Genomic DNA, 56428 nt, shown 5'->3' on the forward strand with positions numbered 1-56428 from the left:
GAAAGCAGGAAAGCAGGAAAGCAGGAAAGCAGGAAAGCAGGAAAGCAGGAAAGCAGGAAAGCAGGAAAGCAGGAAAGCAGGAAAGCAGGAAAGCAGGAAAGCAGGAAAGCAGGAAAGCATGGCATACCATCGTACGACTGCCAGCGCTGGAGCCAGCCTCTGTTGAGGCGAAAGCCAAATGCGAAAAGGCCGCTCTATTGAGCGGCCTTTTCTAAGGTGGTCGGTGTGAGAGGATTCGAACCTCCGACCCCTTCGTCCCGAACGAAGTGCGCTACCAAGCTGCGCTACACACCGATGTCTGCGGGACGGGAATTTACCGAAAGCCCCGACCCGACACAAGCCTTTTTTGCATTAAAAAGGAAAAAAAGTGCTGTTCGCTCAACTATTCAGCACTCTCCCCGCCGTTTTACCGAAATGCAGCCGGACGGTGACATTTCGCTAACCCAGCCTCAGGGCAGGCGAAGCGACTCAGGCCCCAGCAACCGGCGTTGCCAATCCGCAATCGTGCCGTGCTCCAGCCAGTCCGCCGCATGCTTGCGCCAGTTGGGCGAGAGGGCCGGATTTTCCAGCAGCAACAGCAGGTCCGCCTCGTTGCGTAGCTGATTGAACAGGATATCGGCAGTACGCTTTACCGTGAGCTCAGGGTAGGGTCTGTCCACCAGCTCCAGCCTCTCCTGTGGCATCACCATCCCCTCCTCCAGCACCCGCAGCAACCAGCCGCAGCGGCCGTTGAGCTGCATCACCTGCGACATCTGGCCATAGCCGAAACGCTGGTTGAGCTTGAAACAGGGTGATCTGGGCTGGCTTATCTGGATCAGCGCCTCGCCGAGTCGATAGACATCGCCGATGCAGGCCTGCGCCTCGGTCAACCCGACCCCGGAGAGGTTCTCGCCGAAGGCGGCGGGCTGCCAGGGGGTACGCGGGGCCGCCAAACCCAGCGCCATCTGCCAGTTATGCCACCAGGGGTAGTGATCGGCGGGATAGTAGTGCAGCGCCCGATCCGGGCCGCCATGGTGGCGCTGGTCGCACTGTTCGTCGCCCGCGAGACCGCTGACGCCACACCAGAGCGGTATGGGGGTGGCTTGTTTGTGGATGGCACTGACAAGGCCGGGAACCAGTTCGGCACCCTGGCCGCTAAAGATGGAGATCCGCATTCTCATCCTCCGGATTGACGAGAGAATGCGGATCTTATCATGTGAGGGGTCAGGCGACTGCCTGCATCTGGGTGGTCATGGCGATCTCGGCACGGCGGCGTTTCTCCGCCTTGGCCATTAGATACCAGCTGCCGAAGGTGAACAGCGACACCGACAACAGGATCAGGCTGGCCACCGCGTTGATCTCGGGTTTCACCCCGAGCCGCACCGCCGAGAAGACCTCCATCGGCAGGGTCGTGGAGCCCGGGCCGGAGACGAAGCTCGCCAGCACCAGGTCATCCAGCGACAGGGCAAACGACATCATGCCGCCCGCCGCCAGCGAAGGGGCGATCATCGGGATGGTGATCAGGAAGAACACCTTCCAGGGTTTGGCCCCCAGATCCATGGCCGCCTCCTCGATGGAGAGATCCAGCTCCCGCAGCCGCGCCGACACCACGATCGCCACATAGGCGGTACAGAAGGTGGTGTGGGCTATCCAGATGGTCACCATGCCCCGCTCGGCAGGCCAGCCCACCAGCTGGGCCATGGCCACGAACAGCAGCAGCAGCGACAGACCGGTGATCACCTCGGGCATCACCAGCGGCGCCGTCACCATGCCGCCGAACAGGGTCCGACCGCGGAAGTGCGGGATCCGGGTCAGCACGAAGGCCGCCACCGTCCCCAGCGCCACCGCCGAGACGGCGGTGTAGAAGGCGATCTCCAGCGAGCGCAGCACGGAGCTGATCAACTGTTTGTTGTCGAGTAGGCCGAAGTACCACTTGAGCGACCAGCCCCCCCATACCGTCACCAGCTTGGAGGCGTTGAAGGAGTAGATCACCATGATGATCATGGGCAGGTAGATGAACAGCAGCCCCAGCCACAGCATCAGCTTGGCAAAACCGAAACGTCTCATCATGCCTTGCCCTCCAGCTCTTTGGCCTGGTTACGGTTGAACAGGATGATGGGGATGATCAGCACCGCCAGCATCACCACCGCCAGCGCGGAGGCCACTGGCCAGTCGCGGTTGTTGAAGAACTCCTGCCACAGCACCTTACCTATCATCAGGGTCTCGGGGCCGCCCAGCAGCTCCGGAATCACGAACTCACCCACCACCGGAATGAACACCAGCATGCAGCCGGCGATGATGCCGTTCTTGGAGAGCGGTACCGTGATCCGCCAGAACCGGGTCAGGTTGCGGGCCCCCAGATCGGAGGCCGCCTCCAGCAGGCTCTGGTCATGCTTGACCAGGTTGGCGTAAAGCGGCAGCACCATGAACGGCAGGTAGGAGTAAACGATGCCGATGTAGACCGCCAGGTTGGTGTTGAGGATCTGCAGCGGCTCGTCGATGAGGCCGATGCCCATCAACAGGCTGTTGAGCAGGCCGTTGTTGCTGAGAATGCCCATCCAGGCGTAGACCCGGATCAGGATCGCGGTCCAGGTCGGCATCATGATGAGCAGCAGCAGTACGGTCTGGGTCTCCTTGTTGGCCCGCGCGATGGAGTAGGCCATGGGATAGCCGATCAGCAGGCAGAGAATGGTGCTGACCAGGGCCATCTTGAGGGAGCCGAGATAGGCCGCGATGTAGAGCTCATCCTCCCGCAGCAGCAGGTAGTTGCCCATGTTGAGCAGTATGGTGAGCTGATTGTCCGCCCAGCTCACCACGTCGGTGTAGGGCGGGATCGCCACGTCCGCTTCGGCGAAGCTGATCTTCACGACGATGATGAAGGGCAGCAGGAAGAACAGGAACAGCCAGAAGAACGGGATGCCGATCACCAGCTGCCGCCCCCCCAACGACTTCAGTCGTTTCAATGCCATCATGATTGCAGCACCACGCCGCTGTCATCTTCCCAGTAGAGGAACACCTGGTCATCCCAGGTCGGCCGCTTGCCGTGGCGTTCGGCGTTGGCGATGAAAGCCTGAACGATTTTGCCCGAGGGCAACTGGATGTAGTAAACCGAGTGACCGCCCAGATAGGCGATGTCGTAGACCTCGCCCTTGGTCCAGTTGAAGTCCGGGTGCTCGATCTCCACCGGCTTTTGCAGGCTCATCAGCAGCTTTTCCGGCCGCAGGGCATAGGTCACCTTCTTGTTCTCGGCGCGGGAGCTGATGCCGTGACCCACGTAGATGGGCTGCTCCAGATCGGCGCAGGCGATGGTGGCGTGGTCCTGCTCATCCTCCACCAGCAGGCCGTCAAACAGGTTGACGTTGCCGATGAACTCGCACACCAGCCGGCTGGCCGGGGTTTCGTAGATGTCCATCGGGCTGCCGATCTGCTCGATGCAGCCCAGGTGCATGATGGCGATCCGCTCGGCCATGGTCATGGCCTCTTCCTGGTCGTGGGTTACCATGACGCAGGTAACCCCGACCCGTTCGATGATCTCGACCAGCTCCAGCTGCATCTGGGAACGCAGCTTCTTGTCGAGCGCCCCCATGGGCTCATCCAGCAGCAGCAGCTTGGGCCGCTTGGCCAGCGAGCGCGCCAGCGCCACCCGCTGACGCTGGCCACCGGAGAGCTGATGCGGCTTGCGGCGGGCATACTGGGTCATCTGCACCAGCTTGAGCATCTCCTCCACCCTGGCGTCGATCTCCGCCTTGGGCAGGTTGTCCTGCTTGAGACCGAACGCGATGTTCTGGGCCACCGTCATATGGGGGAACAGGGCGTAGGACTGAAACATCATGTTGATGGGACGCTCATAGGGCGGCATGTCGGTGATGTCGACGCCGTCGAGGAACAGCCGCCCCTCGGTGGGGCGCTCGAACCCCGCCAGCATCCGCAGCAGGGTCGACTTGCCGGAGCCGGACCCGCCCAGCAGAGCGAAAATCTCGCCCTTGTGGATGTTGAGGGACACGTTGTCGACCGCCAGCGTTTCATCGAACTGCTTGCTTACCCTGTCTATCTTGACCAGCACTTCTTTGCGTTGCTGGCTGCCCTCGAGGGCTTTCTTGTAGGCACTGGAGGCTATCGCCATTACCAAACTCCCAAAGGTAATACCGGCCGGGGCCGATCCATAAAACAGTCTGGCGCCCCGGGACGGGCGCCAAGGTTAGGTTCCGGACTTGATCCTGGTCCAACTCCGGGTGATCAGACGCTGCACCGCACGGGGATGTGCCTGCTGCACATAGAGCCGTTCCAGCACCGCCTGGGGTGGATAGACGGATTCGTCTTCGCGCACGCGTTTCTCCATGAACTCTCCCGCTCTGCTGTTGGGGTTGGCATACCCCACGTAGTCGCTCACCTTGGCGATGACGTCAGGCTCGAGAATGTAGTTGATGAGGGCGTGCGCCTCTTTCACGTTGGTGGCATCGGCCGGGATCGCCATCATGTCGAACCAGAGGTTGCCCCCCTCCTTCGGAATGCTGTAGGCGATCTTGATCCCCTTGCCCGCCTCCTCGGCCCTCGCCGCCGCCTGCAGGATGTCGCCGGAGAAGCCGGCCGCCACGCAGATGTTGCCATTGGCGAGATCGCCGATGTACTTGGAGGAGTGGAAGTAAGCCACGTAGGGGCGCACCTTGAGCAGCTGCTCTTCGGCACGCTTGAGGTCTGCCGGCTCATGGCTGTTGGGGTCGAGCCCCAGATAGTTGAGCGCCGCCGGGATCATCTCGTCCGCCGAATCGAGGAAGGCCACCCCGCAGTGGGAGAGCTTCTTCATGTTTTCCGGCTCGAAGATGGTCGCCCAGGAGTCGATCTTGTCGACCCCCAGTACCGCCTTGACCTTCTCGACGTTGTAACCGATGCCGTTGGTGCCCCACAGATAGGGCACGGCGTATTGATGGCCTGGATCCACCTTGTCGAGCTGCTTGAGCAGCACGGGATCCAGGTTGGCCAGATTGGGCAGCAGGGTGGGATCCAGCTTCTGGAAGGCCCCCGCCTTGATCTGCTTGGCCAGGAAATTGTTGGAGGGCACGACCAGATCGTAACCGGTACGGCCGGTCAGCAGCTTGCCTTCCAGCGTCTCGTTGGAGTCAAACACGTCATAGACGGTCTTGATCCCGGTCTTCTGCTGGAAGTCACTGAGGGTGGTCTCGCCGATATAGTCGGACCAGTTGTAAAAATGAACCACAGGGGCTGCCTGGGTCAGATTTGCAAACCCCAGGGTCAGGGCCAGCGTAGCTATCTTGGTCATGTGCACTTACTCAGTCCTCTTTATGTGTGATTTGCCAGTGCGCATCCATACGCGCCGTCCAACCTGTCGGGTGGGTCACCACCCTCCCGGCCGAACTGCGGACCGGGAGGGGCACTCTTCACTTACTTGCCTGACTTGATCTTGGTCCAGCTACGAGTCATCAGACGCTGCACCTTGGCCGGCAGATCCGGGAAGGTGTAGATCTTCTTGAGGGTCTCGTCGCTCGGGTAGATGCCCGGATCGTTGCGGATCTTCTCGGACACCAGCGGCACGGAGGCCTTGTTCCCGCTCGGGTAGCTGACGGCGTCGGAGATCTGGGCGATCACCTCGGGCTTCATCAGATAGTTCAGGAATACATGGGCCGCTTCCACGTTCTTGGCATCGGCCGGAATGGCCAGCATGTCGAAGAAGCTGCCTGCCCCCTCTTTCGGGATCACGTAGGTCAGATTGATGCCGTTCTTGGCCTCGATCGCCCGCGACTTGGACTGCTGCAAGTCACCGGAATAGCCGACCGCCACGCACAGGTTGCCGTTGGCCAGATCCGAAATGTACTTGGAGGAGTGGAAGTAGGCGGTGTAGGGACGGATGGAGAGGAACAGCTCCTCCGCCTTCTTCAGCTCGTCTGGCTTCTGGCTGTCCGGCTTGAAGCCCAGGTATTGCAGGGCGGCCGGCAGCATTTCAGTCGGCGAGTCGAGGAAGGAGACACCGCACTCCTTCAACTTGGCCATGTTTTCCGGTTTGAACACCAGATCCCAGGAGTCCACCGGCGCCTTGTCACCCAGCACGGCTTTCACCTTCTCCGGGTTGTAGGCATAACCGATGGTGCCCCACAGGTAAGGAATGGAGTACTGGTTACCCGGGTCGCTCGGTTCGAGCGCCTTGAGCAACGAGGTATCCAGGTTTTGCCAGTTGGAGAGCTTGGACTTGTCCAGTTTCTGGAACACGCCCGCCTTGATCTGCTTGGCCAGGAAGGGGTTGGACGGCACCACGATGTCATAGCCCGAGCTGCCTGCCAGCAACTTGGCTTCCAGCACCTCGTTGCTGTCGAACACGTCGTAGACCACCTTGATGCCCGTCTCTTTCTGGAAGTCTTCCAGGGTGTTCGGCGCGATATAGTCGCTCCAGTTGTAGACGTGCAACACCTTGTCTTCGGCCATCGCCGCGCCGCTCATCATGACCAGCGCCACCGAGGCTGCAATCATTCCCGTTTTGAAAGACATCGTCCTTGTCTCCTAAGCAAATTGTATGCGCAAGCCAACCTGCCCGGCGCCCGCCTATCCCCGCAGCTTTGCCGCCGTCAGATCCAGACTGAGCCTGGCCAGATTGACCAATTCATCCACCTGTTCCTCGGTGATCACCAAGGGGGGCGATATGATCATGGTATCGCCGACAGCCCTCATCACCAAGCCATTGTTAAAGCAGAACTCCCGACAGGTCATACCGGCCTGCAGCTCAGCCGGGAAGCGGCTGTTGGTCTGCTTGTCCTGCACTATTTCCAGCGCGGCCACCAGGCCTTTGCCACGGGTTTCGCCCACCAGCGGGTGGTCCGCCAGCTCCGCCCAGCGACGCTGCAAATAGGGGCCGATACTATCATGAACTCGCTTAACTATGCTTTCATTTTGCATAAGCGTAATGTTGGCAATGGCCACGGCGCAGGCCACCGGATGACCGGAGTAGGTGAAGCCGTGGTTGAATTCGCCCCCCTCTTCCACCAGCACCTTGGCGACCCTGTCCCCCACCATCACAGCCCCCATCGGCAGGTAGCCGGAGGTGATCCCCTTGGCCAGGCACATGAGGTCCGGCTTGATGCCAAAACCCTCGCTGGCGAACCAGTGGCCGGTGCGGCCAAAGCCGCAGATCACCTCGTCGGCGATGAGCAGGATGCCGTACTTGTCGCAGATGCGCTGGATCTCGGGCCAGTAGCTGTCGGGCGGGATGATGACGCCGCCGGCGCCCTGGATCGGCTCGCCGATGAAGGCGGCCACCTTGTCCACCCCCAGCTCCAGAATCTTCTCCTCCAGCTGACGGGCACGGGCCAGCCCGAATTCGTGGGCGCTCATCCCCTGCCCCTCGCCGAAGTGATAGGGCTGATCGATGTGCACTATGCCGGGGATCGGCAACCCGCCCTGGGCGTGCATCCCCTTCATGCCGCCCAGGCTGGCCCCGGCCACGGTGGAGCCGTGGTAGGCATTGTGGCGGCTGATGATCACCTGCTTCTCCGGCTGCCCCTTGCTGGCCCAGTAGTGGCGCACCATGCGCAGCACGGTATCGTTGCACTCGGAACCCGAGCCGGTGAAGAAGACGTGGTTGAGGTGGGAGGGCGTCACTTCGGCCAGCAGGGTTGCCAGCTCGGCGGCAGGCGGGTGGCTGGTCTGGAAGAAGAGGTTGTAGTAGGGCAGTTGCTGCATCTGGCGGGTGGCGGCGTCCACCAGCTCCTGGCGACCGTAACCCAGGTTGACGCACCACAGACCCGCCATGCCGTCCAGAATGCGCTTACCTTCAGAGTCTTCCAGATAGACCCCCTCGGCACGGGTGATGATGCGGCTGCCTTTCTTGTTCAGCGCCTGAAAATCGGTAAACGGATGCAGATGATGGCTGGCTTCCAGTTGCTGCCACTCACGGGTGGTGTGCTGCATTGCTTGCTCCTCGGTTCCTTCGATGTAAGCGATGTTTGTTCGTCAACGGATGAGGGAGGGTGCTCCCCCACTCACGGCGTGGGAGAGCCTGACCTTGGCCCCGTCATTGTCGATATGAGCGGGAACGCCCTCGGGCGCTCCCGGCAGGCCGATGCGCGTCAGGCGCGCACCCGGGTCACACGTTCAGCAGCAGGAACTCCCGTTCCCAGCGGCTGATCACCCCGAAGTAGGTTTCATACTCCTTGCGCTTCACCGCCACGAAGGCGCGGGTAAAGCGCTCGCCCAGCATCTCCTTGATAGGATCGCACTGCTCCAGGTGGCTCAGTGCCTCCTCCAGCGAGCGGGGCAAGCTGTAGGGCAGCTCATAGGCGCTCGACTTCATCTCCGGCAGCGGCTCCAGCTTCTCCATCATGCCGAGGTAGCCGCAGGCCAGGGTGGCGGCCAGCGCCAGATAGGGGTTGGCATCGGCGCCGGCGAAGCGGTTCTCCACCCGGCGGGCGCTGGCCTCGGAGAAGGGCACCCGCAGCCCGCAGGTGCGGTTCTCCACCCCCCACTGGACGTTGCGCGGCGCGCTCTCGCCGAAGGTGAGGCGGCGGTAGGAGTTGACGTTGGGGGCCAGCAGCGCGGTCACCGCCGGGGTGTATTTCTGCAGGCCGGCGATGAAGTGCATGAACAGCTCGGAGTTGCCACCGTTCTCGGCTCCGAACAGGTTGCGACCGTTCTCATCTTCCAGGCTCTGGTGAATGTGCATGGCGGAACCGGGCTCGTCGCTCATCGGCTTGGCCATGAAGGTGGCGTAAATCCCGTGACGGTGGGCCGCCTCGCGCATGGTGCGCTTGAACAGGAACACCTGATCGGCCAGATCGATGGCATCCCCGTGCAGGAAGTTGATCTCCATCTGGGCGGCGCCGGACTCGTGGATCAGGGTATCCACCTCCAGCTCCTGCGCCTCGCAGTAGTCGTACATGTCCTCGAAGATGGGGTCGAATTCGTTCACCGCATCGATGCTGAACGACTGGCGGGCCGTCTCGGGGCGACCGTTGCGGCCGGTGGGCGGCACCAGCGGATAGTCGGGATCTTCGTTGCGCTTGACCAGGTAGAATTCCAGCTCGGGGGCCACCACCGGCTTCCAGCCCTGCTTCTCGTAAAATGACAGGACCCGACGCAGCACGGAGCGCGGCGCTATGTCGATCAGCTTGCCATTGATGTCGAAACAGTCGTGGATCACCTGGGCGGTGGGCTCCAGTGCCCAGGGTACGAAACGAATGGTGTTGGGATCGGGATAGAGCTGCATGTCCCGCTCCAGCGGGTCGATCATGCTGTCGTCATCCGGATACTCGCCGGTCACCGTCTGGGTGAAGATGACCTCGGGCAGGCGCATGCCCCCTTCGCGCAGAAACTTGTTGGCTGGAATGATCTTGCCTCGGGCATTGCCGGTGAAATCCGGAAACAGGCACTCCACTTCCGTGATGCGATTGCTCTCCATCCAGCCCTTGATACTGTCCATGTTAAACCCCGACTCTACGGTTGCCATTGGCAAGGGTGTCTAATATATGGAACACCCTTGTTATCAAATTGTAATCAACACCACCATAAAAGCCCGCCATCAGGGGCAATGTCAAGCGGTGGTGTTTAAAAAACTATAAATAACGGCGCATATAATGACCATGGCGAGAACAAATACTAAACACCCTGTCATGGTAACGACTCACTGCAAAGCCGGTGCCAACGAGGCGTGTTACCCCCGTATGTTCTCAGTCAGACCCTGTCGGAATCGAGCCATTTTTTTGCAAGGGCGCACAATCCTTGTCCTCTTTGCTTTGCATGCCTGCATTTTTTTGGTACAAGGCCCGCCCTGATTTGCACTCTCCTGCATGGATTTGGTGCAAATACAGGACACAGGGCTTGGTCTGCAGGCAGACAGCCCCCATAAACAGGGATAATTGGGTTAGTAAACTGACTGGTAGTAAATCGTATGTGTGATTTCATGACTGAAGACCAACTGGCCTTTTACAAGGGACAGATCGAGCGCCAGATCCTCGAACTCGAAGATCGCCTCAACTCCCAGGCCAGCCAGGCCATCGCCACCGATACCAACGAGATGGCTGATGAAATTGACCGTGCCAGCATCGAGGAAGCCCGCCGTCTGGAGCTGAACCGCATCGAGCATGACAAGCTGCATCTGCGCAAGCTGCGTGGTGCGCTCAAGCGCATCAGCGAAGGGGATTTCGGTTACTGCGAGTCCTGCGGGGACGAGATCTCCCTCAAGCGGCTGCAGGCGCGTCCCGAGTCCCGCTTCTGCGTCGAATGCCAGAGCACCAAGGAGTTCAACGATACCCACGTGTATCGTCGCGTCGCCTGACGCCTCCCCACGCCGTCACTGGCGCTCGCCGGCGGGATGACGAGCAGGCCCTGTCTGCCTCGATGCAGGCGGGGTTCCCTGCCTCGCCGCTTCCCGCGCCACGGCAGCGCAGCAACAGAGTGACAAGTTCTGTTAGACTCCGGGCAAGCCCCGGAATCTACAGGAGAGCAGAGAGTGAAATGGTTCCTCAAACTGTGCTTGTGTCTGCCGTTGCTGGCACAAGCACAGACCCTCACGGTCAAGGTGCCCAGCCGACCGATCAATGACCTCGACAAAGAGTATCAGCTCAAGCTGCTGGAACTGGCCCTCACCCATGCCGACCAGCCGTTTCGCATCCAGCAGGTCGAACTCAACCTCAACCAGTACAGCTTGCAGCAGCAGCTCAGCAAGGGCAAAACCATCAATGTGTTCTGGATGGGAACCTCCAGCGCCCTCGAATCCTCCCTCATCGCCGTGCCGATCCCGCTGTTTCGCGGTCTGGAAGGAATGCGACTCTCCTTCATCCACGCCGATGCCCAGGAGAAGTTCAACCAGATCAACTCGCTGGCCGATCTCAAGAAGCTGAAGGCGGCGCAAGGGGTGGGCTGGGCCGACAACAAGATCCTGGAGAACGCGGGCATCCCCACCTATTCGGGGCGCTACAGCAACCTGTTTCGCCTCATCAACGACGGCGACAAGCTGGATTTCTTCCCGCGCAACCTGGTGGAGATCTTCGCCGAGCGCAGCGAGCTGGTGGCGCAATACCCCAACCTGGTCATCGATCAGCATCTGCTGATCCGCTACCCCTTCGCCGAGTTCTTCTTCGTCAGTCCCGAGGCGCCGAAACTGGCCAAGGCGATTCAGACCGGGCTTGAGCGGGCCTATGCCGACGGCAGCTTCATGAAGTTCTTCCGGGAGAACCCCAAGATCCGCGAGGCGCTGGCCAGCGCCAAGCTCGACCAGCGGGTCACAATCGCCCTGCCCAATCCCGACATGACCCCCTTGCTCAAGAGCATTCCGGCCCAATATTGGGAGTATCCCCCGCAGGGATGACGAATCGGCCACCTCACAACGAGGTGGTACACACAGCGCGCCAGGGAGGTGCCATGAAGGGAATCGAGGAGTGGTTTGAACTGTACGGCCAGAGTCACCGGCACCCGGTCAATGTGGCGATCCACAAGCTGGCGGTACCCGGCATCTATCTCTGCGCCCTGGCCCTGCTCTGGTGCCTGCCGGCCGGGCCGCTGCCACCGTCGCTCAACTGGGCTGCGCTGGTCGCCATTCCGGTGCTGGCCTTCTACCTGCGGCTGTCGTTTGCGCTGTTCGTGGGGATGGCGGTGCTGACCGCGCTGAGCTTGGTCGCTTGCCACAGCTGGCAGGGCCCGCTGCTGTGGCCGGCACTGGCCGGGTTCGTGCTGCTCTGGATAGCCCAGTTCGTCGGTCACAGGATCGAGGGCAAGCGCCCCTCCTTCCTTGCCGACCTGCAATTTCTGCTGATCGGCCCCGCCTGGGTGCTGGCCAGCCTCTATCGTCGTTTGGGCATTCCCTACTGAGGGAAGCCAACAGGAGAGACCATGAGATACCGTCACACCCTTGCTCGCGCCCTGCCGCTGCTGCTGGGCGCACTGATTGCCGGCCCGGCGCTGGCCGACAAGGCCGACCCTGTCGGCGAGGTGAGCACCGCCTTCAAGCTGTTTGGCCCCAACCACAAGATCCTGGTGGAGGCGTTCGACGACCCGCGCATCGACGGCGTTGCCTGCTATCTGGCGCGCCCCAAGACCGGCGGCGTCAAGGGCGGGCTCGGGCTGGCGGAAGATCCCTCCCATGCCTCCCTGTCGTGCCACCAGATCGGTCCCATCACCCTGCCCGCCAAGCTGAAGGCGGGAGAAGAGGTGTTCGACGTCAGCACCTCGCTGGTGTTCAAGGAGCAGAAGGTGGTGCGCTTTTACGATCAGAAGCGCAATGCGCTGATCTATCTGACTTACAGCACCAAGCTGGTGGATGGTTCTTACAAGAGTGCGGTCAGCGCCGTGCCCATCATGCCGTGGAGCTGAATCCCCACCATTTATCCCGTGATGACGACCCATATTCGTTGTAATTTAACTACATCATTATCTGCGGAGAGCGCACCATGAGAGTCGCCGTTTTCAGTACCAAGAGCTACGACAAAGAGCACTTCAATCAGGCCAACAGCCAGTACGGTTATGAACTTGAGTTCTTCGACGTGCGGCTGGAGGCCAAGACTGCCCGGCTGGCCCACGGCTTCCCCGTGGTGTGCCTGTTCGTCAACGACGATGCCGACCGCGAGGTGCTGACCGAGCTGGCCGCCAACGGCACCAAGGTGATCGCCCTGCGCTGCGCCGGCTACAACAACGTGGATCTGGCCGCCGCCAAGGAGCTGGGGCTGAAGGTGGTGCGAGTGCCCGCCTACTCCCCGGAAGCGGTCGCCGAGCACGCGGTGGGCCTGATGATGACCCTCAACCGTCGCATCCACAAAGCCTATCAGCGCACCCGTGACGCCAACTTCTCGCTGGAGGGGCTGGTCGGCTTCAACATGCACGGTCGCACCGCCGGCATCATAGGCACCGGCAAGATCGGCATTGCAACCCTGCGCATCCTCAAGGGCTTCGGCATGCGCCTGCTGGTGAGCGATCCCTATCCGAACCAGGCGGCCATCGATCTCGGTGCCGAGTACGTGGATCTCGATACCCTGTTCCGCCAGTCCGATGTCATCAGCCTGCACTGCCCGCTGTTCAAGGAGAACTACCACCTGCTGAACAAAGAGGCGTTCGCCAAGATGAAGGACGGGGTGATGATCATCAACACCAGCCGAGGCGGCCTGCTCGACTCCAACGCCGCCATCGAGGCGCTCAAGACTGCCCGTATCGGCGCGCTGGGGCTGGACGTCTACGAGGAAGAAGAAGATCTCTTCTTCGCCGACAAGTCCAACGAGGTGATCACCGATGACGTGTTCCGCCGCCTGTCGGCCTGCCACAACGTGCTGTTCACCGGTCACCAGGCCTTCCTGACCCGCGAGGCGCTGCACGCCATCGCCGACACCACCCTCAGCAACATCCGCGCCATCGACAGCCAGGGCCGCTCTGACAACGAGGTGGAATAAGGGGCCTCCCCTGCCCCTCAGCGGTTCATTGCCGTGCGCCGGGTTGTGAGACCCGGCGCCTTCGGGTAGGCTACCAGCCCTTTTTTGCTCAGGAGTCTGGCTGCCCATGTTTATCGGATTTGATTACGGTACCTCCAACTGTGCCGTCGCCGTGATGGAACAAGGCAGCCCCCGGCTGCTGAACCTGAGCGGTGCCCACTACCTTCCCTCCACCCTGCACGCGCCCCATCGGGATGCCATCGCCGGCCTGCTGGCCGAAGGGCTGGCGCCTGCCCAGCAGAGCGAATACCTCAAGCTGCGCGGCCCCGTGGTGACCCGGGCCCAGGCGGTACGCCGCCAGATGCGCGAAGAGGGGCTGATCGACGAGCTCAGCTTCGGCGCTGCGGCGCTGGAGCGCTATCTGGAAGAGCCGGACGATGGCTACTACATCAAGTCGCCGAAATCCTTCCTCGGCGCCTACGGCCTCAAGGCACCACAGATCGCCCTGTTCGAAGACATCGTCTGCGCCATGATGCTGCATGTGCGGCGCGAGGCGGAGCAGCAGCTCGGCGCGCCTATTCGCCGGGCCGTGGTCGGCCGCCCGGTCAACTTCCAGGGATTGGCGGGGGAAGAGAGCAACCGTCAGGCCATCGCCATCCTGAGCGAGGCGGCGCGCCTCGCCGGATTCGAGCAGGTGGAGTTTCTCTATGAGCCGGTGGCAGCCGGCTTCGAATTCGAGGCCCGCCTCAACGAGGATGCGGTGGTGCTGGTGGTGGACATCGGCGGCGGTACCACCGACTGTTCGGTGCTGCGGATGGGCCCGAGCCATCGCGCCCAGCTCGATCGCAGCTGCGATCTGCTCGGCCACAGTGGTCAGCGCATCGGCGGCAACGACTTCGACATCCGGCTGACGGTGGAGGGCATGATGCCGCTGCTCGGCATGCACGAGACCCTCAAGACCGGCAAGCCGCTGCCCCACCCGCTGTTCTGGGACGCCGCCGCCATCAACGACGTCAGCGCCCAGAGCCGCTTCTACAGCCTGGAGACGGGCCGCCAGCTGCAAGATCTGCAGCTCGACAGCCTGCCCGGCAGCAAGCTGGGGCGCCTCGCCAGCCTGCGCGCCCACAAGCTGAGCCACCAGCTGGTGTGGCGCGCCGAGCAGGGCAAGATCGCCCTCTCCCAGGAGGAGTCGGCCCAGCAATCTCTGGCCGAGCTGGAGCACGGGCTGACGGCCGAGCTCAAGCGCGATCAGCTGGCCAGCGCCTCCACCCCGCTGCTGGAGAAGATCGGTGAGCTGATGGACGAAGCCATCGCCGCCGCCGACGTGCAGCCGGACCGGGTCTTCATCACCGGCGGCAGCGCCCGCTCGCCCCTCATCCAGGCCTTCATCCGCCAGAAGCTACCCCAGGTACCGCTGGAAGGGGGCGATGACTTCGGCTCGGTCGCCTCCGGTCTGGCCCGTTACGCCGAGCGGCTATTCGGCAACTGACGCCCCCGCGGGGGTGCCAGCGACGACGCAGGCACCCTTTTGCAAGGCTGGTGTTGCCATTTAACGACACAGGCCCAATCCGCGGGACGACAGAAGCGGTCGGGGGCACTCCCCCTTGCCCTGCCTGGGGGGCCGCACAGAGGGTATGCTTGTCACTCCCACTACCGGAGCCCTTTCATGCCCAGATTCTTGCTACTGCTGCTCGCCCTGCTTCTGCTCAGCGCCTGCAGCAGTACTCCCCGCTTTGCCTCGCAAGACCTGCAGCACCACCACTGGGTGCTCGACAAGCTGGATGGCCAGCCCGTCACCGCGGCGCGAGACAATCCGCCCGATTTCGAGATAGGTGAGCACTTCACCGTCAACGGCATCGCCGGCTGCAACCGCTACTTCGGTCAGGGCCACCTCGAGGGGAACAAGTTCTGGGTGACCAGTCTGGGCAGCACAGAGATGGCCTGCCAGGCCCCGCTCGATGCGGTGGAGCAGGCGGTGCTGACCACCCTCACCGAAGGGGCCACCCTGGATGGCACCACCCAGACCCTGATCCTGCAGGGCAAACGGCATCGTTTGGAATACACCCTGCGCGACTGGGTGCTGTAACCCCCCCTTCGCATCACAAAGCCGGATCACAAACAGGAACATGTGCCCCGCCTGTGGCACAATATGAGGCAGTGCTCGCAATGGAGGCTGCCTCAGCCATGTCGATGGACCGTCTGTTTGACAAGATCAAACAACTCCCCACTATTCCACAGCTGCTGCATGAGTTGATGCAGAGCTTCAGCGATGAAAATGCCCGTATCGACCAGATCGCGGCCAAGATCGCCATGGATCAGGTGATCAGCGTCAAGGTGCTGCGGATGGCCAACTCGGCCGCCCTGCGCCGCGGCAACGAAGTCACCTCCATCGAACAGGCGGTTATCCGCCTCGGTTTCAACCGGTTGCGATCTGTGGTGGTCGCCTCCGGCATCATCGGCAGCTTCAAGGCCCCTCCCAGCTTCGACAAGAACAAGTTCTGGACCGAGACCTTCCAGGTCGCCACCATCGCCAAGACGCTGGCCCAGGAGGCCAAGGTGCTCGACCCCGAGACCGCCTTCACCTGCGCCCTCATCCACAACATCGGCGAGCTGCTGATCCAGAGCACCCTGCCGGAAGAGGCGGAGCTCATCAATCTGGCGATCCAGAAAGGGAGCAGCCGGGTCGAGGCCCAGCGCGAGATGCTGGGTTACGACTACGCCCAGCTCGGTGCCGAGCTGGCGCGGCGCTGGAACCTGTCGGAGGCCTTCGTCGACGCCATCTCCCAGCAGCTGGATCCCCTCTCCCACGATCCGGTCAGCAAGGAGGCGGTACTGATCCGCCTGGCAGTCTTCATCTCCTTCGCTTGGAACGCCGGGGTGCCGGCCCAGGCCATCATAGCTCGCTTCCCCAAGCCGCTGGCCGACCAGCTGGGACTGGATCCCAAGTCCCTCGCCGGTCAGCTCGAAACACTGCATGAACAGGGTAATGCCCTCGCCGATCTTCTGACTCAATAAGCATCATGACCCATCCGTTTCTGTTTCATCCCCAGGTGGCGCCCTGGTTCAAAGAGAGCGCCGACGCCCTGCAACTCACCCTGTTCAGCGAGCTGGACGCGCCGATCCGCGAGGTGTGGCTGCGCCACGAGCCGGACAACGAGGAGTACCTGATCCCGATGACGGCGGTCTCCACCCGCGATCGGTTGCAGGTATGGCAGGGCACCCTGCCGCTTCACAAGGGGCAGGACATACACCTCTACTGTTTCAAGTGTCTCACCGACGAGGAGCAGTGGTGGCTGCATGGCGCCGGCGTCAGCTCGGCCATGCCGCCGCGGGAACAGCATTTTCGCTTCAACAGCCTGCACCAGCCGCCGGCCTGGGTGCAGGATCAGGTGTTCTACCAGATCTTCCCGGATCGTTTCTGCAACGGCGACCCGTCCCTCAGCGTCAAGCATCACGAATACGAGTACCGCGGCAAGGCGGTCATCAGCAAGGCGTGGGGAGAGCCGGTCAGCCGCCACGAGGAGGGCCACGGCGCCTGCGAGTTCTACGGCGGCGACCTTGCGGGCATCGATGCCAAGCTGCACTATCTGCAGTCCCTCGGGGTGACGGCGCTCTACCTCAACCCCATTTTCGATTCGCCGAGCAACCACAAGTACGACACCCAGGACTACTTCAAGGTGGATGCGCATCTGGGCACCAACGCCCAATTCGCCGAGCTGACGCGCAACCTGCACCAGCGCGGCATGAAGATCATCCTGGATGCGGTGGTCAACCACACCTCCACCGAACACCCCTGGTTCTGCCCGCCGCTGGGGGCCCAGCGCAACCCGGACTCGCCGTGGCGCAGCTTCTACACCTTTGATAACGAAGGGGATTACGTCAGCTGGAAGGGCATCCGCAGCCTGCCCAAGCTCGACTTCTCCAGCGAACAGGTACAGGACGCCATCTACCGCGCCGACGACGCCATCCTGCGCTACTGGATGCGCGCCCCCTACCAGATCGATGGCTGGCGCTTCGACGTCATCCACATGCTGGGGGAACGCGGCACCGCCGAGGGCAACCGCGGCCACGTGCGCGCCATTCGCGGCGCGGTGAAGCAGGAGAACCCGGACGCCTACGTGCTGGGCGAACACTTCTTCGAGGCGAGCCAGTGGTTGCAGGGGGATCAGGAGGATGGCGCCATGAACTACTACGGCTTCGCCCACCCGATCCGCGCCTTCCTGGCTGGCCAGGACATCGCCTACCACCCCATCAAGATCAGCGCCGAAGAGCTGGATCGTTGGCTCAAGCTGGCGCGAGCCCACATCCCGTTCAAGAATCAGCTGGCCCAGTTCAACCTGCTGGACAGCCACGATACCGCCCGCTTCCTCCATCTGCTGGGGGAGGACAAGCAGCGAATGCGGCTCGCGGCCACCCTGCTGCTCACCTATATCGGCGTGCCCTCCATCTACTACGGCGACGAGGTGGGGCTCTCTGGTGGCAACGATCCGGACTGCCGCCGTTGCTTCCCGTGGGAGACCACCGCCTGGGATCACGTGCTGCACGACCACTACCGCCGGCTGATCCAGATCCGCCGGCAACGTCCGGCCCTGCGCCGCGGCGACATCCAGACCCTCTATGCCGGCTCCCACAGCTATGTGTTCGCCCGCACCCTGCAAAGCGATCAGGTGGTGGTGGCCTGCAACCGTCACCCCAGCGAGCCGCGCACCATCAGCCTGCCCCTGTGGCAGACCGCCAGTCCCGCCAGCCGCTTCACCGACGCCTTCAACGGCGACAAGTTCGAAGTGGTGCAGGGCGAGGTTCAGCTCACCATCCCCGCCAACTCGGCCAGAGTGCTGCTTTCCAGCTAGGCGTCAAAAAAGCGGAACCCCTGTGTTCCGCTTTTTGTTAAAGCCCCCGAGATCGCATAAAGTTGTTTGAACTGGGTTGGATTTCTCTATGAATCATCTAGTTAGTTCACTCAGAGTGGAATAAAACTGGCATCATACAAGGCCGCTTCCGCCCCTTTTCGGCTAAACTGGCCCAAGGCACATAAATTGCTTGTCACTTGGCATCACTAGCGAGAATCCGTCATGTTCGACAATAAAACCCTATTGATTACCGGCGGCACTGGCTCGTTTGGCAAGATGCTGGTCAAGACAGTGCTGGAATGCTACAAGCCGAAACGGCTGATCATCTACTCCCGCGACGAGCTGAAACAGTTCGAGATGCAGCAGGTCTTCAACGCCCCCTGCATGCGCTACTTTATCGGTGATGTGCGGGATGCCAACCGGCTCACCATGGCGATGCGCGGGGTCGACTATGTGGTGCATGCGGCGGCGCTCAAGCAGGTGCCGGCCGCCGAATACAACCCCATGGAGTGCATCAAGACCAATATCCACGGGGCCGAGAACGTCATCCAGGCCGCCCTGCTCAATCAGGTCAAGAAGGTGATCGCCCTCTCCACCGACAAGGCCGCCAACCCCATCAACCTGTACGGCGCCACCAAGCTGGCCTCCGACAAGCTGTTTGTCGCCGCCAACAACATCGCCGGTCAGGATCCGACCCGCTTTGCGGTGGTCCGCTACGGCAACGTGGTGGGATCGCGCGGCTCGGTCGTGCCCTTCTTCCAGAAACGGATCGATCAGGGCGCCACCACCCTCCCCATCACCCACGCCGAGATGACCCGCTTCTGGATCACCCTGCAGCAGGGGGTGGACTTCGTGATGAACAACTTCCCGCGCATGAAGGGGGGTGAGATTTTCGTGCCCAAGCTGCCCTCGGTGCGGATCACCGACCTGGCTACCGCCATGGCCCCTCAGCTGGAGCAGGAGATCATCGGCATCCGCCCGGGTGAGAAACTGCATGAAGTGATGTGCCCGTGTGACGACTCCTACCACACCTTCGAGTTCGACGACTTCTTCATCATCGGGCCGACCATCAACTTCAACAACCGCAACAACGACTTCTCCGTCACCGCCTCAGGTGAAAAGGGAACCATGGTAGCCCAGGGATTCGAGTACAACTCCCGTGACAACGATGACTTCCTGACGGTGGAACAGCTGAAAGAGTTGAACAGCAAGGTGGTAATGGAATGATCCCGTACGGCAGACAGTCGATCAGCGAAGCGGATATCGAAGCCGTGGTCGAAGTATTGAGGTCAGATTTTCTGACCCAGGGGCCTGTGGTGCCCCGCTTCGAGCAGGCAGTGGCGGATTACTGCGGAGCCCGCTTCGGGGTGGCGGTCAACTCAGGTACGGCCGCCCTGCATATCGCCTGTCTGGCTCTGGGTGTCGGCCCGGGTGACTGGGTCTGGACCTCCCCCATCAGCTTTGTCGCCTCGGCCAACTGCGCTCTCTATTGCGGAGCCCAGGTCGACTTCGTCGACATCGAGCCCGATACCGGCAACATGTGTGCCATCGAGCTGGAGCGCAAGCTGGTAGCCGCCAAGGCTCAAGGATGTCTACCCAAGGTAGTCATCCCGGTACACTTCGCGGGCCTGCCCTGCGACATGCAGGAGATACATCGCCTGGGTCAGGAGTACGGTTTTCGGATCATCGAGGATGCCTGCCACGCCCTCGGCGCCCGTTATCACGACGAGCCCACCGGCAACGGCCGTTACAGCGACATCACCGTCTTCAGCTTCCACCCGGTGAAGATCATCACCACCGGCGAAGGCGGCATGGCAATGACCAATGACCCTGTGCTTGCCAAAACCATGCGCATGCTACGCAGCCACGGCATCACCCGCGAACCGGAAGACTTCATCAACGAACCGGACGGCCCCTGGTACTACGAGCAGCAGATGCTGGGTTTCAACTACCGGATGACCGACATCCAGGCTGCACTGGGGCTGAGCCAGATAATGAAACTGGATTTGTTTTTAAAAAAACGAAAAGAAATTGAAGATAGATATCAAGAGATAATAGAGAAGACACATGTTTCATTCTTGAGTCGATTTCATGACAGAGAGTCGGCCAGACACCTTATGGTCATTATTGTCAATAAGAAAAGCAAGAAGATAGTCTTCCATCATCTAAACCATTGTGGCATTGGGGCTAATGTTCATTACATTCCTATATACTTTCAGCCATACTACAAAGAGAAATGTCATCCACTTATCACAGCATCCGAATTTTATACGAGGTGCATAACTATTCCTATTTTCCCATCACTGGATGACTCGGAACTAGATGTGGTTATATCAGCGATAAATTCATTATTATGGAAATAACATATGCTAAATGAATCTATTAAAGAAAATCTAAGAAGAAAATCAAGCTATATTGACGTTGTTCAGATCGTTGAAGAACGCCCTTTATTTAGTTGGATTGATATAAACATAACTGAGCTCTGCAATAGAAAATGTATTTTTTGCCCACGTTTCGATCCAGATCAATACCCAAATCAAAACATACACATGAGTATAGAATTGGCTAAAAATATTGGGCGCCAGCTTGAGACCCTCAACTATACTGGTGTTGTAGTGTTTTCAGGATATTCAGAGCCAATGCAATGTCCAAATCTAGAAGAAATAATTTCATCTTTTCCTAAAAGCATCAGATTAGAAATGGTAACCAATGGGGATTTTTTGAAACCGGAGAAAATAAAAAAACTATCTGATGCTGGACTGGATTATTTTGTCGTGAGTATGTATGACGGTCCTGAACAAGTTGAAAAGTTCAAGAGTATGTTTATCTCTGTTGGTTTAAGTGAAGAAAAGTACATTCTCAGAGATCGCTGGCACAATAAAGAAGATAGCTTTGGTCTTAAGTTGACAAACCGAGCTGGAACGGTAAGTGTGGGAGAGCAGACCGTACCCGATCCAACTCATCCCTGTTATTATACTGCATATTCATTAACTATTGATTGGAATGGTGATGTTATGCTTTGCATGCAAGATTGGAATAAAAAAATAAAGTTTGGAAATGCATCACAACAACGCCTTATTGATATATGGAATAGCAAGGCTCTCGATTTATATAGAAAGAAATTGATTAATGGTAAACGAACCTGCACTCCCTGTAATAAATGTAATACTGATGGAACTCTACATGGTCATAACCACGTTATATCTTGGAATCGGGTACTAAAATGAACAAAAGAATTACTTTTGACAGAATCCATACCACTAAGAAACAACAGCTACTACAAGAAATGATGACTAGAGCTTGTAGTGAAGCACTAAAAATAGGTAATAGTTCAATTAAATCAAATTATTGCCCTATATGCCATAATGATAAAATTAAATATTTCACCGAGAAATATGGTTTTCATCTGTCTCGCTGTAGTCATTGTGAACAGATCTTTTGTAATCCAATGCCAAGTAAATCTCAATTAGAATACTTTTATAATAGTGAAATGAAGGATTTCGAAAATGAGTTTTTCATGGAATCCTTTGAAGATCGCATTCCTATATTCGAAGAAAGAATTGATATTATAAAAGAATTTGTACCTTCTGGTAACCTTCTTGATGTAGGTAGTGCGATTGGAATATTCCTCACTGCACTCAATAGACAACCAAACTCATATAAACTATTTTCATGTGATCCGTCTAAGTCTGCATGTTCTACATTAAAAGACAGCATTCCAGATATAGAGTTATATCCTTGCATGGTAGAGGACCTTGAATTGCAGTCCCATTTTGACGCTATTACTATGTGGGATACACTAGAACATGTCACAGATCCACTCTTGGTTTCTAAAAAAATTAACTCATTATTAAAAAAAGATGGATATTGGTTTTTCTCGACACCGAATACACATAGCTTTGAATGGCTTACTGCTGAGGACCAGCATGTTCAAATTTTGCCACCGGGTCATATTAACCTATTCAACCCAACATCCATTAAAATACTACTTGAACAGACAGGATTTGATCTGATTGAGACTCACACATTAAATGGTACACTTGATGTTTCTTATATAAAAAAACAACTTAACATATCCAAAATCTTCAATGACAATATTGGATTATATTTAGGGCATCACTTAAATAGGCAGGAGTTCTCTGATTCATTCGCAGATTTCCTAGTGAAAACAAAAACTGCTGGCAATGTTTTTGCCATTGCCAAAAAAAGGTGAAGATGGATGGCTTCATATACGATTCATAATCCTGGCTATACTGAAAATGAAACTAAGTATGTTGCTGGTAAAGGAGCTTTCCTTATTAAAGAAAATGGTCAGTCTATCCTTGATGCAGGCTTAGCTGCTGGCTGCCATATATTGGGACATAGTCACAATGAAATAGTTAGTGCGTTATGTGAACAAGCGGAACAGGGAGTTATATTCCTCAATAATAATACTCAAATAAAACATTTGTCTGAACAGCTGGCTGAAGTATTACCCCCATTGTTAAATAACTTCGTTTTTTGTAATAGCGGAAGTGAAGCAACCCAGAGAGCACTCAGATATGCAAGAGCCGCTACAGGAAAAGATAAAATAGCTAGTTTTCAGGGTGGTTGGCATGGAATGAACGAGTGGACCTTACGCGATGATGGTGGTCGGTTCAGCCTGAATGATCATCGTCTACCGAGTGGCATCCCTGACTCTGTTTTACAACACAGTATTCTTTTACCATACAACGATAGCATGGCATTTGATATTATTGAAAAAAACAAAAGTACATTAGCAGCAATATGTATAGAACCTATTCAAGGTTCTAATCCACGAGATGACATTATTCCATTTTTAAGAAGATTAGAACAACTTTGCAAAGAGAATGGAATCCTAATAATTTATGATGAAATAATTTCAGGATTTAGAATTGGTATATCTGGCGCAACTGGTACATGGGGTTTAACCCCCGATATTGTTACATACGGTAAAATTCTAGGGGGAGGCCTACCAGTTGGACTCGTCGCCTTCACTGACTCTGTATCTCGGATGACATTTAGAGATCAATACAAGAAAATGCTATCCGGAGGAACCTTTTCAGCAAACCCATTGATGGCTAAAGTTGCCAGTACCGTAATAAATATTCTGAAACAAAAAGATTATGCAGTGATAGATACACTAGCAGCAACCTTTCGATCAGAAACTAACAAAAAACTTATCTCATTAAACATTCCCTGTCGACTTTCAGGATTTGCATCAATTAATAGATTATATTTTACTGACCAACCAATAAAAAATAGAGCACAGCGAGATTCTTTAGAGTTAAATTATGAATTCCAAAAAATATTTCGTGATCATATGATGCAGTTAAATGTCTTATGGCCGACTAATGGAATTGTTTTTACTGGATTTTGTCACAATGAGCAAATTATAAGAGAATTGAGTGATAAGATCGTAGATGCACTCAAAAAATGTATAGAGACACAGCATGTATAAGTTAAGGTTTAAGACAGCAGCTTACCGGTTATACGCACCCATTCTGTTTAAATTGATAAAGATATATGCAAAAATAAAGTTTATTTATACAAGAGATAGTGAATCTGATGTCTTTGCAATATTATGGGATCGATACCTAGCTAGAAAGTTTCTGAATGAGGCTAGATATATCAACGGCACCGCTGTTAGCAACATTAAATGGCAAAGAAAATCATCAAAGATATTCATTCTTGGTTGTGGTACCAGTATCAACGACGTATCTGATGATGAATGGAACATGATAAAACAACATGATAGTATAGGTATAAATTATTTCTATTTTCATGATTTTATTCCCACGGCTCATTTCATAGAACTTGGCGGTTCAAATGAAGCATTTAATTGTATACATGACCATCTATTAGGTGACCCTCTTAGAACTGAACCCATATTTATGCAAATTAGACATTTAATTAACAGCGGGCGAGTTTTAAAATCCGATAGAAATAGAGTGAATTTATATTCACCAACTACTATGTTAACTAGCGACAATCATGTTTTAAAACAATATCTAGAACATTATTATTTACCATCTTCAAATTCATCACCTCTGATTCATTATTGCTCCACTCTTGACTGTGCATTAAATTTTGCAGTAAGACAAGGCTACAAAGAAATAGCCTTTGTTGGTGTAGATTTAAACCATAGTGCGTACTTTTGGGACAAACCTTCAAATAATAAAAAATATTCATCCGCAATCAAAGCGGTAAACGATGACTATGCTATAGGACAATGGGATAGAAACTTATTAAAGCCTCACGCCACAACAGATAATACTATTAAAGGTCGACAAAATCGTCTCGATATAGTTGCATATCTAACCTTAATAAAAGAATGTATATTAGACAAAAAGGAAATAACACTCACAATAACCAATCCTCATTCGTTGTTGTCTAAATCCTTTAAATATAAGTCCATCGTAAATTTCATCAATAATAGAGACTAATAATGAGCAAGTCTGGCGATTTTATTTTTAAAAGAAACCCTGAGAATAGATTAATCTTTGTCGGAGATTTTGATGGGTATTATCGCTCGGAAAGTGATCCTTGGGGACAATCGGCATCATCATCAATGAGAGGATATTATGAGCTTTCACGAGAAAGATTGATATCGATAATATCAAAAATTGACAAAAAAGACCATATTATGGAAGTTGGCTGTGGTCTTGGTTATGTTACTGCGATGATTGCTGAAAACTTCACTGAAAGTCATGTTTATGGGGTAGATATTAGTGAGACAGCTATAAAATCCGCTCGTGAGAAATTTAATACTTTAAGTTTTACTCAGGCAGATATCAGCAACTTGATACCAACAGTTCTCCCCCATGACACTTACGACATCATTATTCTAAATCAACTTCTCTGGTATATTTTGGAACCATTACCACAAGTACTAAAAAATATCCATTCATTGTTAACAGAGGATGGTTATTTAATAGTTTCAAACGCCTTTGCAAGAGAGCAACACTATGGCGCGCATATTATTGACCATTTTTATGGGGCTACAGCATATTTCTCACACCAAAATAACTTCAAACTCTTACACGCAGCTTTTTATCGTGACGAGGAAGAGCATGATGATGGTCATTTTTTATTAAAAAAATGCCATCCCATTTAACAAAAGTGGATGCGCAGCATATTTATATGATTATAATAAATTATGTAGGTAATATTTTTAACACTAACGGGGCCGGCTGCACCAGTGATACTCGTCTATCTTTACCTACAACTATTTATGCTAGGAGTGAAGTCACTTCTCGGCCTCTGCTGGCGATATCCCATCATTATGTTGATGTGGTCGCCGCCAGTTGTAGTAATCCATCAGGTAATAACTGATATCCCGTTTCGCTTCCCGCAAGCTCATATATCCCATAGCCCGGAGCCATTCTGACTTCAGGCTCCTGAATTTGTTGCTGCTCCGGAGTCAGTACTTTGCCGACTGGGGGTGGTGCCAGTTCGTTCGGATTGTAGTTGCTGAACCCAGGGGCGAAGTACGGTTTCATCGACATCCAGAGAACGGCTTGCCTCGGGGACAGAATATCCCTGGTCGAGCACTAGGGATGCGGCTTCGAATTTGAATTGGGCAGTAAATGAGCGATGTAATCTTGTCATTGAACACCTCAGGTCTGGGTGGCGACTATACCACCTAAAATGGTGTCCGGGATGATTAGACCACTACATGGTATCATAAGGGGCGTCCACTGGTATTAGATAAAGCTCGTTATCGAAGGCGAAATGTGGTCGAGCGGTGCTTCGGATGGCTGAAGAAGTTTCGCCGATTCTCAACGAGGTATGAAAAGCTGGCGGGAGGTTTTGCCGCTTTTATCAAGCTGGCTTTCTGCCTTCGTTACTTGCGGGAACTATTGGTGGACAGACAGAAAACTAGCATTTTGAGAACACAGCCTAGCTGAACAGTGTCGGCCTAGTAATGGAGGCAACAACGGTATGCTGTTAGCTGGGCATTAAACGAGGTGAAGGCATGTAGCGCCACAAGCTCCTTTTGGGCCACACTACACGAGCAAAAGGTTAACCGGGGAAATAGGAACTACAGGTGTTGCAAGGCTGGGGGATCCGCGATGGTAAACCATCAAGATGATGGCCTACTTCAAGATTAATCTCTCAACGACATATTCCGATTTAAAATGAACGCTGACTCCGGCTTGCATATACACCGATCTCGGAATGCTAAGAACTCGTGTTCTAGTATTGAATGAAGGGTCAAGAACAAACTCCCATAGATTACTGCGCTTGGATGCTGACTTATTTGGTGAGCCGAAAAATACCTATCCTTAAAGCTCAATATCTGCTCGATCATTCCACTTCAGTGTCCTTTCCGGAAAGGATGTTCGTAGACTCTGGAGTCACTGTTCAACCTAGACGGAATGCGCATTCAGTATATTATAGAAATTGAGCCATTTCATTTATACCAGTTTAACTCATAAATATCGCCATTGAAACCTTCAGCCAATCCTTGAGGTAAGTACATTGATAACTTCTCAATGTCACCATAGTCGTAATTCAAATCTTTTGGTAAAACAATGCTCCGTTTCTCTATGATACAGGAGATATTGTATGAATAGCGCAATATTGCGGCCCGTCGGCAATCAAACCCAGCCATAACAAGATTATATATTAATAGCCCTGCATTCCATATAGAAACATGCCCTCCTACAATTTCATTCTTCATGGGGGGGACAGTTATCGCTAATACCCCCCCCTCAATCAAGTGACTATTAATATTAAGAAGGAATTGATTAACATTTAATTGGTGCTCAAGAACATGGGAACACCATATACAATCAAAGGCTTTATCAAATGATAAATCCATAAAATTTCCATTAATTACCTCAAAGTCCGGTGAAGCACGCTTTGAATAAATTGAGCCACCTAAGTCGACTGCAGTAACTTTTTTTCCATGTGCTGATAGTATATTTGAGTGGAGCCCTTCACCAGCGCCCAAATCCAATACACTTTCAAATACATAGTCATCTAATAATTTTTGCATGGCTTGACCTGCAGTCCCATGCTCAACCAAACCATTAAACTCCGCTCTTAATGGTTTGAGATGGACTTTATTTAAATTATTACAATCAATCATGGCAAACCTCAATATTATATTGGTTAATATTTATGTATGTTTTACACCACGCCATACAATATCGTCTAAAATGTGGACCATCACAGTCCAAAATGCCTCATAAATTTACCAATTTTATTCTCAATGTCTGCCCCATCAACCCTGAATTGGTTATTTACCATTGCTAACAGTGTCATATACTCATTCTCATTACAGTTTAACAATGAATGGCCATAAAAATGCACAGGTATTCCAACTAAACGCGCTTCAAATAAGGTGCTTGAGTTGATCCCACAAATAAGTTTACTAGATAAAGCGAGCGTCATAAAATCACCATCAACAACCTCATAACCATGAAAATCATAAATATCCTTCGATGGGTCAAGCGGATGGGGTTTGAACATCAAGCGTTCATTTCCATAATCTCTTATCACATCATCAATAAATTTTTGTATATTATCCCCATAATCAGAGTAAAGATGAACATTAGTATCAGTGGCAATCTGTAGGGGAACTAAGATTGCCTCACCAGGAATCCAAGATCTCCCTTTAAGAAGTCCCTCACGTAATTGAACTAACTCTTGCTCTGCCGATTCCTTCTGGCTCGCTTGCAACTCTATCTCGCGCGCCAAATTAACCCCCCGACGGTCCAGATAAACATAGTCTCGCTGAGGAAAAAATCCCAACTCAGCATAAATAATTGGCTTGTTGTGTCCCTGAAGATACTGCTTTATACCTTCATAATAGACGGGAACACCATTCCAAATGATGGCACCCAGTAAGCGTGATGGTTTAATCTCTGTTATTGCTCTAATATCATATGGTCGAACAATATGACATCTAATATGCCGTTGAGATAGCCAACTAATGAGACTAGATAATTTTTTAACATGAAGATCCAACATGCAAACTAGTAAAACTACCGGCCAATTATTGCATTCTATTGGCAAGCCTCTACAAGGATCAGCTAATGGAACCAGAATTTCCTCTGGCTCTAGAGCTATAAGCTTGAAGCATCCTTTAAGTTTTAACTTAATGATCAGCTCTTGCTCATAATCATAAGGTGAAGAACCGATGATTATACTTAAGTCTTGCTGACTGGCCTGCATCATACTAATAACAGGGAGACCAAATTTTTCGACACACCCACTTTCCATAGTATCAATTAATGCAAGAGGCAGCGGAACTTGCTGCTCTTGCAAACGTTGTAGGATAAGCCGACTATAATTTCCCAATCCCGCTAACAAATATCCAGATGAAGGTAGTGCGGCAATGGCCAGAGATTCAATTCTTTCTCGCCCAATAATTTTCAGTTTCATAACACCTCAATTTTATTGCATAAATCACACTACCATCCATATTGTTTACATCAAGTAGATATTCGAGGTAACCAGCAAATATCAAAGTCTGCATGATAACGTGTATAGATACCCATGTTTACATTATTCTTTCGACATAAATGGTGCCAACGTTCTGCTAATACACCAAAATCATCAGACAGTGTTTTATGGGTAGAGAGAAAATTAAGCCAATCAGCTAACCGATGCAGTTGCTCATTTGATAAATTTGTTGGTTGATCAATCATCAATTCATGTGCATCCATGTCTTGCTCTATCACTGAAACACCCAATCTATCCAGATATTTACTAATTATTCGTCGATACAGATCTCGTTGTCTAGCTTTACGTAAAATTGAAGATTGATGCTTATGAATCCGATATAGTACCAACACATCACGGATATTTGCAAAACGTACTTCAGGATGACTAGTAAACATGCGTGTCCATAGCTCTGTATCTTCAACATCTGTATAGTCAATGTCATAACGAAACTGTCTATAAACACTAGATCGCACTAATATCGCATTATGCCCAACACCATTACTAAACAATAGGACAGCATTTTTTATAAAATTATCTTCTGCTCTATAATGCCATACTTCATCACGTAAACCAAATAGCTGTAACCAGCATCCCACAATATCAACTTCAGGATGTGCTTTGAGAAAATCCATCTGTCTAGTGATTCTATCCGTTGTTGAAATATCATCACCATCCATCCTCGCTATAAATTCCCCCTTGGCCATGGTTAAGGCATCATTAAGATTGCTAGCAATCCCTTTTCGCTTACGCTGATGAAAATTAATACGAGGATCTACAATGGCCATTCGATTAATTACATCACATGTACAGTCATCAGAACCATCATCAATGATTATTATCTCTAAATTTCTATATGACTGAGTCAATATACTCGCTACAGCTTCCTCAATATAGTCACCACAGTTATAAACCGACATAATGACTGAAACTAATGGTTCATTATTCATATAATGTCACCCTAGTTTTTTAGTTGGCTTTAGTATTATTGAAATACAATCAAGATCAAGCCCACCCCAATTAATAACCTTTTGCTCCAACACTTTAAGACCATAGTGATGGGCAATTCTCACTATATCTTCTGAGATAAGATTACTTCTTCCACCATAATTAAAGTTCCATTGTTCAAACACTACCATTTCCTGTTGCTTAGCTGCCAAATTAGAGTGATGTACAAATATTAACCCTCCTTCTGCTAGCACTCTGGAAAACTCTGATAAATAATAGTCAATGTCTTTATAAGTAAAATGAACCATTGCATCCCAACTATATATGAAGTTAATTGCATTAGCTTCAACTGGAATAGGACCAGATGCGTTACAGAGTGGCATAACATGAGAGGATGTAGCAAATTTTTCCTTACAAAAGTCAATTGCAGTGTGACTTGAATCTACAATATATAACTTGCCTGATAGTGGACTAAAAAATTTGGCAATACGACCCTCGCCACAAGCAAAATCCATGACACTTGAATAATCTATTATATCTTTATATCTCAATAAAATAGGATTTATTATTTCTTCAAATTGTATATTTGCACGCTTTTCTGCTTCTATATAGTAGCTTTTCCAGTCGACAGAAGCAGGGGTTTTACATATATTTTCAAATGAAACAGATAGCATGTTTGAACTATCAATAGTGACGATCTTATTTTTGTCGACACCATAATCAATCAATCTCTGCATAATCTCAATGGAAAATGCTAATGAAGCGACAACAATATAGTCAGGTTCATCCCATTTCATTTTGTCAGGAGACATATAAGAGCGAGTTACATTACAGTCAATATCTTTCTGTTCTTGATGAGAAAATTTCTCATCTATTACCCATAATACATTGCAATATTTTTCAGCATCTAGTTGACTGATAATATCTCTATATATATCGCCAGCGCCATAAATTGCTACTTTTGCATTTTTTTCCACAGAGGAAAATGGAAATAAGCAGTATTTAATACTCATGTGCTATATGTCTCCAACTTTGGAATAAACAGAATCCAGTGTTGATTAGAGTTAATTTTTATAAGTGATAGACATCTTTAGTGCATTTATAACCGCATCATCCATATCAAAATAGCGATACTCGGCAAGGCGTCCTAGGGCGATCAGCTGTGGGAAATTGGTCAATTCATCACGGCACGCTTGGTAATGCTGTTTGGCTGCATCGGTAAATAGCGGGTAGTAGGGCTCGAGCCCCTGTTCCGGCTTATAGTCACAGGGATATTCGTAAACAATGCTGGTACCGGGATGTACCTGCCCGCTGAAATGCTTGAACTCGGTGATCCGCGTGAAGGCTTCTTCATTCGGATAATTGACGGTGGTGACCGGTTGAAATTGTTCCTGCGCCAGATGGCGATGCTCAAAACGCAGTGAGCGATATGGCAGATAATTCCCCTCTGCCGGCAGCAGATGATCCAGCATCCCGGTATAGATCAAGGGGCCGTCAAATGGCTCACCATCCAGCAGCACCTGCTTCTGCTGCCAATCCAGCCTGACGTGCTGTGCCATGGGGGTCGACAGCCTCACTTCAATCAGCGGGTGCGCGAGCATGCGCTCAAACATGGCGGTATAGCCTGCGGCCGGCACCGCCTGCCAGGAGTCGGTAAAGTAGCGATCATCCCGACTGACCACCACGGGTACCCGCGCCGTCACCTCGGGGGAGATCTGCTCGGGCGGTACCCCCCACTGTTTGCTGGTGTAGTTGACGAAGGCCTTCTGATAGATGAAATCCGCCAGTTCGCCCAGCAGGGGATCCTGCTCCTTGCGCAGTTCGAGAATCGGTACTCTGGCGTTATCCCCGAACCGGGTGCGCAGGGCCTCAATCATGGCGCCGGCCTTGTCGGCGGGGAAACAGCGCTCGATGCTGGTCAGGTTGAACGGGATAGGCACCAACTGCCCGTCGATACGTGACAGCACGCGATGCTCGTAAGGCAACCACTCGGTAAACTGCGACAGGTAATCCCACACCTCCTTGCTGTCGGTATGGAAGAGGTGCGGCCCATAGCGATGGATCAGCACGCCATGTTTGTCATACTCGTCGAAACAGTTGCCCCCGATGTGATCGCGCTGTTCCAGCACCAGCACCTTCCAGCCAAGCTGGCTGGCCATGCGTTCAGCCATGACGGCACCAGACAGCCCGGCGCCAATGACGATTGCCTGATAACTCACGCCGCTTCTCCAAACAGTTGTTGTACGACCCGGGCAGGATGGGCTCGCTGCGCCCACGCCAGTTGATGGCGCTCGTCGAAGAACCAGCCAGGGGCCAGCTCCGCAACCTCTGCCGCCGACTGCTCGATGAGCTGAGTAAAGCGGGCGACATCATCCTGCAGCAAAAAGTAGAGCGCGGCAGAGTAGTAGTGATGGGCACGCCCCTGGGCAATGACCACTGGGTCTGCACCGAATGCAGCGGCATTGTCACAGGCGCGCAGCAGGTCGCGCAGCGACTGCTCACGCCGCTCTGCGGATTTGCGGGTCTGCCCGCCGAAGCTCTGGGTATGGAAGCGATAACGCCCCAGCAGCTCGGGGATGAAATCCAGGGTGCCCGGATTGAGGGAGAGATTCAGGATGTGCCAGGGATAATCGAGAATGATCTTGCACCCCTCATCGATGGCATCGGCCATGCCGTCATAGCGGCGGAACATGATGGAGCTGGCATTGACGAAGACCCCGAAGCGGATCAGCGCCTCCCGCGTCATCACGGGTTCGAGGTAACGGGCATTGTAGTAATCACGGGTGAAGAGCTTGATGCGCGCATCGGTCTCATCATCAAACATCTCCGCCTCGTGATAGCAAAGCATGCAGTCGGGGTGCACGTCCAGATAGTCAGCCTGACGCTGCAGCTTGCCCGGCAAGGCCAGGTCGTCGCCATCCACATAGGCAAGGTAGGCCCCTTTTGCTTCGCCAAGCAGCCGCTTCTGGGTTCTGGCCAGCCCCATGTTCTGTTCGTTTTGCAGGGCCCGCAGGGCCGGCCACTGCCTTGCCAGCCGCTGCATGATGGACCAGGAGTCATCACTCGAGCCGTCATCGATGGCGATCACCTCGAACTCGAAATCCGTCTGCTGCTCGAGCAGGCTGAGCAGGCAGGGTTCGATGAAGCGCGCCAGATTGTAGACGGGCACCAATACGCTGACTTTCATAGGGAAATCCAAGGGAAAATGAATAGAAAAGAAGCGGATGGGAGAAAATGGGCAAGGCTACCGCACGGTCCCTGTCAACCCTTCTCCCTCTCTGTCAGGTTTTACTGCAAGAGGTATGCCTGACCAAGCTAATCCATTGAAGCTGCTGGATTTATGTGAGCCACACCCGATTATTCACGTCGGCTGAGGCCACGGCTGTACTGTTGCAGCATGTCGATGCCATCCCAGTGCCATTCGAATGCGAGCGCCTGTCCCGGCGCCACCACCCGGTCAATCCGGCAGATGGGGGCAGTCGGCAGCGCCGCCTCGACCCCGGCCCTGTCACCGCCGACCCAGACGCAGGTCTGCATGTCCCAGGGCTGCGCCAGCAGCTCATTCAGGGTATCGGCCACAAATTCGGCAACTGTACCTCCTCCGACGTGTGCGAGCCGCAGCCCGCTCGCCGGAGTCAATAAGGTGACGCCGGGCAAGCTGGTCACCTTCATTCCCCCCTGCTCGGCGGCATTTTGTTGACTGTGGATGAGTCGTTCCATCGCCAGAGCGGGATCGGCGGCAAAGGGGGCAAACAGGGCTTCCAGCAGGCGGCGGCGCAACCCCTCGTCGGGCTCACCCAGCCAGCAGAGGGTGGTTGGCGAGGCACAGGCCTGCTGGTTGAAACGGGTGCAGTCCTGCTGCAAGGCAGCCAGCGTCCGTTGCCACTCTTGTGGATCCAGCCCGGCCAGCCAGCGGCTGTCGAGCACCGCCATAGAGCGGCGATCCGGAAACACCACCTCCTGCGCCGTCGGTGCCAGGGGAATGGCCCGCACCTGGCGAATGGTCTCGTCGCCGCCCCAGATGATGCGCAGCCGACAGCGCTCCGACAGCCAGGCGGTGATGCCCTCGTCGTGGTCATAGCGAATGAAGCGGGTGCGGGCGGCGATCGCTTGCCATTCACCGAGGCTGAACAGTTCGTTGAGGATCGCCAGCATGGCCTCCTGCTGCGGATCGCGGCGTGACGACAGCCGCACCACGCAGGGATTGCCCATCAACAGACCCATCAACCAGGAGTAGAAGGCCACCGTCGGCACGTTGGAGGGCACCAGATGAAAGGTGACCCCCAGCGGCCCCCGTCCCTGCAAGCGCTGCTGCTCTCTGGCCAGCTGGCGCGGTCGCAGCCAGAAACCGAACGCGGCCAGATCGGGGTGACGACGACCCTCCTGCTGCAGGCGGGCCGATAGCGCCGCCACGAAGTCGCAGATGACGGGGGCAAAGCAGGGCAACGGCTGCGGGCAGAAGGTTTGCCAGCCCGTCGTCGGGGCCACGAAGCTGACCGCAGGCCCCTCCTGCCAGAGTCCGGTGGTCATCCCGGACGGGGTCATTGGAAGGTGTCGCTGCATCCCCTCACCTCGGCGCCGTGCTGGCGCCCCGCTACGTGAAAATAACGGCCATGGCGGCCACAAGGGCAGTCATCCTCCCCCAGCAGCACGCCGAGATCCTCGCTCAGCAGGCTGTGGCCGGGATAACTGCCGGGAATGGCGGAGAGCACCTGCAGCAGGCCTGGGCTGCCAATCCCGAGCGGCTGATGGGTGAGCGGATCACGCACCTGTACATCGGCAAACACGGGGGCATGCAGGTGACCCTGCTCGCACTCGACGAAGATGGAGCCCACCTGCTCCACCATGCCGTAGAAGTTGTGTACCCGGCCCAGTCCCAGCTGTTCCCGGCAGCGGGCCTTGAAGGCGGGATTGTCCACCGCCAGATGTTGCAGCTTCTTCCAGCCACCGCTGTGAAACAAAATGCCCTGCGTCAGCGGCAGTTGCAGGCCGCGCTCGCGCAGCGGCTCCAGCAGGCATTGCCAGACCATGAAGGTGAAGCCGAACAGCAGCACCGGCTGGCCGGTATATTTGTCACAGAAGGCCTCAATGACGGGCCAGTTGGGCCGCATCTGCTCGTCGAGGGCATAGGTATGGTCACGGCCGAGGAAAGAGAGCCCCAGCGCGCCCGCGCCGCGCGCCGAAAAGCCGCTGCGGTTCTGGATCAGGGCGGGCTGCTCCACCAGCAACATGGGCAGGCGCTGCTTGCCGACAAACTCCTGCAGGATCTTCACCAGCACCTTGCTCTGCAGGGCGGCCGTCTCCCTGTCCAGCACGATCCGTGATGGCGAGCCCGTGGTGCCCGACGAGGTGAGCACCTTGAACACCTCGCTCTGTGGCACGCTCTGCCATTGGGCCAGTTTGAACAGCCGGGCCGCCAGGTAGGGCAGCGCATCGTAGTCGGTCGCCGCAGCCGTCCAGCCGAAGGCTTGCAGCACATTGTCATAGGCCGTGCAGTGTGCCCGATGGTGCGCAGTCAGCGCGTTGAGCCGCGCCAGCAGCAGCGCCTGTTTGGCGGCCTGGGGCAGCGCGAAGACCGGCGCGCTCAGCAAGTGCTCCATCACGCCTCCCCCGCCAGTCTGGCCAGAGCGGCGTAGTCAATCTTGTGATTGGCGGTGCGCGGCAGTTGCGTCACCTGCACCACCTGCACCGCCCGCGGCGGGGCCTGCAGCCACTGCGCCAGCTCACGCTGCAAGCCGTCGGCCGTCTGGTCACCACGGGGTTCGACGGCCACCAGCAGGCGGTCGTCACGCCCGCCGCAAGCCCCCGTCCAGTCCCAGCGATGGAGCTGGCTCTCGACCTCCGCCAGGCTGATCCGCTTGCCGAACAGCTTGAGAAAACGGCTGAGCCGGCCGCAGATGTAGTAGCGGCCCGCCTCATCGCAACGGGCTAGATCGCCGGTGGCCAGCTCCTGCAGCTGGGCGCCAAGCGCCAGATCCTCGGCCGTAACGGCGTAACCCAGCATGACGTTGTCACCGCGATAGACCAGCTCCCCCTCCCCGGGCTTGCCCCCCTCCAGCGCGCGCAAGGCGAACTGGCCGCCGGGAATGGCGCGGCCGATGGCATCCGGATGAGCGGCCACCTCGGGCGCCGCCAGCCAGGCCATGCGGGCGGTGGCCTCGGTCTGGCCGTACATGACGAAGAAGCGCCGCTCAAGCCGCAGGGCCTGCTCGGCAAACTGCTGTGCCAGCGCGGGCTCTAAACGCCCGCCCGCCTGGGTCAGGGTCTGCAACGAGGGGTAACGGGCCCAGTCAAAGCGCAGCCGGGCCAGCATCTGATAGGTAAAGGGCACCCCGGCAAAGCTGCTCACCTCGTGCAGATCAACCTGCTGCCAGAAGTCGCGCTCCAGCACGCTCCCTTCGTGCTGCACCAGGGAGGCGCCCACCAGCAGATGGCTGTTGAGCACCGACAAGCCGTAGGAGTAGTACAGCGGCAGGCTGGTGATGGCCCGCTCGGCCGCCGTCAGCGCCAGATAGTCGGCGATGGAGGTGGCGTTGGCCGCCAGATTGCGCCCAGACAGCCGCACCCACTTGGCACTGCCGGTGCTGCCCGAAGTCGGCAGCAATACTGACAGTTCCGGGTGCAGGCTGGGCGTCGTCGCGGCAAGCCGCTCCAGCTGACCGGCGTCATTGACCCGCCAGCTCACGCCAAACTGCCGGCAGCTGGCATCGTGCTGGCTCGCTGGGAGGGCCGGGTCTGCCAGCATCACGACATGCCCCTGCTTGAGTGCAGCCAGATAGTGCAACAGGTGGGCGGTGCGGGTGAAAAAGGGCAGATAGACCAGGCTGCGCTCGTCCGGATAGCTGGCCGCCAGCAGCGCCACCCGCCGCGCCAGCTCGCCGTAGGAGAGCCAGCCCTCTTGCGGATCGCGCCAGGCCGGCGCCGGGTTGTCTTCCCGCAGGTGGGCGAGCAGTGCGTGCGCGTGATCCATCAGACCGTCATGCCTCCATCCACGCCGATGACCTGGCCGGTCACATAGCTTGCCAGGTCGGAGGCGAGAAACAGCGCTACCCCGGCCACTTCGTCCGGCGTGCCGATCCGCCCCATGGCGATACTGGCGAGCCGCTCGGCAAACTTGTCGTCCGGGATGGCGTGGGCCATCTCGGTGTCGATGAAGCCGGGGGCGATGGCATTGACCCGGATCCGGCTGGCGGCCAGCTCCTTGGCCAGCGACTGGGTGATGCCGATCACCGCCGCCTTGCTGCCGGCATAGCTGCAAAGCCCGGCGGCACCGACCCGCCCCATCAGGGAGGCCAGGTTGATGATGCTGCCGCCACCGCTGCGCTGCATCAGGCGGGCAGCATACTGGCTGCAATAGACCACGCTGAAGGTATTGTGGCTGAAGGTCTGCTCCAGCTGGGCCTGATTGACCATGCCGAGCAGCCCCTCTTCCAGCATGCCGGCATTGTTGACCAGCACGTCCAACTGGCGCGTCTGGGCAAACAGCTGCTGAAAGGCCTGCTTGACTGCCTGCGGCTGCGCCACGTCGACACAGAGAGAGTGACAAGGCACGCCGAACTCGGCGCCGAGCTCATCGGCCAGCCTGCTCATGGCCGCCTCATCGCGTCCCGCCAGCCACAGTTCGGCCCCCTGCGCGGCAAACAGCCGGGCAATGGCGAGCCCGATGCCCCGCCCGGCGCCGGTGATCAACACCCGCTTGCCTTGCAGCAGCCCCTGCATCAGAGGGCGACCCCGTACTTGGCGAGGATCTCCCGCGCCTTGGCGACCGAGCTCATGTCGATGATGTCATCGGTATCGAGCAGCACGCCGTAGCAGTCCTCCAGCTGGGCAATCAGGCCCATGTGGGCGACGGAGTCCCACTGGGGAATGCTGTTGTAGGCCAGCTGGTCGCTGACGCTGCCGACGTCGATGCCGAGGGCATCGGCAAAAACCTGTTCCAACGCTGTAGTCATCTGAAAAATCTCCGTAGCCGTTCTCGGGCGGCATAATAGTCGGCGGGCTGCAGTTCGAGGGCGATGAAGTCACCCTGTTGCCCCTGTTGGCGATAGCCGAGCTGTGCATTGAGGCGCAGGGCGGCGTCGTTGCCGATGCGCACCAGAGTGCGGATGCAGCCGAGCCCGAAGGTATCGAAGCCCTGATCGAGCTGTGACAGGGCGGCGGCGACGGCCAGCATGGGGTGGCGCACGCTGGAGCGGCCCAGATAGAGACCGGCATCGGCCACCGGCTGCCCCTGCAGCGATTGCCGCGCCTCCCCTTTCAGGTTGACGTAGCCGGCCCGCAGGCCGCGGCACCAGAGCACCCAGTGCTGCTGGTCAGGCCGTTCCAGGCTGCTGACGAACCACTGCCGTTGCTGGCGGGGGGAGATGAGCGCCTGCTCCACCATCTGCAACCGCACCTCGTCCTGGTTGCGCCAGCGTCGCAGGGTAGGCAGATCCCAGGGCTGGAGCGGGCGCAATTCGACACCATAACTCATGTTCAATACCAATGACGTCCCATCACTTGCCCATGTTATCGACCATCGCCGGGCAATTCCGTAGCAAAGCTCAATAATATAAGATGAAAACTCGGTATAATCTCAAAAATAATCAACGAGTTGTCATCAATTATCCGGCCCGGCGACCACGTCGGGCTCCTCAGGGAGAGAGCATCATGGCCATCGCCATCATCCCGGCACGGGGCGGCAGCAAGCGCATTCCCCGCAAGAACATCCGCCCCTTCTGCGGCTTGCCCATGATTGCCTACGCCATTGAGGCGGCCAGAGACTCGGGCTGTTTCAGTCGGGTTGTGGTCTCCACCGATGACCCGGAGATCGCCGAGGTGGCCCGTCGCCTCGGGGCTGACGTGCCCTTCCTGCGGGGCGCCGCGCTGGCCGATGACCATACCGGCACCACCCCTGTGGTGATCGACACCATCCAGCGGCTCGACCAGCTCGGCATCCAGGCAGAGCACTACTGCTGCATCTATGCCACAGTGCCGCTGATCCAGGCCGATGACCTGAAGGCCGCCTATCAGCGGCTGATCGCCAGCCAGGCTCCCTTCGTCTACACGGTGGCCGAATTCGGCTTCCCGATCCAGCGGGCGGTGCGCATGGACGAACAGGGCCGGGTCACGCCGTTCTGGCCGGAGCAGATGGCGAAACGCTCCCAGGATCTGGAGCCCGCCTATCAGGATGCCGGCCAATTCTACTGGGGCAGTCGCGCGGCCTGGCTGGGAGGGATCAGCCCGGTGGGGGGAGAGGGGATTGGCCACATATTGCCGCGGCACAGGGTGGTCGACATCGACACGCCGGAAGATTGGCACCTGGCCGAACTGCTCTATCAAGTGCTGGCCCAAGATGACGTTTAAAGTTGCCTTCCGGCTCGACGCCGGCGCCGAAATAGGGCTGGGCCACCTGATGCGTTGCCTGGCCATCGCCGATCGGCTGCACGCAGCCGGGGCCGAGTGCCACTTCCTCTGCCACGATCTGCCGGCGCACCTGCTGTCACTGCTGCGGCCCCATCACCATCATCCCCTGAGCGCGTTCGATGACGCTGGTGCCCTGCCTCGCCTGCAGCCCGATTGGCTGGTGTTCGATCACTACCAGATTGACCAGCGGCTCGAAACCCAGCTGGCCGCCCACTGCCGCCGCGAGCTGGTGATCGATGATCTGGCCGACCGACCGCACCACTGCCAGCTGCTGCTGGATCAGGGCCCCTTGCGCCGCGCCGCCGATTACCAGCCGCTCACCCCCGCCGATTGCCGGCTGCTGCTGGGCACCGACTATGCCCTGCTGCGCCCCGCCTATCGCCAGCTGGCGCGGCAACACGCCAGTCAGTGGCAACGGGGCCTTATCTGCTTTGGCGGCGCCGACCCGGCGGGTGCCTGCCTCGTCACTCTCAACAGCCTGGCCCGGCTGCCCTGGGCCCGCACCATCCGCTGGACCCTGGTGGCGGGCGGCGCCAATCCCTTCTGGCCCAAGCTGGAGCAGAGAGTGGCCGAACTGGCCGACCTCGATTTGGTGCTGCTGCGCCAGAGCGACCAGATGGCCGACCTGATGAGCCGGCACGACTTCGCCATCGGCGCCGCTGGCGGCATGACCTGGGAGCGGGCCTGTCTCGGCCTGCCGACCCTGGCGGTACCCATCGTCGACAACCAGCAGTTCAACGACCAGGTGATCGCCCGCTTTCAGCTGGCCGAGCGGCTGACCCTGAGCGAGCTGGCCGAGCCAGCACGGCTCCTTCAGGCCCTGCAGCGCCTTGAGCAACAAGCCGACGACTACCGCCGCCGTGGCCAGCAGCAGGTGGACGGGCTGGGACTGGATCGGCTCACCGCCCGGTTGCTGCAACAATCGGATTATCAGTTGTTACCAGATGGCCAACAGTGGCAACTACACCATGATGACCAGCCGCTGCTCACCCTGACCCTGAACGACCAGCAACTGACATGGCAGGCCACCCGGCCACTTCAGCCCACGGAGTGGCAAGAGCTGGCACATCGCTTGCTGACAATTTTCTCCCAATTTCCCCTCTATCTTGCCGAGCCACCGCAGATAGCGCCCCCTGCCCCCTGGCAGTTGGCGCCGCAAGGCTGGCAACTTGGCACAGGAGTCTGAACACAGATGCAGATCGCCCATCAATCCATCGGCCCGGCGCAGGCTCCCTACGTGATCGCCGAGCTGTCGGCCAACCACAACGGCAACCTGGATCGCGCACTGGCCATCATGACCGCCGCCAAGGAGGCCGGGGCCAGTGCGGTCAAGCTGCAGACCTACCGGCCCGACACCATCACCCTCAACAGTGACAGGCCCGAGTTCCAGATCCACGGCGGCCTCTGGGATGGTCACAACCTGTACGACCTTTACGAATGGGCACACACCCCCTGGGAGTGGCATCAGGCCCTGTTTGCCAAGGGGCGCGAGCTGGGACTGACGGTCTTCAGCAGCCCGTTCGACTTCAGCGCGGTGGATCTGCTGGAATCCCTCGACTGTCCGGCCTACAAGATCGCCTCCTTCGAGCTGGTGGACCTGCCCCTCATCCGCTACGCCGCCCAGACCGGCAAGCCGCTCATCATGTCCACCGGCATGGCGAACGAGGCCGAGATCGCCGCTGCGGTCGAGATGGCGCTCAAGCACGGCAACGGCCAGCTGGCCCTGCTGCACTGCGTCAGCGGCTATCCGGCGCCGGCGGCCGAATATAACCTGCGTACCATCCCTATGTTGCGCCAGCGCTTCGGGGTCGAGGTGGGACTCTCCGATCACACCCTGGGATCGGCCACGGCCATCGCCGCCACCGCGCTCGGGGCAACCCTCATCGAGAAGCACTTCACCCTGGCCCGCGCCGACGGCGGGCCGGATTGCGCCTTCTCCATGGAACCGGCCGAGCTTACCGAGCTGGTAGCCTCGGTCAATACCGCCCATGCCGCCCTCGGGGTAGCCGATTACCAGCTCACCGCCAGTGAACAGGGTAACCGCGCGTTTCGCCGCTCCCTCTATCTGGTCAAGGAGATGGCCGCCGGCGAGGTGCTCACCGCAGCGCATATCAAGTCGGTGCGCCCCGCCCTCGGCCTGCCCCCGGCCGATTACGATCGGCTCATCGGCAAGCGGGTCAACCGCAGCTTGAGCGCCAATCAACCGCTGAGCTGGGAGTGGATAGACAACGATGAGTGATGATCTCTTCAACCAGCACGGCAGGCTCATCAGCCAGCGCTGGCCCGCCCTCTGGCCCCGCCTGCTGGCACAGGATGTGGAAAGCCTGCCGGCCGAGCTGACCGAAGGGCTCGGCTCCACCCTCAGCCTCCACGGCATCCAGCTCACCAGCCGGCACGACCGGGTGAAGGAGGCCGAGCTGCAGGCCGCCAGCCTGCCCGAGCAACCTGTGCTGCACCTCTACGGTACCGGGCTTGGCGATCTGCCGCGCGCCCTGCTGGGGCGCAGCAGCCTCAAGCGGCTGGAAGTGAAGATCATGAATGGCGCCCTGTTTGCCCTGGTGCTGCGGCTGCTGGACCAGCAGGACTGGCTGATGGACCCCAGGGTCGAGCTGATGATGGCCGGCGACGAAGGCGAGGTGCGGCTGCCCTTCTTCGCCCTGCCGCCCGAGCTGCTGCTGGTGGAAGATGCCGCCGCCCGCATCCGCGACCGGCTGGTGAGTGAAATCGACTTGCCGTTCGCCCGGGCCAGGTTCGATGCCGAGCACCCCGACGTCACTAGGCGGCTGGCCGAAAACCGCGATCTGCTGGCCAGCGACGGCGATGTGGCCTCCCTGTTTGGTCTGGCTCAGGGCAAGCAGGCCCTGATCGTGGCGAGCGGCCCGACCCTGCAGCACAACCTGGCCACCCTGCAGGCCCAGTTGCAGCGCCGTCGGCAGGACTACCTGCTGATCAGCGTCGATACCGCGCTGGCGTTTTTGCTTGGCCACGGCATCCGACCCGACATCGTCGTCACCATAGATGACGCCATCGACGGCAACCGGCTGCCCGCCGCCCAGTCGGCCCAGACCACCCTGGTCTATTACCCCACGGTTCCCACGGCAGCCCTGCTGGCCTGGCAGGGGCCGCGCAAGACCGCCTACTCCCGCAGCCCCATGTATCAGCAGCTGCGGCAGACGCTCCCCAAGGGCGTGCTGCACTCGGGCGGCAGCGTCATTCATCCCGCCGTGGATCTCGCCGTGCAGATGGGTTGCCACCAGGTCATCCTGCTGGGTACCGACTTCGCCTTTCCCGGCGAGCTCACCCACTCGGGCTGGGCCGACGGTGCGCTCGGTCCCAGCGCCGCGCTGGCACTCAGCTGGGCCCTCGACGGCCATGGCCGGCGGGTCAAGACCAATCCGAACTTTTCCGCCTACCGCACCGAGCTCGAGCGCTACATAGCGCGCCACCCCGAGGTGCAGTTCTGGAACTGCAGCCGGGAAGGGGCGGAGATCGCCGGCTGCCGCTATCACCCGGAGTACGTGCAATGAAAAACGGCCAGATCACCCGCCTAACCGCCCTGGCACACCAGTTTCGGCTGGGGCAGTCGGTCGCCGCGAGTCAGGCATTGCCGGAACTGCTGCAAGAGGTGGTCACCGAGCAGGGCAACCTGCCACCCGGACTGGTAGCCGCCCTGCTGCAGTGCCAGGAGCGCCAGGACTGGCTGGGGCTGGCCGACTACCTCGAATATGAAGTGGTGCACTGCCTGTCGACCCCGACCGGCGACACCACCACAGGAGACCATTGATGATCAAGGCCATTTCCAACGCCTCCGAGCAGGAGCTGTCACGTCGCCAGACCTTCAGCGAGTTGCTGCACGCCAGCCCGCTACCCGCAGCCGAGCTGCAGAACAACCTGGGCCTCTACCTCAAGCGCCAGTCGCTCTCCCGCATCCTGTTCATGCACGAGCTGTATCAGAAGATCGTGCCGGTCCACGGCGTCATCATGGATTTCGGTACCCGCTGGGGTCAGAACCTGACGCTCTTCTCCTCGTTTCGCGGCATGTATGAGCCCTACAACTACAACCGCAAGCTGGTGGGATTCGATACCTTCAGCGGCTTCCCTTCCCACGCTCCGCAAGATGGCAGCGATGCCGCCATCCAGCCCGGTGCCTACGGGGTGACGCCGGGCTATGAGCAGCATCTGGCCCAACTGCTCGCCGCCCATGAGGCGGAAAGCCCGCTGGACCATATCGTCAAGCATGAGCTGGTGAAGGGGGATGTGACCGAGACGCTGCCGGCCTATCTGGCTCGTCAGCCGGAGACCATGGTCGCGCTGGCCTATTTTGACTTTGATCTCTACGAGCCGACCCGCCGCTGCCTCGAGCTCATCAAACCGCACCTGACCAAGGGATCTGTGCTGGCATTCGATGAGCTCAACTGGCCCGCCTTTCCGGGGGAGACCCTGGCCCTCAAGGAGGTGCTGGGGCTGGATCGCTACGCCATCCGTCGCACCCCGCACAACCCGGGACCAGCCTATCTGGTGATCGAGTAGTCCGGTTGCGGGCTGAGGCGACGCAGCAGCCCGGCATCCAGCAGCATCCGCGCCAGCGGCTCTACCCGCCAGAACGGCGCCCCTATGGTCTCGGCAATCTCGAACAGGGTCAGCTTGCCGTCGCTATAGGCCAGCAGATTCATCATCTCTCTCACCTGCCAGCCCGAATAGCGGGTCGACAAGTCCGGATAGAGCCCCCGCTTGCCGAGCTGGGGCTCGCCCAGCACGGTGACCTCGCAGCGCTCGTCCAGCTCCAGACACTCGATGGCGCGGCGCAGCGCCAGGAATCCGCCGGCCAGACCGGCCGGCGTTACCACTGAGAGGTCATCGAGCGAGGTGTGGTACTCGGCATAACAGCCATATCGGCTGCGCATCACCGAGGTGACCGGCAGATCGATGCCGGGCGCGCACAGCTGCCGCTCGTTGGAGCCCCGTTCCAGGAAGCTGTAAGCCTTGTAGCCCGGAGCAAGATGAGCCAGCACATGGCGACCGATGCGATCCGCCAGCGTGTTGCCTTGGCGTGAGGGCAGGAAGGAGTAGCTGCGATCATCGCCAAGGCAGGTCAGGTTGAAGCCGGCCAAGGTGCGCTGCTTGAGCTGGTCCAGATGGCGGGAGAGATAGACGATGGCCCCCAGGGTTTCAGGCACCAGCATCAGCCGGTAGCTGTAGCGACGTGTGGGCAGAGACGCCAGCCAGGCCATCAGGAAGACGCCGACACAGGGGCCGGAGAGCTCGTTGTTGGCCATGGAGGGGTGACAGGTGTAGCTCGACAGCAGGATCTCCTGCTCGCTCTCCCCCGGCAGCACCCAGTCACCATAGGTGAGCGAGCCCGGTGCCAGGGTGGCATCGATCACCACCTGATATTCTCCCTCCGGCAGCGCCTCACGCAATCGATGGGGCAGACAGAATCCCCAGCGACGCTTGTAGTAGGAGGTCACATAGGGAATGGCGTCCGGTTGCTCGGGCAGAGAGTGAAGATGGGGCTGCAGCTCGGCCAGCGAGAGGGTGCAGCGCACCGGCTCCGAGTAGCCGACCAGATGCAGGTTGTGGTCCTGGAAGTCCACCACCCTGCGTCCATCCGGCCCCACTATGTAGGCCTCCCGCACGTTCCACTCGTCAGGCACGGTCCAGTCGAAGCACTCGGTGCCGCTGGCCACTTCATGGATCTGCAGCTCGGGCAGACAGTGCTCGCGCCACAGGGCCAGCGACTGCCGTACCCCGTCCCCGGTCAGGCTGCGGTTGAGCGGAAACAGCAGGGTGAGCAGTCGATGCAGTTGCTCACCGACTTGTGCCTGGTCGTCCCAGTCAGTGGGCAGATAGCCACTCTTGGGTGAAAAACTCATGGGGTGGATGCCTCGATCAATTCGACAATGTGGCCAAGGGGGCTCAGGAAAAACTGGACGTGGGCGCCGCCAAAGGCGATGGCAGGCTGGCTGGGTCCGAGGGGCAGGTGGCGCTGTGTGCGTAGCCGTTCGGCGCTCTCCTGCAGATTGCTCACCCGATAGGCAAGGTGGTTGATGACGTTGCGCCGGGTCTTGAGCACCTGGGCGACCGGGCTCTCCTCGCTGGCCGGGGCGACCAGCTCGTAGCAGAGGCCATGGTCGTCATGCACGAACTGCACCCAGACCCGTTGCAGCGGATCTTCCACCGCAACCGAGCAGCGGCTCAGCCCCAGCACGTCGCGGCAATAGGCCACACCGCTCGCCAGGTCCGGCACCACCAGTCCGATGTGATCAAACTGCATGGGACTCTCCTCCCGCCCGGATCAGGGCGTATGGGGCGGCCGCCAGCAACTCGCTGGCAGCCAGGATGAAGTCGCGGCACGACACCGCCCAGACCGGCACCCGCTGGCACAGCGTCTGGCGCCAGGCACCCCGCTCCTGCAGCAGGGCCACCAGCCGGGAGAGGTCGATTTCGCTGGCCAGCGACAGGTCGCGCACATAGTAATCCGCCTGCCACTCCCGCACGCCGCCGTCTACGCACACCCGGCCAGCAAACATCTTGTGATAGCGGTAGGAGACGGCCAGCCGCTGCTCCACGTAGTGGGTGAAGGTGATGCGGTCGGGGTGGCAACCCAGCCCCAGCAGCCAACCATCCTGCTCAGCCAGCCAGCCAAACGGGCTCTCCTGACCGAAGCAGTCGTGACACTCCCGCGCCACCAGTGCAGGCCCCTGCGGGCCGCTGATCGCCATGCTGAAGACGGGATCCAGTGTGCGCACCACCCCTTCGCGCTGGCGGAACAGCTCCGTCATCAAGCCCACCTTGCTCGGGGTCTGCGCCGGATCGAAGCACTCGTCCGCCATCGGGCTGTAGCTGAAGGTCGGCACCAGCAGGTGCCCGCCCAGCCACTGCTCGAGGCATGTCCAGAAGGCCGCGATACCCGCGGCGTTGCCCATGCCGGCAAACTGGGCCACCACCATGGCATCCGAGTGCACCATCAGGGCGCCGCCTCTGGGGATCCCCAGCTCGGTCAGCGCCTGCTCGAGCGCCTGTTTCACACGGAAACCCCTTTGCGCAGCAGGGCTTGCTGGATGTCGGCCAGGCTCTTCAACTCGGCCAGCTCCTGCGGCTCGAACCGCACGGCATAGTGCTGTTCGACCAGCAACAGCAGGTTGAAGTGACCCAGAGAATCCCACTCGGGAAAACTGCCGAGGGCAGACTGTGCATTGACGCTGGCCTGGGGGAACTGCTGGTGTGCCAGCGCGATAAGGTCATTCATGGGCGTAGAACTCCAAAAACGGGAGAGAAAGAGAGCAGAGATCCAGACTGAGGAAAACCTCGTCCGCCAGCGGCAGCAACCCCGCTGGAGTGGTTATCGGCCGGGTTGGCAGGCTCGCCAGAAAATCCCGTGCCGGCTGGTTGCGGGTGGTGGCAATCAGGCTGATGACCAGCTCGGTCACGCCCTGTGCCCGCAGATGGTTTGCCAGTTGCGCCAGCAGCCAGTATTCAAAACCGCGCCCCAGCACCCGGCAGCTGATGGCCAGGGTATCCAGCAGCGCCCTGCCCTCATCAAGCGAGCGCACCACCAGCAGCGCCGTCATGCCGTGATCGGCGAACCTGTCTCGCAGGCTGGCCAGCCAGACGTCGCCGCCCTCGGCGGCCAGCCGGGCCAGCTCCGCCGCCTGATAGCGGCGGCCGGAGAGGTTGAACTGATTGGTCTTCTGGCTGAGCTGTTCGGCTCGCAACTGGTTGCCCGGGGAGAACGGCTGCCAGTCAGCCTGCAGCGCTAATTGTCGCAGGAAGGCGTGCTCGTCGCCCAGTTGCCGGCGCACCGCTTCGGCCTCGGCCTGGGCCTGATAGGAGTGCTGCCGCAGGCCGTCATCCCAGCTCTGGTGGCGACTGCACAGGGCCGGCAGCGTCAGCAGGGCATCCGGCCAGCTCCAGAGATCGGCCGGCGGGGTCATCACCATCACCTCGGGGCAGTTGGCCCGCACCTCGGCCCGCTCCAGCTCGCTGTCATCCCAGAAGACCAGGCTGTCCATCCCGACATTGAGACGGGCGGCCAGCCGCCGCAACCCCTGGGATTTTGGCTCCCAGCCAATTTCGGCAGCGGCGATCTGCGCCCGTGTCAGCACCATGCCCGGATGCTCGTCAAACAGCCGCCATACATCGTCCGCCAGATTCTTGGAACAGAGCGCCAGCACTATGCCCTGCCCGTGCCAGTGGTTGGCTGCCTGCTGGAAGGCCTGGTAAAGCCGGCCCATCCCGTCCTGCCCCAGCAAAACGCCGCCGACACCGTCTTCGCCGACCACGCCGCCCCACAGGGTATTGTCGCAGTCGAGCACCAGCACCTTGTGGGCGGGTTGCTGCAACCGCTGCAGCAAGGGGAGAATCCACTGCGCCAGGCTGGCCAGACCGGCCATGGAGAAGGGGCAGGACATCAGATAGAGGTTGCGCCGATCGAAGCAGTGCTGGCGGCCATGCTGTTGCAGCCAGAGTGGCAGGTGCAGGTCGTCCAGGCCGGGTTGCTGCAGGCGCAGGCGGGCCATCTGCTGCTCGAACGCACTGGCCAGCACGGCCAGCACGGCAGGGGCCGTGCCATAGACACAGAGCGGCGCATGGCTGCAGGCCCCCACCAGCAGATGATCCTGCGGGCGGCGCTGCAGATGCTGCAACAGAGGCTGGCAGAGCGCGTCGACGAAGGCGGCAACCGCCAGCAGCTGCTCATCCTGCGCCAGACGGCCCCACTCCTGCAGGGTCCGGGCAGGCACCAGATCTTCCCACAGCCAGATGATGATGTGGGTCCCGGCTGCGGCATCGGCGCTCTGGTGCATCAGGGTCTGCAACCACTGGCCGTGGGGGGCCACCTGCACTTCGCCGTATTCAGCCAGGGGTCGCCAGGCGAGATTGCCCGGCATCAAGAACGAACTGCCACTGAGATGAAGCATGGTCATGACCTTCCCCACTGCGCTACCGGAACCATCCCGGTGACCGACAAATGGGATGATCGTGTTTGATCTTCATGAAAAACAAAAGCTTTTTTGGCCGTATTCAGTAGTTGATGCTGACGTAGGGCACCTCGTCCACCTGCCACAGCTGCTTGAGGTAGACGGTCAGCACGAAGAAGAAGTTGGCCAGCAGGTTGGCGAACCGATAGAGGATGGGATCGAAACGCACCCCGCTCTCCTCCAGCCGCACCAGCAGCCGCACCACCTTCTTGCTGCCGCAGCGGCACAAATGCAGGGTCGGGATCGGCTGCGGCCCTTGCGGCAGCACGAAACCGGTGACCCGGCCGCGGCTCGCCTCGTTGTAGTGATCGTAACGCCCCTTCAGCCACGCCAGATCCTCCTCGAAGATGCCGAGCCTGCCGCGCACCGAGCCGTTGAGGTTGTAGATAAGCCGCTGCAACGCCGCAAGATCCGCCTGCATGGGCGCAATCTCGGCCTCCGGAGCCAGGTGTGACAATACGGCGCCCACCTGGCAGCAGAGCTCGTCGGTGGCGATCTCGTAGTCACACTGGAACTGGGTCTCGAAGATGAAGGGGTAGCAAAGCTCGCGCTTGTCTCTGGGCTTTTTCGGGTTCATGGGCTGGCCGGATCGGGAAAAAGGCCAGTTTGCCAGCCCCCGCAGGAGCTGGCAAACGGCCGGTCATGGTCCTCGATTCGAAACGGTTCAGACGCTCTTGCTGCTGGCATCCGTCGCCGGCTGGAACTGGCCGATCATCCGCAGCGCATCCAGCATCCGCTGGTTGAAGCTGGTGAAGCTGCCCACCTGGGCCGGATCGCTCTGGCCACGGGCCGCCAGCACCGCCGGCGTCAACGCCTGCTGCTGGGACGCCGGCAGCAGAGAATCCGCCTGCTGCTGCACCTGATCCAGCTTGGGCAGGTAGTCGGCCAGCGGCTTGAGCATCTCCTGCAGGGAGTGCGCCCCCTGATAGGTCTGGCTCAGCTTGAGGCTCTGCTTGAGCTTGAGCGAATAGGAGACCAGCTGGCTGTCATCCAGCTTCAGCTCGCCCGCCTTCTTCAACAGGTCGTCGAAATTGCCGGAGAAGAAGTTGCCGGCCAGATCGTCGATCCCCTTGACCAGCTTGCCGATGGAGTCCATCTCCTCGCTGCTCAGGTTGCCCTCCAGCGAGAAGCTGAAGCTCTGGCTCGACTTGAGGCTGAACTGGCTGCCGCTGTCATCCTTCTGGGACTTGGTCTGCCAGCTGTCGTTGAAACGCAGCACCACCTTGTCGCCATCCTTGGTCTGGATCTCCAGCGAGCCCTGCTGACGGCTGGCCATCTCGGCCTGGCCCATGTCGGTGGTGGAGACCTTGCCGAAGAACTCCTTCTCGAACTGATCGAGCCCCTCCTGGATCAGCTTGTAGCTCTGATCCATGCCGGTCTTGATGTCGGAATTGTCCGCCCAGTCGCCGAGCTGCTTCCTGGCGTCGCCAAAGCCCTTGTCCACCCCCTTGCGGGCCTGTTCCATCATGCCGGTCAGGCTGTCGTCCGACTTGCCGTCAGCCCGGGCAGCCCCCAGCCGGCCGGTGACGAACTGCAGTACGTTGTCGGCCACCGACTGAAAGTCGAACAGGGTATCCGGGGTCACCGCCTCCGGCTGATCCTGCGCCTTGGGCGCCTTGTAGCCCTGACCATTGATCTCCAGCGCGAACTGCAGCGCCTGCTGCACCAGTACCTGCGCCCATTTCGGCGCCTTGTGCAACGAGACTTCATCCTCGTTGTTTACCGGCTTCGAGTCCGCCTGCTGGGGCGATTTGGGAGCAACACCCACTCCCTTGGGTTGGGCCGCGCCCACTCCGTCGATCTGCATAATGTGTCCTCCCACCATGCCTGTAGATCAGCTATCGGCCTGACTGCACACTTCTTGACCACAAAATACTGGACAATCTGCGGCGGCCTTTTAAAATCGGGCCCCTTTGGGTGGCTGCAGGCTTCCCCCGATTTCGACCCGGCCAGACCGGTGTGCATGTGAGGTAAATCATGACCCAATCCCAGCAGGTTTCCGCCGACCCGGCGCCCCTTCGAACCCCGGCCGATTACCAGGCCCAGCTCGACGAGAAGCGCGAGCGCCTCTGCGGGTTGTTTGCCGACTTCACCCTGCCTGCGCTGGAAGTGCACGCCTCCCCCGCCGAACACTACCGGATGCGCGCCGAGTTTCGCATCTGGCACGACGGTGACGACCTGTATCACTGCATGTATGCGCCGGCCACCAAGGAGATCATCCGGGTCGACCAGTTCCCCACCGCCAGCCGTCTCATCAACCAGCTGATGCCGGTGCTGCTGGAGGGGCTGCGCCCGCACCCCGTGCTGCGCCGCAAGCTGTTCCAGATCGACTACCTCTCCACCCAGTCCAGCCAGATCTGCGTCAGCCTGCTCTACCACCGCAAGCTGGAGAGCGAGTGGCAGCAGGCCGCCGAAGCGCTGCAGGCCGACCTGCGGGCCAAGGGGTTCGAACTGCAGCTGATTGGCCGCGCCCACAAGCAGAAGATCTGCCTGGGGGAGGAGTTCGTCATCGAGCGGCTGACCGTGCAGGGCCGCGAGCTGGTCTACAAGCAGGTGGAAAACAGCTTCACCCAGCCCAACGCTGCCATCAACGAACAGATGCTGGGCTGGGCGCTGGACGTGACCAGGGGGAGCGAGGGCGACCTGCTGGAGCTCTACTGCGGCAACGGCAACTTCTCCATCGCCCTGGCGCAAAACTTTAGCAAGGTGCTGGCCACCGAGATCGCCAAGCCGAGCGTGGATTCCGCCCAGTTCAACATCGCCGCCAACGGCGTCGACAACCTGATCATCCTGCGCATGTCGGCCGAGGAGTTCACCATGGCGATGCGCGGCGAGCGGGAGTTCAACCGCCTCAAGGGGGTCGATCTCTCCGCCTACCAGTGCAACACCATCTTCGTCGATCCGCCCCGGGCCGGCCTCGATGAGGCCACCGTCAAGCTGGTGCAGGATTACGACAACATCCTCTACATCTCCTGCAACCCCGAGACCCTGCAGGCCAACATGCAGGTGCTGGGCGAAACCCACGAGATCGCCCGCTTCGCCCTGTTCGATCAGTTCCCCTGGACTCACCACATGGAAGCCGGGGTCTATCTCAAGCGCAAAGCGGGTTGATGTCACAGGGGAAATCGCTTCGCCCTGTCCGAACCACTCCCCCTTGGGTTCACTACATGGAAGCCGGGGTCTATCTCAAGCGCAAGGCGGGTTGATGCCGCCGGGGCAGAGCCCCCGCTCGACCAGCAAGACAAGACAGGGCCCGCGGGCCCTGTTTGATTATTTATCCCAGTGCATGGGGCGGCCGGAGCCGCTATGCTGGCGGCACGCGCATCCGCGCCACAGTCTGGGTGTCATGCCACCATGCAACGCATTCTTTTTGTTGAAGATGATCCCGAGATAGGCCAGCTCATCAGCAGCTGGCTTGCCCGCCACGACATGGAAGTGCTGCTGGAGCCGAGGGGCGATCGGGCGCTGGCCAGGGTCGAGGCCGAGCAGCCGGACCTGGTGCTGCTCGACATCATGCTGCCGGGTCAGGATGGTCTCTCCCTGTGCCGGGATCTGCGCCCGCGCTTTGCCGGTCCCATCGTCATGCTCACTTCGCTCGACAGCGACATGAACCAGATCCTGAGCCTGGAGCTGGGGGCCAACGACTACATCCTCAAGACCACGCCGCCCCCCGTGCTGCTGGCCCGGCTACGGGTCCAGTTCCGCCAGCAGGGGCAACAGGCCCCGCAGCCCGTGGTCGCCGGCACGCCACCCCAGCGCCTGCAGTTCGGCCGGTTGCAGATCGACGGGCCGGGCCGGGACGTGCGCCTCGACGGCGGCAGCATTTCGCTCTCCACCGCCGATTTCGATCTCCTGTGGGAACTGGCCTGCCACGCCGGCCAGATCCTGGGGCGGGAGGCGCTGTTTCGCAGTCTGCGCGGTCGCGACTACGACGGCCAGGATCGCAGCATGGACGTGGCCATCTCCCGTCTGCGCCGCAAGCTGGGGGACGACACCAGCAACCCGACCCGCATCAAGACGGTGCGCCAAAAGGGTTATCTACTGGTACCCCAGGCCTGGGAATAAGCCCCGCCGAATAATCTTGATGTTCTCTGCTCCCTTCTCCCCTTGCGGGAGAAGGGTTGGGGATGAGGGGGCAACAAGGCAATGCCCAGACGCAATCCAGGCAAGAGGAGAGCCCGATGCGACGCCTGTTTATCCAGTTCTATCTGCTGCTGATCGGCTGTTTCACCCTGGCCATCCTGCTGGTCGGCATGGTCTATCAGGTCACCGCCGAGCGGGCGGGAGATCGCTATCTGGAGCGGATGATGCAGGGCTCCCTCGGCCTGCTCACCGGCGAGCTGGCCCGCTTGCCGGCCGAACACTGGCCCGCCCGCATGGCGGAGCAGAGCCGCCAGCTCACCCTGCCGCTGCAGATCGGCGCCCTCGCCAACCAACCGCTGGCCAGCGAGGACCAGGCCTTCCTGGAGGCCGGCAACATCGTCATCGTCGAGGAGGATGACACCTTCCTGCAGCGCATTCCGGGCACAGATCAGGTGCTGATCGTCGGCCCCGTCCCCTATCTCTCCTACCTGCACGAGCTGCACTGGGTCGACGTGGGGCTGCTGCTGGCCATCGGTCTCTCGCTGGGGCTGCCGATCCTGCTCTGGCTGCGCCCGCACTGGCGCGGCCTGCAGCAGCTCGAACAGACCGCCCGCCGGGTCGGTGACGGTGATCTCTCCTGCCGCACCCGTTTGCCGCCCGGCAGCAGTCTGGGCCGGGTCGGCCGCACCTTCGACCAGATGACCGAGCAGTTGCAGGCCATGCTGGCCAGCCGCAAGCAGCTGACCGATGCCATCGCCCACGAGCTGCGCACCCCGCTGGTGCGGCTGCGCTACCGGCTCGCCATGCTGGATCCCGCCCCCTCGGCCGAGGAGCAGCAGGGGCTGGAGCGGGATCTCGGCGCGCTGGACGCCCTCATCGAGGAGATGCTCACCTACGCCAGGCTCGATCGTCCCGAGCTGCCGCTGCAGTGCAGCGAGCTGGAGCTCGGCAGCTGGGCCGGCAGCCGCCTCGCCGACTGGCAGGCGCTGCGACCGGACAAGCAGCTCGACTTCGTGCGCCCGGCCATGGCCCTGCCCTGGCGCGGCGATATCCGCCTGCTCGATCGGGCGCTGGAGAACCTCATCGGCAACGCCCTGCGCCACGCCGCCGGCCGGGTGACCCTCAGCATGGCGCGCCAGCAGGATCACTATCTGCTGGAGGTGGCCGACGACGGTGCCGGCATCGATCCCGCACTGGCGCCGCAGATCTTCGAGCCCTTCGTGCGGCTGGATCAGAGCCGGGACCGACGCACCGGCGGTGCCGGGCTGGGGCTGGCCATCGTACGCAGCATCGCCCGCCACCACGGCGGCGAGGTGCAGCTGCTGCCAAGCAGCAGCGGTGCCCGTTTCTGCCTGATGCTGCCTGTACATTTGGATACAAACCGTCACCAGTCACTCACTGAACCGCAAGTCGAACAGCCCTAGGATGAAGTCATGGAGAAACGCTCCATGTCATCAACCCGAATGAGGAACTGGAATATGAACAAGCTGATCCCCCTGAGCCTGGCTGCTGTCTTCGCCCTGACCTCCGGCTTCACCATGGCTGCCACCCCGACCAAGGCTGCCGCTCCCCAGGCTACCCAGACCAAGGTCGTGAAAAAACACCACAAGGCTGCCCACGCCAAGGCGCCGGCCGTCAAGGTTGCTCCCAAGACCAAATAATTGACCAGCAAGCTTCCCGTAATGAAAAGGGGCCCCGAGATGGGGCCCCTTCTGTTTTCTGCGCGCTTGCCGTGACTCAACCCAGCATGTAGTCCGCCGGCAGGGCGATGCGGGCGACACCGGATTCCACCGCAGCCAGCGCCACGGCGCGGGCGACGCGCGGCAGCAGACGGGCATCCATCGGCTTGGGAATGACGTAATCCTTGCCGAAGGCGAGCTCGCTCACGCCGGCAGCGGTCAGCACCTCGGCCGGTACCGGCTCCTTGGCCAGGCCACGGATCGCCTCGACCGCCGCAATCTTCATGGCATCGTTGATGCGGCTGGCACGGGCGTCGAGGGCACCGCGGAAGATGAAGGGGAAGCAGAGCACGTTGTTGATCTGGTTCGGGTAGTCGGAGCGACCGGTACCCATGATGAGATCCCTGCGCACCCCGTGGGCCAGCGCCGGCTTGATCTCGGGGTCCGGGTTGGAGCAGGCGAAGATCACCGGGTTGGCGGCCATCAGCGCTACCGCCTCGGCAGGCAGCACGTCCGGGCCGGAGACGCCGACGAACACGTCAGCCCCGTCGATCACCTCCATCAGGGTGCGCAGAGGGGTGTCGTTGGCGAAGCGCTGCTTGTACTGGTTCAGATCGGTACGACCACTGTGGATCACGCCCTGACGGTCCAGCATGAAGATGTTGTGGGGCTTGGCGCCACACTTGATCAGCAGGTCCATGCAGGCGGTGGCGGCGGCGCCGGCCCCCATGCAGACGATACGGCTGTCGCCAATCTGCTTGCCCTGCACCTCCAGCGCGTTGAGCAGGCCGGCGGCGGTGACGATGGCGGTGCCGTGCTGGTCATCGTGGAACACCGGGATGTCGCAGCGCTCGATCAGCGCCTGTTCAATCTCGAAGCACTCGGGGGCCTTGATGTCTTCCAGGTTGATGCCACCGAAGGTATCGGCGATGGCGGCAACCGTGTCGATGAACTGGGCGCTGGTGTCGTGCTTCACCTCGATGTCGATGGCATCGATGCCGGCAAAGCGCTTGAACAGCAGGGCCTTGCCCTCCATCACCGGCTTGGAGGCCAGCGGGCCCAGATTGCCCAGCCCCAGAATGGCGGTGCCGTTGGAGATGACGGCCACCAGATTGCCCTTGCCGGTATAACGGTAGGCATCGGCCGGGTTGGCGGCGATCTCGCGCACCGGCTCGGCGACGCCCGGGCTGTAGGCCAGTGCCAGATCGCGGGCGGTCTCGGCGGGCTTGGTGAGGGCGATGGCGATTTTGCCCGGCACGGGTTGGGCGTGGTAGTCGAGTGCCTGTTGGCGGAGATCGTGCTGCTGATCGGACATGGGGGACCCCGATACGGTAGTGAATGAGTGGTGCATTGGCTCGCCCACGGGCGAGGGCTGGGGATCATAAAGAAAACCACCGGGCTTTCACAGAGGAAAGTATCGCCAACCCGCCAATGACAAGCCAGTAATTAGCATGTCATACCACCCACCAATACCTATTTAGTTATAGATATGGTTTCAATCCATGACGGGGATTCCCGCCCTGGCCTCCGCCTTCCGGGCGATCGCCTCCGTCATTCCCTGGAAGATGAAGAGGTGGAACGGCAGCATGGCGAGCCAGTAGGCCAGCCCCCAGGCCCCCTGCGGATGCCAGTGGGCCGTCACCTTGAGCCGGGTCAGCCCCGACTCCTCCGGCAGTATGTTGAACTCCAGCCGACCGACACCGGGGGCCCGCATGTTGAACAGCAGATCCAGCCTGCGCCCCTCGTCCACCCCGAGGATCTGCCAGGAGTCCAGCATGTCCCCCTTCACGAAGCGATCCGGATTGGTGCGCCCACGGGTCAGCGCCGGCCCGCCGATCAGGTGATCCATCCATTCACGCACCACCCACAGCTGGTTCATGTAGAAGTAGCGCTGCTCGCCCCCCAGCTGCTGCAGCACCTGCCACACCACCTCGGGCGAGGCGAGACTGAGGGCATCGCCGCTGGCGGTGCGGTCATAGAAGCCGTACTCGGGATGGCGCCAGCGCAGACCGAGCGGGGTCTCCTCCCCCCGTTGCTCGGCCCCCAGCCGCTGCTCCAGAGAGAGGCTCTCGGCCAGCGCCTCGTCGAAGCTGAGCAGGGTTTGCGGCAGCAAGGCCCGCAGCGGGCCGTCGTCGGCCGGAATGTCGTGCTTGAGGCCGCCCACCAGCGCCTTGGCCACCGGTTGCGGCACCGAGGTGACGAATTGCAGCCACCAGGCGGAGAGGCGCGGGCTCAGGAAGGGGATGGGAATGATGGGGCAGCGCTTTCCGATATGGGCGGCAAACTTCTGCAACTGCTGCTGGTAGCTGAGCAGCTCGGGGCCGGCGGCGTTGAAGATCTGGCCATCCACCCCGTCGGCCTCCACCAGCCCGCCCAGATAGTGCAGCAGGTTGGACAGTGCAATCGGCGGCGTGCGCGAGCGCACCCACTTGGGTGTCACCATCAGCGGCAGGTTGAACACCAGATCCCGCATCACCTCAAATGCCGCCGAGCCGGGGCCAATGATGATGCCGGCGCGCAGCTCCACCGTCGGTACACCGGCGCCCCGAAACAGCTCGCCACAGTGACGGCGGGAGTTGAGATGGCGGCTGTTGCAGGGTTCGGGCTGGATGGCGCCGAGATAGATGATGCGGCGCACCCCGGCGGCGCGGGCGGCGGCGGCGAAGTTCTTCACCCCCTGCTGCTCCAGCCGGTGA

Annotated in this window: 57 protein-coding genes, 1 tRNA gene and 2 pseudogenes (1 of these 60 cut by a window edge); 28 read left to right on the top strand and 32 right to left on the bottom strand. The window is 58.6% G+C overall.

What is annotated here, in order from left to right:
* Positions 1-215 (top strand): hypothetical protein (locus ACB033_RS19005; RefSeq protein WP_371140679.1); only part of this gene is annotated, 215 nt, incomplete at its 5' end.
* 2 nt (positions 216-217) lie between these two features.
* Here ACB033_RS19005 and ACB033_RS19010 read toward each other — a convergent pair.
* From ACB033_RS19010 to ACB033_RS19050, 9 genes are all read right to left on the bottom strand, one after another.
* Positions 218-294, bottom strand: a tRNA-Pro gene (locus ACB033_RS19010).
* A 155-nt stretch (positions 295-449) separates the two neighbouring features.
* The gene (locus ACB033_RS19015; protein WP_139726340.1) at positions 450-1154 is read right to left on the bottom strand and encodes an MOSC domain-containing protein; all 705 of its coding nucleotides are present in this window, start codon (positions 1152-1154) and stop codon (positions 450-452) included.
* Positions 1155-1203: 49 nt separating this feature from the next.
* The gene (locus ACB033_RS19020) at positions 1204-2049 is read right to left on the bottom strand and encodes an ABC transporter permease subunit (RefSeq protein ID WP_017784198.1); all 846 of its coding nucleotides are present in this window, start codon (positions 2047-2049) and stop codon (positions 1204-1206) included.
* Complete coding sequence (locus tag ACB033_RS19025; protein WP_010635771.1) at positions 2046-2951, bottom strand: ABC transporter permease subunit; 906 nt, start codon at positions 2949-2951, stop codon at positions 2046-2048. The genes ACB033_RS19020 and ACB033_RS19025 overlap by 4 nt, the downstream gene beginning before the upstream one ends.
* The gene (potA, locus tag ACB033_RS19030) at positions 2948-4102 is read right to left on the bottom strand and encodes a polyamine ABC transporter ATP-binding protein (RefSeq protein ID WP_005306611.1); all 1155 of its coding nucleotides are present in this window, start codon (positions 4100-4102) and stop codon (positions 2948-2950) included. The genes ACB033_RS19025 and potA overlap by 4 nt, the downstream gene beginning before the upstream one ends.
* Positions 4103-4177: 75 nt before the next feature.
* Positions 4178-5257, bottom strand: coding sequence for a polyamine ABC transporter substrate-binding protein (locus ACB033_RS19035; RefSeq protein ID WP_041203042.1), 1080 nt, complete (start codon positions 5255-5257; stop codon positions 4178-4180).
* 122 nt (positions 5258-5379) lie between these two features.
* Positions 5380-6477: a polyamine ABC transporter substrate-binding protein gene (locus ACB033_RS19040; RefSeq protein ID WP_005306618.1), complete on the bottom strand. Its 1098-nt coding sequence runs from the start codon at positions 6475-6477 to the stop codon at positions 5380-5382.
* A 54-nt stretch (positions 6478-6531) separates the two neighbouring features.
* Positions 6532-7893 (bottom strand): aspartate aminotransferase family protein, encoded by a 1362-nt coding sequence (locus ACB033_RS19045; protein ID WP_017764858.1) that lies wholly within the window; start codon positions 7891-7893, stop codon positions 6532-6534.
* A gap of 175 nt (positions 7894-8068) precedes the next feature.
* Complete coding sequence (locus ACB033_RS19050; protein ID WP_005306624.1) at positions 8069-9400, bottom strand: glutamine synthetase family protein; 1332 nt, start codon at positions 9398-9400, stop codon at positions 8069-8071.
* A gap of 468 nt (positions 9401-9868) precedes the next feature.
* Between ACB033_RS19050 and ACB033_RS19055 the strand changes: the two genes are divergently transcribed.
* The 16 genes from ACB033_RS19055 to ACB033_RS19130 all read left to right on the top strand — a co-directional run bounded on the left by ACB033_RS19055 (position 9869) and on the right by ACB033_RS19130 (position 25301).
* Complete coding sequence (locus ACB033_RS19055; protein ID WP_010635769.1) at positions 9869-10255, top strand: TraR/DksA C4-type zinc finger protein; 387 nt, start codon at positions 9869-9871, stop codon at positions 10253-10255.
* 174 nt (positions 10256-10429) lie between these two features.
* The gene (locus tag ACB033_RS19060) at positions 10430-11287 is read left to right on the top strand and encodes a hypothetical protein (RefSeq protein WP_139726341.1); all 858 of its coding nucleotides are present in this window, start codon (positions 10430-10432) and stop codon (positions 11285-11287) included.
* Positions 11288-11340: 53 nt separating this feature from the next.
* Positions 11341-11787: a DUF962 domain-containing protein gene (locus tag ACB033_RS19065; protein ID WP_139726342.1), complete on the top strand. Its 447-nt coding sequence runs from the start codon at positions 11341-11343 to the stop codon at positions 11785-11787.
* A gap of 21 nt (positions 11788-11808) precedes the next feature.
* Positions 11809-12288: a CreA family protein gene (locus ACB033_RS19070; protein ID WP_139726343.1), complete on the top strand. Its 480-nt coding sequence runs from the start codon at positions 11809-11811 to the stop codon at positions 12286-12288.
* Positions 12289-12365: 77 nt separating this feature from the next.
* Positions 12366-13355 carry a 2-hydroxyacid dehydrogenase gene (locus ACB033_RS19075; protein ID WP_010635765.1) on the top strand — a complete coding sequence of 330 codons (990 nt, stop codon included), beginning with the start codon at positions 12366-12368 and terminating at the stop codon, positions 13353-13355.
* A gap of 106 nt (positions 13356-13461) precedes the next feature.
* Entirely contained in the window at positions 13462-14823 is a 1362-nt protein-coding gene (gene yegD, locus ACB033_RS19080; RefSeq protein WP_139726344.1) for a molecular chaperone, read from the top strand.
* Between the two features lie 177 nt (positions 14824-15000).
* Positions 15001-15420, top strand: a complete 420-nt coding sequence (locus ACB033_RS19085; protein ID WP_017787065.1) for an META domain-containing protein — start codon at positions 15001-15003, stop codon at positions 15418-15420.
* A gap of 80 nt (positions 15421-15500) precedes the next feature.
* Positions 15501-16349, top strand: coding sequence for an HDOD domain-containing protein (locus tag ACB033_RS19090; protein ID WP_017764864.1), 849 nt, complete (start codon positions 15501-15503; stop codon positions 16347-16349).
* A 5-nt stretch (positions 16350-16354) separates the two neighbouring features.
* Positions 16355-18184, top strand: a complete 1830-nt coding sequence (gene malZ / locus ACB033_RS19095; protein WP_139726346.1) for a maltodextrin glucosidase — start codon at positions 16355-16357, stop codon at positions 18182-18184.
* A gap of 222 nt (positions 18185-18406) precedes the next feature.
* Entirely contained in the window at positions 18407-19411 is a 1005-nt protein-coding gene (gene pseB, locus ACB033_RS19100; protein WP_371140680.1) for a UDP-N-acetylglucosamine 4,6-dehydratase (inverting), read from the top strand.
* Positions 19408-20547, top strand: a complete 1140-nt coding sequence (gene pseC, locus ACB033_RS19105) for a UDP-4-amino-4,6-dideoxy-N-acetyl-beta-L-altrosamine transaminase (RefSeq protein ID WP_371140681.1) — start codon at positions 19408-19410, stop codon at positions 20545-20547. Before pseB ends, pseC begins: the two co-directional genes overlap by 4 nt.
* Positions 20548-20550: 3 nt before the next feature.
* Entirely contained in the window at positions 20551-21411 is an 861-nt protein-coding gene (locus ACB033_RS19110; protein ID WP_139431084.1) for a radical SAM/SPASM domain-containing protein, read from the top strand.
* Complete coding sequence (locus ACB033_RS19115) at positions 21408-22397, top strand: class I SAM-dependent methyltransferase (protein ID WP_139431085.1); 990 nt, start codon at positions 21408-21410, stop codon at positions 22395-22397. The genes ACB033_RS19110 and ACB033_RS19115 overlap by 4 nt, the downstream gene beginning before the upstream one ends.
* 6 nt (positions 22398-22403) lie before the next feature.
* Positions 22404-23645 (top strand): aminotransferase class III-fold pyridoxal phosphate-dependent enzyme, encoded by a 1242-nt coding sequence (locus ACB033_RS19120; RefSeq protein WP_139726349.1) that lies wholly within the window; start codon positions 22404-22406, stop codon positions 23643-23645.
* Positions 23638-24630, top strand: coding sequence for a hypothetical protein (locus tag ACB033_RS19125; protein WP_139431087.1), 993 nt, complete (start codon positions 23638-23640; stop codon positions 24628-24630). Before ACB033_RS19120 ends, ACB033_RS19125 begins: the two co-directional genes overlap by 8 nt.
* A 2-nt stretch (positions 24631-24632) precedes the next feature.
* Positions 24633-25301 carry a trans-aconitate 2-methyltransferase gene (locus ACB033_RS19130; protein ID WP_139431088.1) on the top strand — a complete coding sequence of 223 codons (669 nt, stop codon included), beginning with the start codon at positions 24633-24635 and terminating at the stop codon, positions 25299-25301.
* 132 nt (positions 25302-25433) lie between these two features.
* Here the strand turns inward: ACB033_RS19130 and ACB033_RS19135 are convergent, their stop codons facing one another.
* The gene (locus ACB033_RS19135) at positions 25434-25556 is read right to left on the bottom strand and encodes a hypothetical protein (protein ID WP_139431089.1); all 123 of its coding nucleotides are present in this window, start codon (positions 25554-25556) and stop codon (positions 25434-25436) included.
* Positions 25557-25566: 10 nt separating this feature from the next.
* A pseudogene (locus tag ACB033_RS19140) lies at positions 25567-25795 on the bottom strand (transposase); the annotation flags it as partial.
* 71 nt (positions 25796-25866) lie between these two features.
* Between ACB033_RS19140 and ACB033_RS19145 the strand changes: the two are divergent.
* Positions 25867-26094: pseudogene (locus tag ACB033_RS19145) on the top strand (transposase); the annotation flags it as partial.
* A gap of 506 nt (positions 26095-26600) precedes the next feature.
* On the opposite strand, the gene ACB033_RS19150 reads toward ACB033_RS19145, so the two are convergent.
* The 12 genes from ACB033_RS19150 to ACB033_RS19205 all read right to left on the bottom strand — a co-directional run bounded on the left by ACB033_RS19150 (position 26601) and on the right by ACB033_RS19205 (position 38072).
* Positions 26601-27281: a bifunctional 2-polyprenyl-6-hydroxyphenol methylase/3-demethylubiquinol 3-O-methyltransferase UbiG gene (locus ACB033_RS19150; RefSeq protein WP_139431090.1), complete on the bottom strand. Its 681-nt coding sequence runs from the start codon at positions 27279-27281 to the stop codon at positions 26601-26603.
* Positions 27282-27361: 80 nt separating this feature from the next.
* Entirely contained in the window at positions 27362-28579 is a 1218-nt protein-coding gene (locus tag ACB033_RS19155; RefSeq protein ID WP_139726350.1) for a hypothetical protein, read from the bottom strand.
* A gap of 50 nt (positions 28580-28629) precedes the next feature.
* Complete coding sequence (locus ACB033_RS19160) at positions 28630-29589, bottom strand: glycosyltransferase (protein ID WP_139431092.1); 960 nt, start codon at positions 29587-29589, stop codon at positions 28630-28632.
* Positions 29590-29595: 6 nt separating this feature from the next.
* Positions 29596-30600: a class I SAM-dependent methyltransferase gene (locus ACB033_RS19165; protein ID WP_139431093.1), complete on the bottom strand. Its 1005-nt coding sequence runs from the start codon at positions 30598-30600 to the stop codon at positions 29596-29598.
* 51 nt (positions 30601-30651) lie between these two features.
* Entirely contained in the window at positions 30652-31806 is a 1155-nt protein-coding gene (gene glf / locus ACB033_RS19170) for a UDP-galactopyranose mutase (protein ID WP_139726351.1), read from the bottom strand.
* The gene (locus ACB033_RS19175) at positions 31803-32786 is read right to left on the bottom strand and encodes a glycosyltransferase family A protein (RefSeq protein WP_139726352.1); all 984 of its coding nucleotides are present in this window, start codon (positions 32784-32786) and stop codon (positions 31803-31805) included. The genes glf and ACB033_RS19175 overlap by 4 nt, the downstream gene beginning before the upstream one ends.
* Before the next feature lie 158 nt (positions 32787-32944).
* Positions 32945-34132: an acyl-CoA reductase gene (locus tag ACB033_RS19180; RefSeq protein ID WP_371140707.1), complete on the bottom strand. Its 1188-nt coding sequence runs from the start codon at positions 34130-34132 to the stop codon at positions 32945-32947.
* Entirely contained in the window at positions 34129-35187 is a 1059-nt protein-coding gene (locus ACB033_RS19185) for an acyl-protein synthetase (protein ID WP_371140682.1), read from the bottom strand. The genes ACB033_RS19180 and ACB033_RS19185 overlap by 4 nt, the downstream gene beginning before the upstream one ends.
* Positions 35187-36557, bottom strand: a complete 1371-nt coding sequence (locus ACB033_RS19190) for an AMP-binding protein (protein ID WP_371140683.1) — start codon at positions 36555-36557, stop codon at positions 35187-35189. The genes ACB033_RS19185 and ACB033_RS19190 overlap by 1 nt, the downstream gene beginning before the upstream one ends.
* The gene (locus ACB033_RS19195) at positions 36557-37306 is read right to left on the bottom strand and encodes an SDR family NAD(P)-dependent oxidoreductase (protein WP_195879446.1); all 750 of its coding nucleotides are present in this window, start codon (positions 37304-37306) and stop codon (positions 36557-36559) included. The genes ACB033_RS19190 and ACB033_RS19195 overlap by 1 nt, the downstream gene beginning before the upstream one ends.
* Entirely contained in the window at positions 37306-37539 is a 234-nt protein-coding gene (locus ACB033_RS19200) for an acyl carrier protein (protein WP_005306726.1), read from the bottom strand. The genes ACB033_RS19195 and ACB033_RS19200 overlap by 1 nt, the downstream gene beginning before the upstream one ends.
* On the bottom strand, positions 37536-38072 hold the full coding sequence (locus tag ACB033_RS19205) for a GNAT family N-acetyltransferase (RefSeq protein WP_371140684.1): 537 nt from the start codon (positions 38070-38072) through the stop codon (positions 37536-37538). Before ACB033_RS19205 ends, ACB033_RS19200 begins: the two co-directional genes overlap by 4 nt.
* Positions 38073-38236: 164 nt before the next feature.
* On the opposite strand from ACB033_RS19205, the gene pseF reads away from it, so the two are divergent.
* Genes pseF through ACB033_RS19235 form a run of 6 tightly spaced genes read left to right on the top strand, consistent with a single transcriptional unit; the run spans position 38237 to position 43522 of the window.
* Positions 38237-38932, top strand: a complete 696-nt coding sequence (pseF, locus tag ACB033_RS19210; protein ID WP_371140685.1) for a pseudaminic acid cytidylyltransferase — start codon at positions 38237-38239, stop codon at positions 38930-38932.
* The gene (gene pseG, locus ACB033_RS19215; protein WP_371140686.1) at positions 38922-40178 is read left to right on the top strand and encodes a UDP-2,4-diacetamido-2,4,6-trideoxy-beta-L-altropyranose hydrolase; all 1257 of its coding nucleotides are present in this window, start codon (positions 38922-38924) and stop codon (positions 40176-40178) included. The genes pseF and pseG overlap by 11 nt, the downstream gene beginning before the upstream one ends.
* Positions 40179-40184: 6 nt before the next feature.
* A complete protein-coding gene (pseI, locus tag ACB033_RS19220; RefSeq protein WP_323900224.1) occupies positions 40185-41231 on the top strand; it encodes a pseudaminic acid synthase in 1047 nt (348 codons plus the stop codon).
* Positions 41224-42519, top strand: coding sequence for a motility associated factor glycosyltransferase family protein (locus tag ACB033_RS19225; protein ID WP_371140687.1), 1296 nt, complete (start codon positions 41224-41226; stop codon positions 42517-42519). The genes pseI and ACB033_RS19225 overlap by 8 nt, the downstream gene beginning before the upstream one ends.
* Complete coding sequence (locus ACB033_RS19230) at positions 42516-42776, top strand: hypothetical protein (RefSeq protein ID WP_106551482.1); 261 nt, start codon at positions 42516-42518, stop codon at positions 42774-42776. Before ACB033_RS19225 ends, ACB033_RS19230 begins: the two co-directional genes overlap by 4 nt.
* A complete protein-coding gene (locus ACB033_RS19235) occupies positions 42776-43522 on the top strand; it encodes a crotonobetainyl-CoA--carnitine CoA-transferase (protein ID WP_371140688.1) in 747 nt (248 codons plus the stop codon). Before ACB033_RS19230 ends, ACB033_RS19235 begins: the two co-directional genes overlap by 1 nt.
* Here the strand turns inward: ACB033_RS19235 and ACB033_RS19240 are convergent.
* The 7 genes from ACB033_RS19240 to ACB033_RS19270 form a co-directional block, all read right to left on the bottom strand.
* A complete protein-coding gene (locus ACB033_RS19240; protein ID WP_371140689.1) occupies positions 43504-44865 on the bottom strand; it encodes a DUF4910 domain-containing protein in 1362 nt (453 codons plus the stop codon). The genes ACB033_RS19235 and ACB033_RS19240 overlap by 19 nt on opposite strands.
* Complete coding sequence (locus tag ACB033_RS19245; RefSeq protein WP_076362174.1) at positions 44862-45266, bottom strand: VOC family protein; 405 nt, start codon at positions 45264-45266, stop codon at positions 44862-44864. Before ACB033_RS19245 ends, ACB033_RS19240 begins: the two co-directional genes overlap by 4 nt.
* Positions 45256-46020 (bottom strand): AAC(3) family N-acetyltransferase, encoded by a 765-nt coding sequence (locus tag ACB033_RS19250; protein WP_187269057.1) that lies wholly within the window; start codon positions 46018-46020, stop codon positions 45256-45258. Before ACB033_RS19250 ends, ACB033_RS19245 begins: the two co-directional genes overlap by 11 nt.
* On the bottom strand, positions 46017-46241 hold the full coding sequence (locus tag ACB033_RS19255; RefSeq protein WP_076362176.1) for an acyl carrier protein: 225 nt from the start codon (positions 46239-46241) through the stop codon (positions 46017-46019). The genes ACB033_RS19250 and ACB033_RS19255 overlap by 4 nt, the downstream gene beginning before the upstream one ends.
* The gene (locus ACB033_RS19260) at positions 46234-47916 is read right to left on the bottom strand and encodes an HAD-IIIC family phosphatase (protein WP_371140690.1); all 1683 of its coding nucleotides are present in this window, start codon (positions 47914-47916) and stop codon (positions 46234-46236) included. The genes ACB033_RS19255 and ACB033_RS19260 overlap by 8 nt, the downstream gene beginning before the upstream one ends.
* 97 nt (positions 47917-48013) lie before the next feature.
* The gene (locus tag ACB033_RS19265; RefSeq protein ID WP_011707846.1) at positions 48014-48547 is read right to left on the bottom strand and encodes an ATP--cob(I)alamin adenosyltransferase; all 534 of its coding nucleotides are present in this window, start codon (positions 48545-48547) and stop codon (positions 48014-48016) included.
* 87 nt (positions 48548-48634) lie between these two features.
* Entirely contained in the window at positions 48635-49777 is a 1143-nt protein-coding gene (locus tag ACB033_RS19270) for a DUF5610 domain-containing protein (protein ID WP_371140691.1), read from the bottom strand.
* 170 nt (positions 49778-49947) lie between these two features.
* Between ACB033_RS19270 and trmA the strand changes: the two genes are divergently transcribed.
* The 4 genes from trmA (at position 49948) to ACB033_RS19290 (ending at position 53714) form a co-directional block, all read left to right on the top strand.
* Positions 49948-51081 (top strand): tRNA (uridine(54)-C5)-methyltransferase TrmA, encoded by a 1134-nt coding sequence (trmA, locus tag ACB033_RS19275; protein WP_371140692.1) that lies wholly within the window; start codon positions 49948-49950, stop codon positions 51079-51081.
* Positions 51082-51324: 243 nt separating this feature from the next.
* Positions 51325-52035: a two-component system response regulator RstA gene (gene rstA, locus ACB033_RS19280; protein ID WP_162519985.1), complete on the top strand. Its 711-nt coding sequence runs from the start codon at positions 51325-51327 to the stop codon at positions 52033-52035.
* Between the two features lie 116 nt (positions 52036-52151).
* Positions 52152-53477 (top strand): two-component system sensor histidine kinase RstB, encoded by a 1326-nt coding sequence (gene rstB / locus ACB033_RS19285; protein ID WP_139726368.1) that lies wholly within the window; start codon positions 52152-52154, stop codon positions 53475-53477.
* 54 nt (positions 53478-53531) lie between these two features.
* Positions 53532-53714, top strand: a complete 183-nt coding sequence (locus ACB033_RS19290; protein ID WP_010635722.1) for a hypothetical protein — start codon at positions 53532-53534, stop codon at positions 53712-53714.
* Between the two features lie 76 nt (positions 53715-53790).
* Here ACB033_RS19290 and ACB033_RS19295 read toward each other — a convergent pair whose 3' ends face one another.
* Positions 53791-55047, bottom strand: coding sequence for a malic enzyme-like NAD(P)-binding protein (locus ACB033_RS19295; RefSeq protein ID WP_139726369.1), 1257 nt, complete (start codon positions 55045-55047; stop codon positions 53791-53793).
* A gap of 180 nt (positions 55048-55227) precedes the next feature.
* Positions 55228-56428 carry the 3' portion of a DUF2867 domain-containing protein gene (locus ACB033_RS19300; RefSeq protein ID WP_139726370.1) on the bottom strand. It continues 233 nt past the right edge of the window, so 1201 of the gene's 1434 nt are visible here — the last part of the coding sequence; the start codon falls outside the window, past its right edge; it ends in the stop codon at positions 55228-55230.

The sequence above is a fragment of the Aeromonas sp. S15(2024) genome, assembly GCF_041402265.1.
Classification (GTDB): domain Bacteria; phylum Pseudomonadota; class Gammaproteobacteria; order Enterobacterales; family Aeromonadaceae; genus Aeromonas; species Aeromonas dhakensis.

Bases quoted from the DNA above. Each gene is read 5' to 3' on its own strand.
- potA (WP_005306611.1), bottom strand. From the start codon at position 4,102: ATGGCGATAGCCTCCAGTGCCTACAAGAAAGCCCTCGAGGGCAGCCAG.
- ACB033_RS19090 (WP_017764864.1), top strand. From the start codon at position 15,501: ATGGAGGCTGCCTCAGCCATGTCGATGGACCGTCTGTTTGACAAGATC.
- ACB033_RS19135 (WP_139431089.1), bottom strand. From the start codon at position 25,556: ATGGGATATATGAGCTTGCGGGAAGCGAAACGGGATATCAGTTATTAC.
- ACB033_RS19240 (WP_371140689.1), bottom strand. From the start codon at position 44,865: ATGAGTTTTTCACCCAAGAGTGGCTATCTGCCCACTGACTGGGACGAC.
- ACB033_RS19120 (WP_139726349.1), top strand. From the start codon at position 22,404: ATGGCTTCATATACGATTCATAATCCTGGCTATACTGAAAATGAAACT.
- rstB (WP_139726368.1), top strand. From the start codon at position 52,152: ATGCGACGCCTGTTTATCCAGTTCTATCTGCTGCTGATCGGCTGTTTC.
- pseI (WP_323900224.1), top strand. From the start codon at position 40,185: ATGCAGATCGCCCATCAATCCATCGGCCCGGCGCAGGCTCCCTACGTG.
- ACB033_RS19155 (WP_139726350.1), bottom strand. From the start codon at position 28,579: ATGAAACTGAAAATTATTGGGCGAGAAAGAATTGAATCTCTGGCCATT.
- ACB033_RS19255 (WP_076362176.1), bottom strand. From the start codon at position 46,241: ATGAATGACCTTATCGCGCTGGCACACCAGCAGTTCCCCCAGGCCAGC.
- malZ (WP_139726346.1), top strand. From the start codon at position 16,355: ATGACCCATCCGTTTCTGTTTCATCCCCAGGTGGCGCCCTGGTTCAAA.
- ACB033_RS19125 (WP_139431087.1), top strand. From the start codon at position 23,638: ATGTATAAGTTAAGGTTTAAGACAGCAGCTTACCGGTTATACGCACCC.
- ACB033_RS19025 (WP_010635771.1), bottom strand. From the start codon at position 2,951: ATGATGGCATTGAAACGACTGAAGTCGTTGGGGGGGCGGCAGCTGGTG.
- pseC (WP_371140681.1), top strand. From the start codon at position 19,408: ATGATCCCGTACGGCAGACAGTCGATCAGCGAAGCGGATATCGAAGCC.
- ACB033_RS19055 (WP_010635769.1), top strand. From the start codon at position 9,869: ATGTGTGATTTCATGACTGAAGACCAACTGGCCTTTTACAAGGGACAG.
- pseB (WP_371140680.1), top strand. From the start codon at position 18,407: ATGTTCGACAATAAAACCCTATTGATTACCGGCGGCACTGGCTCGTTT.
- ACB033_RS19290 (WP_010635722.1), top strand. From the start codon at position 53,532: ATGAACAAGCTGATCCCCCTGAGCCTGGCTGCTGTCTTCGCCCTGACC.
- ACB033_RS19020 (WP_017784198.1), bottom strand. From the start codon at position 2,049: ATGATGAGACGTTTCGGTTTTGCCAAGCTGATGCTGTGGCTGGGGCTG.
- ACB033_RS19225 (WP_371140687.1), top strand. From the start codon at position 41,224: ATGAGTGATGATCTCTTCAACCAGCACGGCAGGCTCATCAGCCAGCGC.
- pseF (WP_371140685.1), top strand. From the start codon at position 38,237: ATGGCCATCGCCATCATCCCGGCACGGGGCGGCAGCAAGCGCATTCCC.
- ACB033_RS19235 (WP_371140688.1), top strand. From the start codon at position 42,776: ATGATCAAGGCCATTTCCAACGCCTCCGAGCAGGAGCTGTCACGTCGC.
- ACB033_RS19270 (WP_371140691.1), bottom strand. From the start codon at position 49,777: ATGCAGATCGACGGAGTGGGCGCGGCCCAACCCAAGGGAGTGGGTGTT.
- ACB033_RS19115 (WP_139431085.1), top strand. From the start codon at position 21,408: ATGAACAAAAGAATTACTTTTGACAGAATCCATACCACTAAGAAACAA.
- ACB033_RS19200 (WP_005306726.1), bottom strand. From the start codon at position 37,539: ATGACTACAGCGTTGGAACAGGTTTTTGCCGATGCCCTCGGCATCGAC.
- ACB033_RS19070 (WP_139726343.1), top strand. From the start codon at position 11,809: ATGAGATACCGTCACACCCTTGCTCGCGCCCTGCCGCTGCTGCTGGGC.
- ACB033_RS19260 (WP_371140690.1), bottom strand. From the start codon at position 47,916: ATGACCATGCTTCATCTCAGTGGCAGTTCGTTCTTGATGCCGGGCAAT.
- pseG (WP_371140686.1), top strand. From the start codon at position 38,922: ATGACGTTTAAAGTTGCCTTCCGGCTCGACGCCGGCGCCGAAATAGGG.
- ACB033_RS19160 (WP_139431092.1), bottom strand. From the start codon at position 29,589: ATGAATAATGAACCATTAGTTTCAGTCATTATGTCGGTTTATAACTGT.
- ACB033_RS19190 (WP_371140683.1), bottom strand. From the start codon at position 36,557: ATGGATCACGCGCACGCACTGCTCGCCCACCTGCGGGAAGACAACCCG.
- ACB033_RS19035 (WP_041203042.1), bottom strand. From the start codon at position 5,257: ATGACCAAGATAGCTACGCTGGCCCTGACCCTGGGGTTTGCAAATCTG.
- ACB033_RS19050 (WP_005306624.1), bottom strand. From the start codon at position 9,400: ATGGACAGTATCAAGGGCTGGATGGAGAGCAATCGCATCACGGAAGTG.
- ACB033_RS19065 (WP_139726342.1), top strand. From the start codon at position 11,341: ATGAAGGGAATCGAGGAGTGGTTTGAACTGTACGGCCAGAGTCACCGG.
- ACB033_RS19245 (WP_076362174.1), bottom strand. From the start codon at position 45,266: ATGCAGTTTGATCACATCGGACTGGTGGTGCCGGACCTGGCGAGCGGT.
- ACB033_RS19085 (WP_017787065.1), top strand. From the start codon at position 15,001: ATGCCCAGATTCTTGCTACTGCTGCTCGCCCTGCTTCTGCTCAGCGCC.
- rstA (WP_162519985.1), top strand. From the start codon at position 51,325: ATGCAACGCATTCTTTTTGTTGAAGATGATCCCGAGATAGGCCAGCTC.
- ACB033_RS19185 (WP_371140682.1), bottom strand. From the start codon at position 35,187: ATGGAGCACTTGCTGAGCGCGCCGGTCTTCGCGCTGCCCCAGGCCGCC.
- ACB033_RS19165 (WP_139431093.1), bottom strand. From the start codon at position 30,600: ATGAGTATTAAATACTGCTTATTTCCATTTTCCTCTGTGGAAAAAAAT.
- ACB033_RS19110 (WP_139431084.1), top strand. From the start codon at position 20,551: ATGCTAAATGAATCTATTAAAGAAAATCTAAGAAGAAAATCAAGCTAT.
- ACB033_RS19040 (WP_005306618.1), bottom strand. From the start codon at position 6,477: ATGTCTTTCAAAACGGGAATGATTGCAGCCTCGGTGGCGCTGGTCATG.
- ACB033_RS19150 (WP_139431090.1), bottom strand. From the start codon at position 27,281: ATGATTGATTGTAATAATTTAAATAAAGTCCATCTCAAACCATTAAGA.
- ACB033_RS19265 (WP_011707846.1), bottom strand. From the start codon at position 48,547: ATGAACCCGAAAAAGCCCAGAGACAAGCGCGAGCTTTGCTACCCCTTC.
- ACB033_RS19130 (WP_139431088.1), top strand. From the start codon at position 24,633: ATGAGCAAGTCTGGCGATTTTATTTTTAAAAGAAACCCTGAGAATAGA.
- ACB033_RS19195 (WP_195879446.1), bottom strand. From the start codon at position 37,306: ATGCAGGGGCTGCTGCAAGGCAAGCGGGTGTTGATCACCGGCGCCGGG.
- ACB033_RS19045 (WP_017764858.1), bottom strand. From the start codon at position 7,893: ATGCAGCACACCACCCGTGAGTGGCAGCAACTGGAAGCCAGCCATCAT.
- trmA (WP_371140692.1), top strand. From the start codon at position 49,948: ATGACCCAATCCCAGCAGGTTTCCGCCGACCCGGCGCCCCTTCGAACC.
- ACB033_RS19015 (WP_139726340.1), bottom strand. From the start codon at position 1,154: ATGCGGATCTCCATCTTTAGCGGCCAGGGTGCCGAACTGGTTCCCGGC.
- ACB033_RS19295 (WP_139726369.1), bottom strand. From the start codon at position 55,047: ATGTCCGATCAGCAGCACGATCTCCGCCAACAGGCACTCGACTACCAC.
- yegD (WP_139726344.1), top strand. From the start codon at position 13,462: ATGTTTATCGGATTTGATTACGGTACCTCCAACTGTGCCGTCGCCGTG.
- ACB033_RS19075 (WP_010635765.1), top strand. From the start codon at position 12,366: ATGAGAGTCGCCGTTTTCAGTACCAAGAGCTACGACAAAGAGCACTTC.
- ACB033_RS19180 (WP_371140707.1), bottom strand. From the start codon at position 34,132: ATGACCCCGTCCGGGATGACCACCGGACTCTGGCAGGAGGGGCCTGCG.
- ACB033_RS19230 (WP_106551482.1), top strand. From the start codon at position 42,516: ATGAAAAACGGCCAGATCACCCGCCTAACCGCCCTGGCACACCAGTTT.